Below are 55,213 nucleotides of genomic sequence, written 5' to 3' on the forward strand. Positions count from 1 at the left end.
TGCAGGGGGGACCCTGTGGGAGAGTAGGACGCCGCCGAACAATTTTTATAGGAAACCCCGCATCTTCGGATGCGGGGTTTTCTGCGTTTCAGGGCAGTCACGACGGCTCGACGAGCTTCGTGTCGTACGCCAGGATGACCGCCTGAATGCGGTCTCGGGAGCCCGTTTTCGCGAGGATGCGGCCCACGTGGGTTTTCACCGTGGACTCGGCCAGGTGGAGGCGGGTGGCTATCTCCGTGTTCGTCCAGCCTCTACCGATGACCGTGAGGATTTCCCGTTCCCGGTCGGTGAGGGAGGCGAGGCGTGCGTCCTCTTGGGTCAGTTCCTCAGCCGAGGGGTCGGCCGGCAGGTGGTGGACGTAGGCGTCCAGGAGGCGGCGGGTCAGGCTGGGGGCGACGACCGCGTCGCCGGTGGCCACCGCGCGGATGCCGGAGAGGAGTTCCTCGGGCTGGGCGTCCTTGACCAGGAACCCGGAGGCACCGGCGCGGAGACCGGCGTATGCGTATTCGTCCAGGTCGAAGGTGGTGACGATCAGGATGCGGGTGCGGTCGCCGGCGGCGGCGATGCGGCGGGTCGCCTCGATGCCGTCCAGGCCGGGCATGCGGATGTCCATGAGGACGACGTCGGGGTGGAGCTCCGCCGTCATGCGGACCGCTTCGCTGCCGTTCGCGGCCTCGCCGACGACGGTCATGTCGTCCTGGCTCTCCAGGAGCATGCGGGAGCCGAAGCGCTGGAGGGGCTGGTCGTCGGCGATGAGGACCGTGGTCACTGCGGGGTTTCCTCCGGGAGATGGAGACTGACGCGCCAGCCCTGGTCCGGGTGGGGGCGGGGGCCGGCCTCAAGTGTGCCGTTGTACAAAGCGGTTCGCTCGCGCATTCCGGGTAGTCCGCGACCGGGTCGGGGAGGAACGTCCGTCCTGAGGCCGTTGCCTGTGTCCGTGATCTGCACGGTGACGGCGGCCTTCGCCTCGTAGGACAGTTCTATCTCTGCGGTGGCGCCGGGGCCGGCGTGTTTGAGGGTGTTGGTGAGGGCTTCCTGGATGACGCGGTAGACGGTGAGCTGGCGGCCCGGGGGGAGCGTGGGGGTGCCATGGGTGGTGGTGTGGACGGGCAGGCCCGCGGAGCGCACGCCGTCGAGGAGCTGGTCGAGGTCGGTGAGGCCGGGTTGGGGTGTGAGCTCGGCTTGGTTCTTCTCCTCCTCCCTTAGGACATCGAGGAGGCGGCGGAGTTCTGTCAGGGCTTGGCGGCTGGTGGTGGCGATGGCGTCCAGGGCCTGGCCGGCACGTTCGGGGGACTTGGCGGCGGCGTATCGGCCGCCGTCGGCGAGGCCCGTGATGACGGAGAGGTTGTGGCCGATGATGTCGTGCATCTCGCGGGCGATGCGGGCGCGTTCGGCGGCGGTGGCGAGCTGGGCCTGCTGGTCGCGTTCTGTCTCCAGACGGCGGGCCCGGTCCTCGAGGGCCTCGGTGTAGTTGCGGCGGGTGCGGACCGTGATGCCGATGAGGGCGGCCACGGTGATCGACATCAGCTGTGAGCCGATCTGCTGTTCCCAGCTGCCCTCATCGCCGTAGCGGGCGGTCGTCACGAGGACCGGGGTCAACATCAGGGCCGTGGCCCACCACAGGTCGCGCAGGGCACGACGCAGGGCGATGTGGTAGATCACGGCCAGCTGGAGCAGGGCTGCCTGGAGCGCGGCGCCCGTCCATGCGTTGACGAGGGCGAAGGGCGCCATCGCGGCCAGGACGGTGCCGGGGTGGGTGCGGCGCCGGAGCAGGGGTGCTGAGAGGCCGAGGCTCAGGGTGAAGAGGAGCCAGGCGGGGACGTCCAGGTTTTGTGCGTTGTGGCGCCAGCCACCGCCCGCGTAGTCGATCAGGGCCGCCGTCACCCAGAAGCCGGTGAAGTGCAGGTCCCACAGCAGCGGGTGGCGTCGGTCGAAGGCGCGCACCTTGCGGGTGACGCGGTGGGCGTAGTCGGTGAGGGGCTCCGGCGCCCTGTCTTCCGTCACGGGGTCCATCGTGAAGGTTCCGATGCCGTGTGTCAGACGTCTCGGTGGCGCAGGACCGCCGCCGCGGCCGCGAGGGCCGTCGCCGTCCACAGGAGCATGGACAGCAGGGCCGTGCTCGGGGAGATCGCGCCTGGCATGGGCTGGGCCGTGGTGAGTGCTTCCAGAGCCTTGCCGGGGAAGTGGCGGACGGCGTCGTCGACGAACTCGTACGGGAGCAGGGCCAGGATCTCCGGGACGATCATGACGAGGCCGATGAAGGCGCCGATGGCCATCGGGACCGAGCGGACCAGGGCGCCGATGCCGAGGGCGAGGACGGCGAGCAGGGTGAGGCCGGCCGCGTTGCCGGCGAGGGCGCGCAGGACGCCCGGGTCGCCGAGAGCGGCGGACTGGTCCGTGCCGGAGAGGAAGGACTGGGCGAGGGGGAAGGTGAGGAGGTTCGTCGCCAGGGTGAGGGGGAACGCCACCGCGGCCAGGACGGCGGCCTTGGACCACAGGACGGGCAGGCGGCGGGGGACCGCGGTCATCGTGGCCCGGATCTGGCCCGTGGAGTACTCGCCGGCGGTGGCCAGGATGCCCAGGACGGCGAGGTTGATCTGGGCGAACTGCGTGCCGAGGAGGACGAAGAGGACCGTGTCCATCTCGCCTGCGCCGTCGTCGTAGGCGGCGCCCAGGCCCGCGCCCATGGCGGCGGTCAGCAGGCTCGTGGCGACGAGGGTGACCCAGGTGGAGCGCAGGGTCCAGAGCTTGTGCCACTCGGAGCGCAGGACGTGGGCCGGGGTCACGCGGTAGGGGAGGGCCGTCGTGGTCATGCTGCCGCTCCTTCGAGGGTCGCCGTGTACTCCACCGTGTCTCGGGTGAGGTCCATGAAGGCCTCTTCCAGGGAGGCGGTGCTGGGGGTCAGTTCGTAGAGGGGGATGCCGTGGGCGGCTGCCGTGCGGCCGATGTGTTCGGCGTCCGTGCCGCGGACCTGGAGGGTGCCGGGGGTGTCGGTGGTGATGTCGATGCCGGGGGAGGAGAGGAGGTCTACGAGGGCGGCGGCCTCCGGGGTGACGACCTTGGTGGTGCCCGCGCCGGAGTCGCGTACGAAGTCGGAGACCGTGGTGTCGGCGAGGAGGCGGCCGCGGCCGATGATGACCAGGTGTTCGGCGGTGAGGGCCATCTCGCTCATCAGGTGGGAGGAGACGAAGACCGTGCGGCCCTCGGCGGCGAGGGACTTGAGGAGGGTGCGGATCCACAGGACGCCCTCGGGGTCGAGACCGTTGACCGGTTCGTCGAGGACGACGGTGGCCGGGTCGCCGAGCAGGGCGGCGGCGATGCCGAGGCGCTGGCCCATGCCGAGGGAGAAGCCCTTGACGCGGCGGTGGGCGACGTCCGTGAGGCCGGTGAGGGCGAGGACCCGTTCGACGCGTGCGCGGGGGATGCCGTGGGTGTGGGCGAGGGCGCGCAGGTGGTGGTACGCGGTGCGGCCGGGGTGGACCGAGCGGGCTTCCAGCAGGGTGCCGACCTCGGTGAGGGGCGCGGGGTGGGCGGCGTAGGAGCGTCCGCCCACCGTGGCGTGGCCGCGGGTGGGGGCGTCGAGGCCGAGGATCATGCGCATGGTCGTGGACTTGCCGGCGCCGTTCGGGCCGAGGAAGCCGGTGACGGTGCCGGGGCGGACGGTGAAGGACAGGTCCGTGACGACCGTCCGGTCGCCGTAGCGTTTGGTCAGTTCGTGTGCGGTCAGCATGCCTCGATGCTCGTGCGTGCGGGGGCGGCGGGCGTCGGACCGGCGGCGGTAATCGGGGTGAGGGGTGTCGTACCCGGGTACTACCGTGGGCCGCATGAGCTATGTGATCCGGTCCGTCCGTGCTGATGAGTGGCCCGCGGCGAGGGAGCTGCGGCTCGCGGCGCTGCGGGACCCGGTGGCGCATCTGGCCTTCCTGGAGACGTACGAGGAGGCCGTGGCCAAGCCGGACTCCTTCTGGCAGGAGCGGACGGCGGGGGCCGCCGAGGGGGCGGACAGGGCGCAGCAGATCATCGCCGAGGGGCCGGACGGGCGGTGGGTGGGGACGCTGACCGTGCTCGTGGAGGAGCCCGGGACGACGGACTGGGCCGGGTTCGAGGTGGAGCGGAAGCAGGGGCATGTCGTCGCGGTGTTCGTACGGCCCGAGGAGCGCGGGAGCGGGCTGACCGAGGTGCTGTTCGACGCGGCCCTGGAGTGGTCGTGGGCACAGGGTCTTGAGCGGGTGCGGCTCATCGTGCACGAGGAGAACGGGCGGGCGCAGCGGTTCTATCGCCGGGCGGGGTTCCTGCCGAGTGGGGTGACCGTGCCGCTGGGGGACGCGGGGGAACGGGAGTTGGAGTTCGTGCTCGAGCGGGAGTGAGTGCCTTCGGGCGGGAGTGGGTTCCTTCGGGCGGGAGTGGGTGCCTTCGGGCGGGAGCGGGTGCCTACGGGCGAGGACTCAAGCGGGGGCGTCAGACCGGCAGTTCGTCGTGCGGCCAGCGGGCGCGGCCCTGTTCGCGGGACCGGAGCAGGGCCAGGGTCGGCATGCCCCGGTCCGCTCCGGTGGCCAGGAGCTCCGGCAGTTGGGGAAGCGGAGCAACGGCCGCGACGTCGTCCAGGACGAGCGTCATTGGTGGGTCGAGGCGACCGGAGGATGACCGTTCGGCCATGTGCCGGCCGCGCTCGACCACGCTGGAGACGAGGGCCGTCAGGAGGGGCATCGCGCCCGGATTCGTCCTGGGGTCCTCGATGGATTCCCCCACCACATAAAGCGTGCCCCCTTCGTGGACGAAGGAATCCAAGGCGAGGGCATCACTTCGGTTGGGAGTGCAGGCCTCGCGGATGTTGACCGTGGAGAGGGCCGTGAGGGCGCGGGTGGTCAACTGCTGGGCCATGTCGCGGCGTTCGGGGTGGGCGGTGAGAGCGCCTTCGAGTTCGCCGGCGGCGCCGGGGGCGGCCTTGGGGTTCGTACGGAGGATGCGTACGGCGTCCTGGATCTGGGTGCCCTGGGACCAGCGGTGGACGTGGCGGATGGTGCGGCCGTCGATGGCCGCGGCGTGGAGGTAGCTCCGCAGCAGTATCTCGGCCGTGTCGCTGAGGGCTTGGTCCAGTTTCGCGGTGGGGCGGACGGGGGTGAGGAGGGCAGCGGCTCGCTGGGTCGCCGTCGCCTTGTCCTCGCAGCCGGCTGTGGGGGACCAGTGGAGGCGGGACGGGGTGTCGCAGAGGTGGGTGGGGTCGTAGAGGTGGGTGGGGCCCAGTTTGGCTCGGCCGTCCTTGGTGTCCTGCCAGAGGACCGGGTTTGAGGTGACGACCAGGGTGGGGCCTTCCGCGTCCCGTACCACCTGGGTTGCCGTGGACTGGCGGGTTTCCCTGGGGGCTACGAGGACTTTTTCCCACCCGCTCACCGTCGGAGGTGGAACTGTTGCCGGCTCCGGGGGGTGCGAGCGGGGCGTCGGCACCTCGTGCTGCACCGCTGTTGCTACGTGCTCCGGTGCGGGTTCTTGTGCGGGTGCGGGTGCGGGTGCGGGTGCGGGTGCGGGTGCCTGTGCCGGTGCCGGTACCTCGTGCTGCGTCGGTGCCGGACGTTCCTCCGCTGCCAGGATCCGCTCCTCCCGGCGCCTGGCCCGGACCGCCCTCCATCGGGCCAGCGTGCCCATCACGAAGACCGTCAGGACGACCAGGATCATCAGCTGGCCGATGAACAGGCCCCAGAACAGGCCGTAGCCCGAGAGTTCGCCGGGGGGTGTCTCCGGCCAGGCGCCGGGGATGTCGTGGGGCTGGGCGATGAGGCCGCGCATGGCGAGGGGGGTGCGCGCGAAGGTGACGCCGGACGGCCAGGAGCCGTGGGCGAACAGTGCGGCGAGGCCGGTGGCCGTCCACACCAGCAGGGTCATGCCGAGGAGGAACGCGAGAATGCCGATCAGCAGGCCGTCGGGGATGCCTCCCTGGCTGTCCCGCTGGGTGCGGCGGTCGTCCGGTCTCACGCGTGCTCCCCTGGCTCTACGCCACCGTCGATTCGGAGTCGCCCAGGTGGTGTTCCACGAAGGCCGCGGCCCGTTCCTCCGCTTCCAGTTCGGCGGCGCGCAGGGCGTCGTCGTCCGCGAGGTCGGCGGAGGACTCGGTCATCGCGCGGTCGGTGAAGACCAGCGGGCGTTCGGTCTCCGTGACCAGGTGTTTGACGACCTGGACGTTGCCGTTGACGTCCCAGACCGCGATACCGGGGGTGAGGGTCGGGATGATCTCGACCGCCCAGCGGGGGAGGCCGAGGACGCGGCCGGTCGCTCGTGCCTCGTCTGCCTTCTGGGCGTAGATCGTCCGCGTCGAGGCCATCTTCAGGATGGCCGCAGCTTCTCTGGCCGCCGCGCCGTCGACGACGTCCGACAGGTGGTGGACGACCGCGACGAAGGACAGACCGAGGCGTCGGCCGAACTTCAGCAGGCGCTGGAAGAGCTGCGCCACGAAGGGGCTGTTGATGATGTGCCAGGCCTCCTCGACCAGGAAGATGCGCTTCTTCCGGTCGGGGCGGATCCAGGTGTGCTCCAGCCAGACGCCGACGATCGCCATGAGGATGGGCATGGCGATGGAGTTGCGGTCGATGTGGGACAGGTCGAAGACGATGAGGGGCGCGTCGAGGTCGATGCCGACCGTCGTCGGGCCGTCGAACATGCCTCGGAGGTCACCGTCGACGAGACGGTCCAGGACCAGCGCGACGTCCAGGCCCCAGGCCCGTACGTCGTCTATGGCGACGTTCATCGCCTCCGCGGACTCCGGCTCGGGGTGGCGGAGCTGCTCGACGATGTCGGTGAGGACCGGCTGGCGTTCGACGATGGTCTCGTTGACGTAGGCGTGCGCGACCTTCAGGGCGAAGCCGGAGCGTTCGTCCAGGCCGTGGCCCATCGCGACCTCGATGATCGTGCGGAGCAGCGCGAGCTGGCCGGTCGTCGTGATCGCCGGGTCGAGGGGGTTGAGGCGGATGCCCATGTCCAGGGCGGCCATGGGGTCCAGGCGGATGGGGGTTATGCCCAGCTCCTGGGCGATGAGGTTCCACTCGCCCACCCCGTCCTCGCCCTGGGCGTCCAGGACGACGACCTGGCGGTCGCGGAAGCGCAGCTGGCGCAGGACGTACGTCTTCTCCAGCGCCGACTTGCCGTTGCCGGACTCGCCGAGGACCAGCCAGTGGGGGGCGGGGAGCTGCTGCCCGTAGAGCTGGAAGGGGTCGTAGATGTAGCCCTTTCCGGAGTACACCTCGCGGCCGATGATGACGCCGGAGTCGCCGAGGCCCGGCGCGGCGGTCGGCAGGTAGACCGCCTGGGCCTGGCCCGTGGACGTGCGCACCGGGAGCCTGGTCGTCTCGACTTTCCCGAAGAGGAAGGACGTGAAGGCGTCGGTGAGGACGGACAGCGGGTCCCGCATCAGGTCCTACCTCCGAATGCCGGTGGCGAAGGGAAGGGTGTTCACGAAGGCGCGGTGGTGCTCGCGGTCGCACCATTCCAGCTTCAGGTACGACTTGCCGGCCGAGGCCCGTATCGTCCGCTTGTCGCGGGCGAGGGCGTCGGGGGACCGGGAGGAGACGGTGATGTAACCGACGAGGTTGACGCCCGCCGCGCCGCTGGCGAGGTCCTCTCCGCGCTGGTCGAGCCGGGAGTTCGCGGCGACGTCGCGCGGGTCGACGGTGCGGTTCATCTTGGCGGCGCGGGACGCCTCGGCCTCGTCGTTGGTCTTCTCGGTGAGCATGCGCTCGATGGCGATCTCGGTGGGTTCGAGGTCCATCGTGACGGCGACCGTGCGGATGACGTCCGGGGTGTGGACGAGGAGCGGGGCGAGGAAGTTGACGCCGACGGGGGTCATCGGCCACTCCTTCACCCAGGCGGTGGCGTGGCACCAGGGGGCGCGGGTGCTGGACTCCCGGGTCTTGGCCTGGAGATACGTGGGCTCCATGGCGTCCAGCTCGGCCGGCCAGGCGTTGCGCTTGGACATCGCCTGGATGTGGTCGATCGGGTGGTCCGGGTCGTACATGGAGTGGATCAGCGAGGACAGCCGCCCCTGACCGAGCGGCTGCCGCACGCGGATGTCGGCCTCCTGGAGGCGCGAGCAGATGTCGGTCAGCTCGCGGGCCATGACGACGGCGAGTCCGGCGTCCCGGTCGACCTTGCCGCCGTGGCTGCGGGCCGCGCGGGCCATGGCGTTGGCCTCGGCGGCGAGCTCGCGCGTGTAGTGCATGCAGGCGACGAGGTAGGCGCGGTGCTGCTCACTGCTGGTCGACACCATCGACTGGAGCTGGTCGTACGACTGCTGCAGCCACGGGGGTGCCTTCTCGTCGCCGCGGACGGAGACGTCCTTGTTGTGCGCGTCCGGGTCCGCCGGGAGGGTGCGGGCGAGCATCTGGAGGCGGGTGACGAAGCCGTCGCCGTTGGCCACGTGCTTGAGCAGGGTGCCGAAGCGGTCGACCAGGGCCTCTTGGTCCTCGGAGTCGCGCAGGCCGACGCCGGGGCCCTCGATCTCGATGGCTGCGGTGACGGTCTTGCGGTCGGCGTGCAGCAGTACGGCGATCTCGTCGGGCCCGAAGGGGGCGGCCAGCCAGGTGACGCGGCCGATGCCCGGGGGCGGGCCGACCTCGACCTCACGGCCGTCCAGCCGGGTGCCGGCCTCGACGGCGGTCGAGCGGTAGGTGGTGCCCTGCTTGAGGGTCCGCTTGTAGCTGCGGTTGATCTCGAACCACTTGTAGAACGTGCGGTGCTTGAACGGCACGTACACCGCGGCCAGAGCCAGCATCGGGAACCCGGCCAGCAGCACGATGCGCAGGGACAGCACGGGGACGAGGAGTCCGCACATCATGCCGAGGAACGCGCCCACGACGATCAGGGCGATCTCGCCGGTCTCGCGGTTGCGGCCGATGATCGCGTTCGGCCGGGCGCGGCCGATCAGATATGTACGGCGGGGCGTGACCGGATGGGACACGTGGGACTCGGTCGTCAACGCCCTTCACCTCCCGTGCGGTTGCTGCTGTTGCGGGTGTTGCTGGCGTGGGGAGTGTTGACGGGGCTGCTCGAACGGGGTGCGGGGGCGGCGGAGGGGACGGATCCGCCGCCGCCGTTCGAGGGGCGCGAGCTGTGCGCGGCGACTCCTCCGGAGGCGGGGTTCGAGGGGCGGGGGGCGGCGGACTGGCCGCCTGAGCCGCCCTTGTTGTCCGCGCGGGAGCTGTGGGTCTTGATGCCCTGCGCGACCAGGGTCGCCGGGGAGCTGATGACCGCGGCGGCCTTGCCCTCGGCGCCCTGCATGAGGCGGTTGTTGCGGGAGCCGGCGATCTCGTCGCCGAAGCCGGGGACGAAGCGGTAGATCATCGCGCTGGCGAAGATGGCGAGCAGGATGATGGCGAGGCCGGAGACGACGGCGGAGAAGGCGTCGGGTCCGTCGTCGGCGGAGAGCGCGCCGGCGAGGCCGAGCACGATGACGATGACGGGCTTGATCAGGATCACCGCGATCATGATGCCCGCCCAGCGGCGGACGTGGCCCCACAGGTTCTTGTCGACGAGGCCGGCGTAGACGACGGTGCCGAGGAGGGCGCCGACGTAGAGGAGCGCCGCCCTGATGACGAGCTCCAGCCACAGCACGCCGGCGGCGAGGATGCTGACCAGGGAGACGACGATCAGCATGATCGGGCCGCCGCCGATGTCCTCGCCCTTCTTGAGGGCCTCGGAGAACGTGCCGAAGAAGGCGTCGGTCTGGTCGCCGGTGGCTTTCGCGAGGACCTCGGTGATGCCGTCCGTGGCCGATACGACGGTGTAGAGGATCAGCGGGGTGAAGGCGGAGGCCAGCACGGTCAGCCAGAGGAAGCCGATGGCTTCGGAGAGGGCGGTGCTCAGGGGGACGCCGCGCACCGCGCGCTTGGCCACGGCCATGAGCCAGAGCAGGAGTGTGAGGACCGTCGAGGCGGCGAAGACGACGGCGTACTGCTGGAGGAACTTGGGGTTGGTGAAGTCGACGTTGGCCGTCTCCTTCACGGCGTCGCTGAGCTTGTCGACGGTCCAGGAGGCGGCTTCGGCGCAGCCCTTGGCGAGGGAGGAGAGGGGGTCGAGGGTGGAGGTGGGGTCGAGGCGGGAGGTACCGCCGCCTCCGCCGCTGCCGGTGTCGCCTTCGCAGATCTCTCTGGCCCTGCCGGAGAGCAGGGAGCAGTTGTCGTCGCTGGGCGTGGGCGAAGGCGTGGGCGCGGCGACCGCTCGGCCGGCGAGCAGGACCACGGTGGTCTGTACGGCTGTGAGGGTGGCGGCGAGCTTGACTGCGCGGCGCGGGCTACCGGGCATACGTGAACCCTCCGAACTCCTCGACGGCCTTCGAGATGTCGTCCGACGTCGACACCTTGTTGTCGCCGTTGACCGGCGCGGGGCCTTCCTTCTGGGAGAAGCTGTCGACCTTCCAGTCGCCGTCGGTCCAGCGCAACTGCAGGGTCATGGTGAACCAGTCGTTGGTGACCGGGTTCTGCGAGCTCTCCCCCGTCATCCCGAACACGCCCGTGCACCAGACCTCGACGGTGGCGGCGCTGCCCGAGTATTCGGTGGTTCTGGTGCCGACCGGCATGGTGCGGGAGACATACGTGCTGCCCTGAGGCGCCTCGCCGTTCTCGTCCAGGCCGACCTTGTCGAGGAACGCCTTGTCGTACACCTGGTCGAGATTCTTCTCCAGCTCGGAGACTCGGCCGGCGTCGAACACCTGGCGGACGATCTCGGTGCGCCGCGCGGGCTTGAGGATGTCGGCCGAGACCAGCACCACGGCATAGTTGGCCGCCGCGCTCTCCGCCCCCTCCTGGTTCTGTGCGAAGCCCGACGGGATGCCGCCCGACTTGGACTGGACGGGGCGTTGGCCCGAGGGCGCCGTGGCCGCTGTTTTCGGTTTGTTGCCGGTCGGGTCGGTCTTGTCGGGGGCGTCGCCGCCGCGGTTCGCGAAGGCGATGGCCGCGAGGAGGAGGACCACCACGCCGACCACCGTGACCAGGCTGCGAGGCGAGGAGCGGGGGCCGCGGCGGGGGGTGCCGTAGGCGTCGGGGTCGCTGTCGGGCAGGCGGGTGCGGGTCTGGCCCGTGCCGCCGTAGCCGCCGGAGGCCTCGCGCTCGTCACCGAGACTCATGCCGCGTACGCCCCCTCGACGTCGTGCGGAAACACTTGGTACCGGTCGTACTTCTCATACTCCTCGTACGACGGTAGCCGTGCTGGTTCCCGCGCGGGCGCGGTGTGGTGACTCGACATCAGGGAAACGCAACCTCAGCCGGTGGGCACGACGGGCGGGTGGGATGGAGAGGGAGCCGGGCGTGCCCGGCCGGGCGGACGGTGCCCGGGCTACACGGCCATGCCGTACACAATGGTGAACAGCGTGCCGAGGGAGCCGATGATGAAGACTCCTGTGAGGCCGGCGATGATGAGGCCCTTGCCCTGTTCGGCGCTGAAGGTGTCCCGGAGGGCCGTCGCGCCGATGCGTTGCTTCGCCGCGCCCCAGATGGCGATGCCGAGGCAGAGCAGGATGGCGACCGCCATCACGACCTCGATCATCACCTTGGCCTCGTTGCCCAGGCTGCCGAAGGGGCCCCAGTCCGGAGCGATCCCGCCGATGATCGTGTTGATGTCTCCCTTGTCGGCCGCAAAGAGCATGTAAGTCACCGCCCCTGTTGGGTAGTTCTTCACCCTCTGCGGTCGTGCAGAGGTCAGGCCTCATTGTCGCCGACAATGCCGCTGCCGGATGTCGACTTGGCGTCATTGATTGGCGGGTTTCGTACGAATACCTTGCCACCGTTCCGCGCCGGCCCCTAGAGGAGGCGACGGACGGTGTGCGAAGGATCGTATGGTCACTCTGTGTATCACGGCAGGTCACGACGGGCAATGAGGCCTGAGCGAAACCTGTCGTGAGGTTCCGTCGTTGTGCCTTTTTACGCCCTGTGTCACCTTTACGGACCGTTTTTGACGGTCGGTCGGGTGAAAGGTCGCGCCCGTGTTCTCCGGGTGAAGGCTACCTAACGCGGCGAACGGGCCGCGGCTGGGATGCCGTGGCCCGTTCATCGGTGACGTTCTGTCACGGGAGGGGAGGGGTCAGCCGGTGAAGGCGCCGAGTCCCTCGGGAGTGCCCCAGCCGGTCGGGCCGTCGTAGCCCGTCCGGGCGGTGCAGAAGTAGCTGGTGGTGCAGTTGCCGTTGGAGCCGCTGGTGACGTCGTTCAGGGCCGAGGTGTTCGCGTAGGGGAACTTGGCCGGATAGGAGCCGCTGGACGGAGTGCCGGCCAGGGCGTAGACGCTCGCGATGATCGGGGCGGAGGCGCTGGTGCCGCCGTAGGTGGCCCAGCCCTGGCCGTCGGCGCCGTAGGTGTCGTAGACGGAGACGCCGGTCGCCGGGTCGGCGACGGCCGAGACGTCGGCGATCGTGCGCTTGGCGCAGCCGGTGTCGGTCTGCCAGGCGGGCTTGGCGTCGTACGCGGAGCAGCCGGAGCCGGTGCCTTCGGTGCTGCTGGTCCTCCAGACGCTCTCGGTCCAGCCGCGGGCGGTGGAGGATGCGGAGAGTGCGGTGCCGCCTACGGCCGTCACGTACTTGGACGCCGCCGGGTACTCGGCGCCGTAGCCCGCGTCGCCCGCGCTGACGGTGATGGCGACGCCCGGGTGGTTGAAGTACGAGGAGTCGTATGTCGCGTCGGAGGAGGACTCGCCGCCGCCGTAGCTGTTGGAGACGTACTTGGCGCCGAGACTCACGGCCTCGTTGACGGCGGTGCCCAGGTTGGCCATGGAGGCGGACTTGGCCTCGACGAGGGTGATGTGGCAGTTCGGGCAGATCGCGCTCGCCATGTCGAGGTCGAGGGAGATCTCGCCGGCCCAGCCGCTGTCGGCGGTGGGCAGGGAGGTGGTGGAGCCGGTCTGGCTCACCTTCTTGAAGCAGCCGTTCGCGGTGGTGCAGGCGGGCAGGCCGTAGTGCGAGCGGTAGGCGGCGAGGTCCGACTCGGCGTTGGGGTCGTCGTAGGCGTCGACGACGGCGATGGTGCGGCCGGAGCCGTTGCTCGCGGCGGCGGAGGTCAGGCCGTAGGCGTCCTGGAGGTCGGAGGGGCCGTAGCCGGAGGGGGCGGTGGCGTCGGCGGCCTTGGGGGAGATGCCGTGCTGTTGCTGGAAGGCGGTGCGGCCGCCCGTGACGCGCAGGGCGTCGCAGGCCATCTCGTCCTTGTGCCGGGGGAGGGCGCAGGAGCGGGTCCAGGTGACCTTGGAGGAGTTCTCCTGGGCCTGGGCCTGGGCCGGGGCGATGGTGGCGGTGGCGAGGGCGGTGAGCAGGAGTGCGGCGGTGGCGGTGACGGCGGAGCCGGTGCGGAGCCATCTGCGGCGGGAGGAGGGGGCGTTGGGCGATGTCGTGCGCAAGGTACAGCCTCCTGGCAATGGTGGACAGAGGCCTGCGGGCGGGGGTCCGCCGGTGTGGTTCCCGGCGGGGGCGGCGGCCCGCGACGACGATCGCTTGTTGAGTACGTGACAACAAGACGGCTGTCGGAATTCTGACTTCCGCATTGCTGAAGGGGAGCCCGGGCTTACCGGTCGATGGCCGCTCGATGGCCGGGGGATGGGTGCGGCTTGACCAAGGGGCCCGGGATCAGCGGGGCTTGAGGCCGTGCAGGAGGAGGTGGACGAGCTCCTCGATGCCGTCCAGTGCCGCTTCGGGGGCGAGCATGCCGCCCGCGGCGAAGGAGGCGATGCCCTGGAGGGTGGCGCCGGTCAGCAGGGTGAGGTGCTGTGGGTTGCCCGCGATGATCTCGCCGCGCTCCTGGGCGTCGGCGATGACCCGCTCCAGGGAGCCCACCGTACGGTCGACGGCCGCGGCCATCTGCTCCGAGGCGTCCGGCTCGTGCTTGCGGGCGTACATGAGCTCCAGCAGCTCGGCGTTGTCGATCGCGAAGGCGAGATAGGCCCGGGCGAGGGCGGTGAGCCGCGGCTCCAGCGGCAGGGCGGCGTCGTCGGCGCCGGCCAGGGCCTGGCCCAGCCGGTCGTATCCGGCGAGCGCCAGGGCGTTGAGCAGGGCCTGCTTGTCCTTGAAGTGGCGGCCGGGCGCGGCATGGCTGACACCGGCCTCGCGGGCCAGTTCGCGCAGGGAGAGCGCGCCGGCCCCCTTCTCCCGCAGGGTGCGCTCGGCGCCGGCGAGCAGGGTGGAGCGCAGGTCTCCGTGGTGGTAGGGGCGGCTCTCCGGGGCGTGGCTCTCGGGCATGGGCACCATCGTATCTCGATGTTGATACCGCCATCATTGTTGTCGTTGACAGCATTGTTGTCGGCGTCTACATTCGAGGGTATGGCTGAACAGAAGACGAAGAGCGACGAGACATGGAACGCGCGCCGCCTGCCCGACCTCAAGGGCCGGACCGTCGTCGTCACCGGTGCCAACAGCGGCATCGGCCTCACCGCGACCGACGCGCTGGCCCGGGCGGGGGCGCACGTCGTCCTCGCCGTACGGGACCCGGAGCGGGGGCGCGCCGCGGCGGCGACCGTGCGCGGCAGCACCGAGGTGCGGCGCCTGGACCTGGCGGACCTCTCCTCCGTGCGGGAGTTCGCCGAGGGCTGGCGGGAGCCGCTGCACGCGCTGATCAACAACGCCGGCGTGATGATGCTCCCCAGACAGCACACCAAGGACGGCTTCGAGATGCAGTTCGGCACGAACCATCTCGGTCACTTCGCCCTGACGAACCTGCTGCTCCCGCACATCACCGACCGGGTCGTCACGGTCTCCTCGGGCGCCCACCGCTGGGGCGGCGCGCGGATCGGCTTCGACGACCTGGACCTGACGGCGAACTACACACCGCGGCGCGCCTACGCCCAGTCCAAGCTGGCGAACCTCCTGTTCACCCTGGAGCTCCAGCGCCGGCTGGCGGAGTCGGGCTCCACCGTCCGCGCTCTGGCCGCCCACCCCGGCTACTCGGCCACCAACCTCCAGAGCCACGCGGCCAACCCGGCGGCGCGCGCCCTCATGCGCCTCGGCAACCGGTTCTTCGCGCAGGACGACCGGGTGGGCGCCCTCCCCACCCTCTACGCCGCCACTCAGGACCTGCCGGGCGCGAGCTACGTGGGCCCCGACGGCCTGGGCGAGCTGCGTGGCGCCCCCACCCTGGTGGGCCGCTCCCGTGCGGCGAGCGACCCGCTGACGGCCCGGCGGCTGTGGCGGGTGTCGGAGGAGCGGACGGGCACGGTGTTCCCGCTGACCGTGGGGGAACCGGCGTAAGAGGGGTGAAGCACCCGCTCCCGTGACGTCGTGCGCCGGTTTCCCCGGGCGTGCTTCCGCCGTGCCGCACGTGCCGTGGCCGGTTCCTCCTTCCGCCCCCGACTCTCCTCTTCGTGATCATTCCTGAGCACGGCAGCCCCCTCTACACTGACCAGGCGACGGACTCGCGTGCGGTGAGGGGCGGTTGACGGTGCGTAAGGCATGGATCGTGGCGGGTGTTGCGATCAGCTCCGCCCTGGCCTTCGTGATGCTGCTCGTCGTCGGGGTCTACATCGTCGCCGGGAACCTGGCCAACGGCGTGGGCGGTGGGGCGAAGGCGCTGGCCAAGGGGGCGGTGCCCGCCGCGTACTCGGGCCTCGTGGCGAAGTGGGGCAACCTCTGCCCCGCCATCAGCCCGGCCCTGCTCGCCGCCCAGCTCTACCAGGAGAGCGGGTTCAACCCGAAGGCCCAGAGCCACGCCGCCGCGCAGGGGATAGCGCAGTTCATCCCCGGTACCTGGGCGTCGCACGGCATCGACGGGGACAAGGACGGGGACCGGGACGTATGGGACCCCGCGGACGCGATCCCCTCCGCCGCGTCGTACGACTGCGAACTCGCGTCGTACGTGAAGAAGGTTGGCGGGAATCAGACCGAAAACATGCTGGCCGCGTACAACGCGGGGGCGTATGCGGTGATCAAGTACGGGGGCGTGCCGCCGTACAGCGAGACCCGGAACTACGTGAAGAGGATCACGACGCTCTCGGAGAGCTTCGCGGCGCCCGTCGGGCGGGTCGACCCCTCCGAGCAGGCCGCCGGCGCGATCGAGTACGCGCAGAAGAAGCTCGGCACGCCCTATCTGTGGGGCGGCACCGGTACCGCTGAGCAGGGCGGACGCTTCGACTGCTCGGGGCTGACCCAGGCCGCCTACGAGACGGTGGGCATCAAGCTCCCGCGCGTCGCCAACGACCAGTACAACGCCGGTCCGCATCCCTCGCGGGACGAACTGCTCCCCGGCGACCTCGTGTTCTTCTCGGACGACCCCACCAATTCACGGGCCATCCGGCATGTCGGTATTTATGTCGGAGGCGGGTACATGATCGACGCGCCGCGTACAGGTGCGGTGATCCGGTTCGACCCGATCGACACCCCCGACTACTTCGGAGCCACGCGAGTCACCGAAGATGGCGCGAAAGCACTGCCCACGACGGTGTGAGCCGAGCGTGAACCCACCCCCTGAGCTGCGAAGACGCATCTCTCTTCGATAACGTCTGCGTGATCATTCGGTGGAGTGTGGAACGTATCAACGGGGACCGTGCGTTCCTGATGACGTAGCCGAGCGGACGTGAGTGCGGAAGCGGATCTACAACCACGGGGGTGGCAGGAGCGGCGTACGCACAGGTGCGCCGGGAGAGACGACGAAGGGGCCGCAGCATCATGGCTGGACTCGCCGAATCCGGGTCGAACCCTGACGTCGACCTGCTGTACGACATCAATGGCCTGGCCAAGGACGCGCCAGGGTGGTTCGACCGGGTCATGGAGTTCGTGGGTGAGTACGGGCTGCTGCTCGCCATCGTCCTGCTCGTGGTCTGGTGCTGGTGGACCGTGCGGCGCCGGGGGGACGAGGACGCGGCGTCCTCCGTCGCGGCGCTGATCTGGGCGCCGCTGGCGGCGGGGATCGCCGTGCTGGTGAACGTTCCGATACGGGGGTTCGTGGAGCGGCCGCGGCCGTTCCTCGACCATCAGGGGCTCGAGGTGCTGGTCTCGGGCAAGACCGACTACTCGTTCGTGAGCGACCACGCGACGATCGTGATGGCGATGGCGGTGGGGCTGTTCGTCGCTCACCGGAAGTTCGGGCTGGTCGCGTTGGTGCTGGCGGTGTTCGGCGGGTTCATCCGGGTCTACATGGGTGTGCACTATCCGACGGATGTCGTGGGTGGGTTCGCGCTGGGTACGGCTGTGGCGTTGCTGTTGTCGCCGGTGGCTATGGCGTTGTTGACGCCGGTCGTTCGGGCCGTGGAGCGGTCGCCTCGGGTGGGGTGGCTGGTGCGGGCTCGTGGGCGTGGGGTCGGTGACGGGGAGGGTGCGGTGATTCCCGGGGCTCGGCGGGAGCAGGCGTCTGAGCGGGACCTTGCCGCGTAGTAGTGCTGGGTGTTGGTGCTGGGGGCGGGTGGGTGCGCAGCCCGGCGTAGCGGGGTGCCGCTGCGCCCACCCGTGCCGCCCCTAGCGGCACGCATGCCCGCAGCTAGGGGGTGGGGGGCGGCGCGGATGCCCGCGGTTCAGGCCTACAGTGCCTGGGGATACGTGAAGAAGCGGTTGGGGTCGTACTGGTTCTTGAGTTTTGTCAGGCGGGTCGCCGCGTCTCCGTAGTACGCCTTGCGCCAGTTCGTCAGGGTCGGGTCCGTGTAGTTCTGGTAGGCCGCGCCCGAGGCGTGGGGGCGCATGGACTTGTGGGCCGAGGCCAGCCAGTCGCGGGCCGTGGCGCCCGTCGTGCCCGGGCGCCAGGCGGCGATGTACTGGGCCAGCATGCGCGAGCGGCGGTGGACGAAGGCCGTGGAGGTGGGGGAGACGCGGTTGACCGCTCCGCCCAGCGCGGTGAGCGCGATGCTGCCCGTGCCGCCGCGTACCGAGCCGATCTGCGCCAGCAGCGTGCGGATGCCGGCCGCGGAGAGGGAGCGGTCGAAGAAGTCCGATGCCGCGGCGTACGTCTCGCGGCCCAGCGCGCCCTTCGGGGAGCGGCCCGGGGTCGAGCCGGGCAGATGGCACTGGGCGTCCGTCGGGAACGAGGAGCAGCCGGCGTACACCTCCATCGACTCCTCGTAGGAGCGCCGCTTCAGGGAGACGCTGCTCGCCGGGGCGCCGACGCGGTCGGCGAGACGGTCCACCGCGTTCTTGAGCTCGCCATAGGTGCCGAGGGAGAACGCCGCGACGGAGACGGTCGGCCTGCCGCCGGCGGCGCTCGCCAGATGGAGGGACGACCAGATCTCGTCCGGCTGTGACGGTCCCCACTCCTGCCAGGCCTTCACCACCGCGGCGGCCTTCGACGAGGGCCAGGACAGATACGCCGAGACACCCTGCGGTGCCGGGTGGGTCTTGAAGTGCAGTTCCGTGACGACGCCGAAGTTGCCGTTGCCGGCGCCGCGCAGGGCCCAGAAGAGGTCCTTGTTCTCGCGGGCGTTGGCGGTGAGCTGCTTGCCGTCCGCGGTGATCAGCGTGGCCTGGGTGAGGCTGTCGCAGGTCAGGCCGTACGCGCGGGAGACCACGCCGTGTCCGCCGCCGAGGGTGAGTCCGGAGACGCCGACGGTGGGGCAGGAGCCGGCGGGGATCGTGACGCCCTTCGCGGCCAGGGCGCGGTAGACGTCGATGAGTTTGGCGCCGGCGCCGACCACCGCGGTGCTGCCGGAGGACCGGACGCGGTTGAGCTTCGAGACGTCGATGATCAGGCGGCCGTCGCCCGAGGACCAGCCGGCGTAGGAGTGGCCGCCGTTGCGGATCGCCACGCGCAAGGAGTGGGCGCGGGCGTAGGCCAGGGCCGTGCGGATGTCGTCCGGGTGGTCCACGTACGCGACCGCGGCGGGCTTGAGGGTGTCGAAGCGGGTGTTGTAGAGCTGCCGGGCCGTGGTCCAGGCGGAGTCGCCCGGGCGGACGAGGGGGCCGTCGAGGTCGCGGGCGAGGGCGGACCAGTTGGCGGCGGTGACGTTCGACCTGGTGCTGGTGGCCGCGGTCCTGGCGGTGGCTCTGGCCCCGGCGCCCGCGTCCGACTTCGTGCAGGCGGTGGTGAAGGGTGTCGCGGCTGCGGCGATGCCTGCCGTGCCGGCTGCGAGGAATGTACGCCGTTCCATGGGGCCTCCCGGTGGTTCCGTCGTGGGAGACGGGGCCGTGGGGGGTGAGGGTTCCATGGTGTCCGGGGTGTCCGGCCTTGTCAGCCCGCCGCGTGCTTCTCCGCGTCCGTGCGCGCCTGGCTTCTCGCTCTTCTGGCCGGGCCGCGCCAGCCGCAGGTGCAGTGGGCCATGCAGAAGCGGCCCTTCTCCGTTGTCGTCGTCAGGTGTTCCGGCCCGTCCCGCTGCGCCACGCGGACCACGTTACCCACCGCAGGTAAAGGGTTCGCATGGTCACAGCCGCGTCCTCGCGTGACGGGGGGCACATACCCGTCGTTATCCGGAGCAACGAGGGGGCCCGTGACGGACGTACCGGCTGGGGGTAGGCAGGCGATGACTGGGCGGCAGCGGGAACGGTGGCACAGGCGGACGGGTGCGGCGGTCGTCGCGGCCGGGCTCGTGGCCGGGGCGGGGCTGGGGGCCGGCGGGTGTTCGGGCGGTGACGCGGCCGCCGGTGACTCCCGCGGCGGGGACGCGGTCGTCGTGCTGCACCGGGCCGCCGACCGGCTGGTGGCGGCGGGGAGTTCGAAGGCCCGTACGTCGATGGAGATGGCGTCCGGAGGCACCCGGGTGACCATCCGGGGCGCCGGGGTCTACGACTACCGGAAGCGGATGGGGCGGCTGAAGGTGCTGCTGCCGCAGGATCCCGCGGGGGCCATGGAGCATCGGCCCATCACCGAACTGCTCGCGCCCGGGGCGTTGTTCATGAAGAACCGGGGCGCCGGTGTGCCGCCGGACAAGTGGGTGCGGGTGGACACGCGGACCCTGTCCGACGGGAACCTCGTCACGGGCGGGGCCACCGATCCGTTCGCGGCGGCCGAGGTGCTGCGCGGGACGCGGACGGCGACATATGTGGGCAGGACCGAGGTCGCGGGCACCGGGGTGCGGCACTACCGGGGGACGGCCGATCTGGGTGTTGCCGCGAAGCGGGCCTCCGGCGGCAACGAAGGGGCCCTGGCCGCGGCGGCGAAAGGGTTCGCCACGGCAGAGGTGCCGTTCGACGCCTACCTCGACGACGAGGGCCGTATCCGCAAGGTGCGGCACCGGTTCAGCTTCGTGGGCGGGCAGCAGAAGAGCCCCGTCGCCGTCGCCTCGACCACGCTGCTCTACGCTTTCGGGGCTTCGGTGCGCGTACGGTTGCCGGACGACGACGACATCTACGCGGGCAAGATCGCCGAGAACTGACCGGCGTGAACTAGCCCGTCCGTGCCATGCGCGGTGTGTAGGCCGCTCCCTACTCTAGGAAGTCGGTAACGGCAGAGACGAGGTGATGCACGTGGCTCCGGTCGGCGGTACGGCAGTTAGGGACTACGTGGCCCTCGCCGAGATCGAGCTGTGCGGAGAGCTGATCATCGCGGCCTCGGCCGCGCACGAGGAGCGGCTCAGCCTGCAGAGCATCGACGAGGTGCTGAAAGTGGCCGAGGAGCGGGACGCCTCGGCCGCCCGGAGGTAGCCGGCTCACGTCCGCAGCATGCGGGCGATCGCCTGGGTCGCCTCCTTGACCTTCGCGTCGATCTCGTCGCCGCCCTTGAGGGCCGCGTCCGCGACGCAGTGGCGCAGGTGCTCCTCCAGCAGTTGCAGGGCGAAGGACTGCAGGGCCTTGGTGGAGGCGGAGACCTGCGTGAGTATGTCGATGCAGTAGACGTCCTCGTCGACCATGCGCTGCAGGCCGCGGATCTGGCCCTCGATGCGGCGCAGGCGCTTGAGGTGTTCGTCCTTCTGCTTGTGGTACCCGTGAACGCCGGTGTCGGTGACATTTCCGACATCGGTGGCGTCGGTCACGTCCGTCATCGGGTCCTCCTGGTGGGCAGTGAGCCGACATATACCCCTGGTGGGTATATGGTACCGAACTTTGCTGGGTATACGGCCCCTCGGACCGCCCCCGTGCTCACCACTGTGCCCGATGGGCGACACTGGGGGGCGGCCCGATAGCCGTGGCCGGATGATGCGCCTAGCATCGGCCTGACCGAAACCGAAGCACCCCGAGGACCCCAACGTGCGCTTTCGTCTGACCCCCAGGGAGACGAGCTTCTACGACATGTTCGCCGCTTCCGCGGACAACATCGTCACGGGCTCGAAGCTCCTGATGGAACTGCTCGGGGCGGACGCATCCGCCCGGGCCGAGATCGCAGAGCGTATGCGGGCAGCGGAACACGCAGGTGACGACGCCACGCACGCGATCTTCCACCAGCTGAACTCCTCGTTCATCACGCCGTTCGACCGCGAGGACATCTACTCCCTCGCCTCGTCCCTCGACGACATCATGGACTTCATGGAGGAGGCCGTCGACCTGGTCGTCCTCTACAACGTCGAGGAACTGCCCAAGGGCGTCGACCAGCAGATCGAGGTACTGGCGCGCGCTGCCGAACTGACGGCCGAAGCGATGCCGCATCTGCGCACGATGGAGAACCTCACCGAGTACTGGATCGAGGTCAACCGGCTGGAGAACCAGGCCGACCAGATCCACCGCAAGCTGCTCGCGCACCTCTTCAACGGCAAGTACGACGCCATGGAGGTCCTCAAGCTGAAGCAGATCGTGGACGTACTGGAAGAGGCGGCGGACGCGTTCGAGCACGTGGCGAACACGGTGGAGACCATCGCCGTCAAGGAGTCCTGAGCCCTACATGGACACCTTTGCTCTGGTCGTGACCATCGCGGTCGCGCTCTTCTTCACGTACACCAACGGCTTCCACGACTCGGCGAACGCGATCGCGACGTCCGTGTCGACGCGGGCGCTGACGCCGCGGGCCGCGCTGGCCATGGCCGCGGTGATGAACCTCGCCGGCGCGTTCATGGGCTCCGGGGTCGCCAAGACCGTCAGCGAGGGGCTGATCCAGACGCCCGTCGGGTCGAAGGGGATGGGGATCCTCTTCGCCGCGCTGGTGGGCGCCATCGTCTGGAACCTCATCACCTGGTACTTCGGGCTGCCCTCGTCCTCCTCGCACGCGCTGTTCGGCGGCATGGTGGGCGCGGCGCTGGCCGGTGGGACGACGGTCTACTGGAGCGGGGTGCTGGAGAAGGTCGTCATCCCGATGTTCATCTCCCCCGTGGTCGGTCTGCTGGCCGGCTATCTGGTGATGACCGCGATCATGTGGATCTTCCGCAAGGCCAACCCGCACAAGGCCAAGAGGGGTTTCCGCATAGCCCAGACCGTCTCGGCGGCGGGTATGGCGCTGGGGCACGGTCTGCAGGACGCGCAGAAGACGATGGGCATCGTGGTGATGGCGCTCGTCATCGCGGATGTCGAGGACTACGGCGATCCCATTCCGGTGTGGGTGAAGATCGCCTGTGCGGTGATGCTGTCGCTGGGTACGTACGCCGGTGGCTGGCGGATCATGCGGACGCTGGGGCGGAAGATCATCGAGCTGGATCCGCCGCAGGGGTTCGCGGCGGAGACCACGGGTGCGTCGATCATGTTCACCACGGCGTTCCTGTTCAAGGCGCCGATCTCCACGACGCATGTGATCACTTCCGCGATCATGGGTGTGGGGGCGACGAAGCGGGTGAACGCCGTGCGGTGGGGTGTCGCCAAGAACATCATCCTGGGCTGGTTCATCACTATGCCGGCGGCCGCGCTTGTGGCTGCGGCGTCGTTCGGGATCGTGAATCTGGCGTTTCTGTAGCTCGGTGAGTCTGTGCCGGGGCCGGGTGGGTGCGCAGCCCGGCGGTGCGGGGTGCCGCTGCGCCCACCCGTGCCGCCCCTAGCGGCACGCATGCCCGCAGCGGGGGGGCGTAGCGGGGGCGGCGCGCATGCCCGTAGCTGAGCACTGTGCGAAAAGGCCCGCCCCTGGGAGTAGGGGCGGGCCCTTTTTGGCCTCGCGGTGGCACCGCCATGCAGCACCGCGAGGAGTCTTCGCGGACGGGCCGGATCAGCCGAAGCGGCCGGAGATGTAGTCCTCGGTGGCCTGGACCGACGGGTTGGAGAAGATGCGCTCCGTCTCGTCGATCTCGATGAGCTTGCCGGGCTGGCCGACGGCCGCGAGGTTGAAGAACGCCGTGCGGTCGGAGACGCGCGCCGCCTGCTGCATGTTGTGCGTCACGATGACGATCGTGAAGCGCTCCTTGAGCTCGCCGATCAGGTCCTCGATGGCGAGGGTGGAGATCGGGTCGAGCGCCGAGCAGGGCTCGTCCATGAGGAGCACGTTCGGCTCGACCGCGATCGCCCGCGCGATGCACAGACGCTGCTGCTGACCGCCGGAGAGGCCGGAGCCGGGCTTGTTCAGGCGGTCCTTGACCTCGTTCCAGAGGTTCGCGCCCTTGAGGGAGCGCTCGACGACGTCGGCGAGCTCGCTCTTCTTGTAGCTGCCGTTCAGCCGCAGGCCCGCCGCCACGTTGTCGAAGATCGACATCGTGGGGAACGGGTTCGGCCGCTGGAACACCATGCCGACCTCACGGCGCACGGACACCGGGTCGATGCCCGTGCCGTAGAGGTCCTCGTCGTCCAGGAGGACCTTGCCCTCGACCCGGCCGCCGGACGTCACCTCGTGCATGCGGTTCAGCGTGCGCAGGAACGTCGACTTGCCGCAGCCGGACGGGCCGATGAACGCCGTCACCGAGCGCGGCTCGACGGTCATCGAGATGTCCTCGATCGCCTTGTGGGATCCGTAGTAGGCGGTCAGTCCGCTTACGTCGATTCGCTTGGCCATTACTTCTTCACTTCCAGACTCAGACGGTCGCTGTGGTCGCCACGCGGCGGTAGCCGCACATCGATGCTTTAGCGACCGGTCTTCGGGGCCTTCCAGCGGGCGATACCGCGGGCCACCAGGTTCAGGAGCATCACAAAGGCGATCAGGGTGAGCGACGCCGCCCAGGCGCGGTCGTACGCCGCGCCGGAGCCCGCGCTGTTCGCGTACTGCTGGTAGATGTACAGCGGCAGCGAGGCCTGCGCACCCTCGAACGGGTTCGGGTTGATCAAGGGGTTGCCCCACACCAGCAGCAGGACCGGGGCGGTCTCGCCGGCGATGCGGGCGATCGACAGCATGATGCCCGTGGTGATGCCGCCGATGGAGGTCGGCAGGACCACCTTCAGGATGGTGCGCCACTTCGGTACGCCGAGCGCCAGGGAGGCCTCGCGCAGCTCGTTCGGGACGAGCTTGAGCATCTCCTCCGTGGAGCGGACGACGACCGGCATCATCAGGATGGCCAGGGCCAGCGAGCCGGCGAAGCCGAAGGGCTGCATCTCGAAGATCAGCATGAGGCTGAGGATGAACAGACCCGCGACGATCGACGGGATACCGGTCATGACGTCGACGAAGAACGTGATGGCCTTGGAGAGTGCGCCCTGGCCGTACTCCACGAGGTAGATCGCGGTGAGCACGCCGATCGGCGCGGCGATCAGCGTGGCGAGACCGACCTGCTCCAGGGTGCCGAGGATGGCGTGGTAGATGCCGCCGCCGGGCTCGGTGTCGGCGACGATCCCCATGGAGTGCGTCAGGAAGTAGATGTCGAGGACCTTCACACCGCGCGTGATCGTCGACCACACCAGCGAGGCCAGCGGGATGACGGCGAGGAGGAAGGCGACCCAGACGAGGGAGGTCGCGATGCGGTCCTTGGCCTGTCGCTTGCCCTCGACGGCCGTGGCGATGGCGTACGTGCCGACGACGTAGAGGATCGCGGCGATCAGGCCCCACTGGACCCGGCTGCCCAGGCCGGCGCCGGCGCCGATGCCGATCGCGACGGCGACGGAGCCGGCGGCGATGGCGTAGGGGGACCACTTGGGCAGGCGGGCGCCGCGCAGGGTGCTGGGGCCCTTCGGGGTGATGGATGCGGTGCTCATGCGTTGGCCCCCGAGTACTCCTTGCGGCGGGCGATGATCGCGCGGGCCGCGCCGTTGACCACCAGCGTGATGACGAACAGGACCAGACCGGAGGCGATCAGCGCGTCCTGGCTGAAGACACTGGCCTCACCGAACTTGCTGGCGATGTTCTGCGCGAACGTGCCGCCGCCCGGGTTGAGCAGGCTGGCCTGGATGTCGAAGGTCGGGGAGAGCACGGTGGCGACGGCCATCGTCTCGCCGAGGGCGCGGCCGAGGCCGAGCATCGAGGCGGAGATGACGCCGGAGCGGCCGAAGGGGATGACCGCCATGCGGATCACTTCCCAGCGGGTGGCGCCGAGCGCCAGGGCCGCTTCCTCGTGCATCTGCGGGACCTGGCGGAAGACCTCGCGGCTCACGTTGGTGATGATCGGCAGGATCATGATCGCGAGCAGGATGCCGACGGTCAGCATCGAACGGGCGGGGCCGCCCTCCCAGGAGAACAGGCCGGTCCAGCCGAGGTAGTCGTTCAGCCAGCCGAAGAGGCCGTTCATGTTCGGCACGAGGATCAGGGCGCCCCACAGGCCGTACACGATGGACGGCACGGCGGCGAGCAGGTCGATCACGTAGGCGATCGGGCCGCTCAGCTTGCGCGGGGCGTAGTGCGTGAGGAACAGCGCGATGGAGACGGCGATCGGGACCGCGATGACCATGGCGATGATCGAGGAGACCACCGTGCCGAAGGCCAGGACGGCGATGCCGAAGACCGGCGGGGTGGCGTTGGTGTCCCACTGGAAGGTGGTGAGGAAGTTGCCCTCGTCCTTGCTGATCGCGAGGGAGGCGCGGTAGGTGAGGAAGGCCGCGATCGCGGCCATGATCACCAGCAGCAGGATGCCGGAGCCGCGGGAGAGACCCAGGAAGATCCGGTCTCCGGGCCGGGTGACCCCGCGCGCGGCGCGCTTGTCGACGGTGGGCTGTGGTGCGGGGGGTGGTGCGTCGGTTATCTGTGTTGATGTGTCCATCAGGTTCTCCGGTCTGCGGAGCCGTGTGCGCTGTGCGGTGGCTCTGCGGAGCCGTACGGGACGTACGGCCACTGGCGGCGGTGCACCGGACGGTGCGGCCCGGTCCCCGCGAGGAGACCGGGCCGCACTCGGATCAGCTCAGGCCCTCGATGGTGGTGCGGACCTGGGAGATGATGTCGGCGGGGATCGGCGCGTAGTCGTTCTCGGCGAGGACCTTCTGGCCCTCCTCGGAGGCGACGTAGCGCAGGAACGCCTTGGTGGCGGGCAGCGTGTCGGACTTGTTGCCCTTGTCGCAGACGATCTCGTACGTGACGAGGACCATCGGGTAGGCGCCCTCGGCCTTGGTGCCGTAGTTCAGCTCCAGGGCGAGGTCCTTGCCCGTGCCGACGACCTTGGCCTCGGAGATGGCCTTGGTGGCGTTCTCCACGGTGGCCTTGACCGGCTGGGCGGCACCCGTGTCGAGGTCGACGGTCTTCATGCCGTCCTTGGCGTACGACAGCTCGAAGTAGCTGATGGCGCCGTTGGTCTGCTTCACCTGCTGGGCGAGACCGGAGGAGCCGGAGGCGGACTGGCCGCCCTTGGCCTGCCAGGTCTTGCCGCCGTCGTAGGGCCAGTCCTTCTTGGCGGTGGCCATCAGGTACTTGGTGAAGTTGTCCGTGGTGCCGGAGTCGTCCGAGCGGTGGAACGCCTGGATCTTGAGGTCCGGAAGCTTCGCCTCGGGGTTCAGCTTCTTGATCGCCGGGTCGTTCCAGTTGGTGATCTCGTTGTTGAAGATCTTCGCCAGGGTCGAGGCGTCCAGGACGAGGTTGTCCACGCCGTTGACGTTGTAGCCGACCGCGATCGGGCCGCCGACCATCGGCAGGTCGATGCCCTGGCCGCCGGAGCAGACCTTCTTGGAGGCCGCGACCTCTTCGGGCTTGAGCGCCGAGTCGGAGCCGGCGAAGGCGACGCGGCCCTGGGTGAACGCGGTGACGCCGGCGCCGGAGCCGCCGCCCTTGTAGTTGATCTGCACGCCCTGGCAGGCGACGGCGAACTGCTTGACCCAGGCGTCGATCGCGTTCTTCTGCGCGGAGGAGCCGTCGGCCAGCAGCTGGCCCTTGGCGTCGTCGCACTTGATGCTGCCGGGCTTGGCGGCCGCGGACGAGCCACCGCCGCTGGTGCCCGTGTCGTCGGAGCCGCACGCCGTGAGGGCCAGGGCGCCGGAGACGGCGAGAGCACCGAGAGCGAGGGCCCGCCGGTTCATGCGCTGAAGCTTCACTTGAGTTCCTTCCAGGAGCCGCCGTCCTGATTCGGCGGCGTGCGAAGTCTGGGTGACGCGGGACGCTGACACGCGGCTGGCGCGGTTCGCGTCGGGTAAGGCTGAAATTAGGCAGATCAGGTGAAGGCGCCTATGGCCGTAAATGAACGAGGGGTGAACCCCTGTCGAAGGTGTGGTTAGGTCACGGAACGCTTACGGGGAGAGCACGTGCCGGTTCCGCTTTCCGCACCGGACAAGGAGAGCAGCGCGTCGACGTAGGGACGGTCGTGGGGCTGCGTGAGACGGGCCCGGGCGGCGGCGGGTGTCAGCCACAGGACCCGGTCCACCTCGTCCGTCGGGGAAAACTCGCAGGATATCGCCTCTGCCGCCCAGTAGCGCACCTGCTTGGGGCGGCCGTTCGCGAGGTAGTGCTGGGTGGGCAGCTCGGCGCCCGGCACGGCCCGGCAGCCCGTCTCCTCCGCCACCTCGCGCAGGGCACCGGCGAGTGCCTCCTCGTCGCGCTTGAGCTTGCCCTTCGGCCAGGACCAGTCGTCGTATTTCGGCCGGTGGACGAGGCAGACCTCCAGCTCGGCCGTGACGGGGGAGCGGCGCCACAGAACGCAGCCGGCCGCCTGGACCGTGGTGTCGTCGGGGGAGCTCACGTGACCGCCTCCTCGATGGCGTGGCCGGTCATGACCTGCTGACGGATTCCTTCTGCCAGCACTGCTGGAACGCGAAACGCGCCGCCTCGACCTCGTGGCGCTGGTCGGCGTGGAGCACGCCGAGGGCGTACGCCGTCGCGGGGGCGATGCGGGGAGTACGCGCCGCCTGGGCCGCCGCTGCCGCCGCCTCCGAGGCGTCGCGGTGGCGGTTCAGGGCCTGGCCGGCGGAGAGCAGACGCAGATCGACGACGCCGTTGCCGTTGGGCTCGCCGCGCAGGGCCTCGCGGGCGTAGCGGTGCAGGCGCAGCAGCAGGCGGACCTGGTGCCACGGGGCGTCCTGCGGATGCGGGACCGTGTCCGGGGACAGGCCGTGGATGAGCGCCGCGGCGTTGTACGGGTTTCCCGCGGTGACGAGGGGGAGGGCGGCCACGGCGTCCGTGAGGCGGCCCTCCGCCGCCGTGGCGAGGGGGCGCAGGTCGGTGGTGCCGGCGGTCTTGGTGAGGGGAACCTCGCTGGCCAGGACCGCGACCTTGTCCGCGATGGCGTGGAATCGGCTGCTTCCCAGGGCCTGCAGGGCCGTGGAGTGGGCCCGGGTGCGGGCGAGGTTGAGCTGGCGGTCGAGCAGGGCGCCCGCTTTCGCCGCGCCCACGGTGAGGTTGCCGCGCTCCGGTGCCGAGGCCGGGTGGGCCGCCGCACCGGCCTTGGCGGGTGCGGCGGCGCCCGCCGCCTGGGCCGGGAACGCCGTGGAGCCCGACAGGCGGTGCAGCGCGTTCAGCAGTCGCTCCAGGCGGGCGGTGTACGCGTGTTCCATGGCCAGGGTTCCCGAGACCCAGGCCAGTTCCGGGCGCATGCCCTCGCACCAGTCCGTGTCCAGGAGGGACTGGAACGTGTGCAGGCTGGAGCTGATACGGCGGGCCGAGCGGCGCAGTGCCCGCGCCGCGTCGGCGGACCCCTCCGAGCCGCCCGCGCCCGACCCCGTCTCGCGGTGCAGGCGCAGCGCCCGGAGGAACTCCGTGGCCTGGGCCCGCAGGTAGCCCGCGAGGGCGTCCCCGGTGGGGGCGGGGGCGGCCAGGGGGTTCTTCGGGTCAAGGTGTCGCTGTGCCACGCCGGCGCCTCCGCGCGTCTATGAGCATCTCCTGGACGTTGCGCAGAGGCTGGCCGTCCGCGTCGGTCGCATGCCGGGTCCAGTCGCCGTCCGGGCCGAGGTGCCAGGAGGCGGTGCCGTCGGACATGCCGGTCTCCAGCAGCCGGTTCAGCGCTGCCCGGTGGGCCGGGTCGGTGACCCTGACCAGGGCCTCTATCCGGCGGTCGAGGTTGCGGTGCATCATGTCGGCGCTGCCGATCCACACCTCGGGCTCGCCGCCGTTGCCGAAGCCGAACACCCGGGAGTGCTCCAGGAAGCGGCCGAGGATCGAGCGGACCCGGATGTTCTCCGACAGACCCGCCACGCCCGGGCGCAGCGCGCAGATGCCGCGCACCCACACGTCGACCGGCACGCCCGCCTGGGCCGCGCGGTAGCAGGCGTCGATGACGGCCTCGTCGACCATCGAGTTGACCTTGATACGGACGTGCGCGGGGCGTCCCGCGCGGTGGTGCTGTATCTCCTTGTTGATCCGCGCGACCAGGCCGTCGCGCAGCGACTTGGGGGCGACCAGGAGACGGCGGTAGGTCTCGCGGCGGGAGTAGCCGGAGAGCCGGTTGAAGAGGTCCGAGAGGTCAGCGCCGACCTGCGGGTCGGCCGTGAGCAGACCGAGGTCCTCGTAGAGACGGGCCGTCTTCGGGTGGTAGTTGCCGGTGCCGACGTGGCTGTAGCGGCGGAGCGTGTCGCCCTCCTGGCGGACCACCAGCGACAGCTTGCAGTGGGTCTTCAGGCCGACCAGGCCGTAGACCACGTGGCAGCCGGACTCCTCCAGCTTGCGCGCCCACTTGATGTTGGCGTGCTCGTCGAAGCGGGCCTTGATCTCGACCAGGACCAGGACCTGCTTGCCGGACTCGGCGGCCTCGATGAGGGCGTCGACTATGGGGGAGTCGCCCGAGGTCCGGTACAGGGTCTGCTTGATCGCGAGGACGTCCGGGTCGCCGGCCGCCTGCTCCAGGAAGGCCTGCACGGAGGTGGAGAACGAGTCGTACGGGTGGTGCAGCAGGACGTCCCGCTCCCGGAGCGCGGCGAAGATGTCCGGCGCGGACGCCGACTCGACCTCGGCGAGGTCGCGGTGGGTGCCGGCGACGAACTTGCGGTACTTCAGCTCCGGCCGGTCCAGGGAGGCGATCCGGAACAGGCCCGTGAGGTCCAGCGGACCCGGCAGCGGGTAGACCTCGGCCTCGCTGATCTTCAGCTCGCGCACCAGCAGGTCCAGGACCTCGCGGTCGATGGACTCCTCGACCTCCAGGCGCACCGGCGGCCCGAAGCGGCGCCGCATGAGCTCCTTCTCCAGGGCCTGGAGCAGGTTCTCCGCGTCGTCCTCCTCGACCTCCAGGTCCTCGTTCCTGGTCAGGCGGAAGGCGTGGTGCTCCAGGACCTCCATGCCCGGGAACAGCTCCTCCAGGTGGGCGGCGATGACGTCCTCGATGGGGACGTAGCGGCCCGGGGAGCTCTCCAGGAAGCGGGACAGCAGCGGCGGCACCTTGACGCGGGCGAAGTGCTTGTGGCCCGTTACCGGGTTCCGTACGACGACGGCCAGGTTCAGGGACAGGCCGGAGATGTACGGGAAGGGGTGCGCCGGGTCGACCGCCAGCGGGGTCAGCACGGGGAAGATCTGGTGCCGGAACAGGGTGAACAGGCGGGCCTGCTCCTTCTCCTGCAACTCGTTCCAGCGGACCAGGTGGATGCCCTCCTCCGCGAGGGCGGGGGCGACGTCCTCGTGGTAGCAGGCCGCGTGCCGGGCCATGAGCTCGCGGGAGCGGGCCCAGATCATCTCCAGGACGTCACGGGGCTGGAGGCCGGATGCGGAGCGGGTGGCCACGCCGGTGGCGATACGGCGCTTCAGACCGGCCACCCGGACCATGAAGAACTCGTCCAGGTTGCTGGCGAAGATCGCGAGGAAGTTGGCCCGCTCCAGCAGGGGGGTGTTCGGGTCCTCGGCGAGTTCGAGGACGCGCTCGTTGAACGCGAGCCAGCTGCGTTCCCGGTCGAGGAACCGGCCCTGTGGCAGCTGCTCGCCGTCGACCTGAGACTCCTCGTATGCGTCGAGGTCGGCATCGATGTCGGGTTCGAGGTCGGAGACGGCCGCCGCGATGGTGTGCGGGCGGTGGGCCGCGATGGAGCCCACGGAGGGCTGCGCGTGCTGGACCTGTGCCTGGGTGTTCGGCTGGCTCATGGACCCATTCTTCCGCGCCGCGAGCATCACGGGCGCGTCGGACAGCGCGGGAGGGAGCGGGGGCGTCACATGAGTGTTCCCGTTCCCCGCAGGCCCCTCTCGGGGTGGCGAAGGCTCTGGCACTGCGGGATTCATTGGCCGAGCGTCGCAAGCTCGTCTGAATCGATGGTTACGGAGACATGACGTGCGGGATAGCGGGGGGCGGCTCGCGGGGGTCCATCGGGCCGTGCGGCGGTTGCCCACAGGCTGTGGATGGTCCCTGGTGTCCCGGGGTGCCCCGGCGTGCCCGGAGTGTCTGCGGGTGCGGGAGGGGCCAGAAGGGGGACGGCCGGGCCCGGGGCCGGGGCTGCGGCCCCGCTGGGCTGGCGCCGCGGCTGGGCTGGGGCTCGGCTGGGCTGGCGCCGCGGCTGGGCTGGGGCTCGGCTGGGGTTGGACGGGGACTGGGGCCACCGTAGCCCGGCCGGTGCGCGAGGGCGAGTGCGGCCAGGGGGCCGGAAAAGAGGCGAGTGCGGCTAGGACCTGGCAGAGGCGAGCGCCGCCAGGGGTCGGGAGAGGCGAGCGCCGCCAGGGGCCGGTCGAGGCGAATGCGGCCAGGGGCCGGCAGAGGCGAGTGCGGCCAGGGGCCTGAGGGCGAGTGTGGCCAGGGGCCGGAAGGCGGGTGCGGCCAAGGGGCCGGGAAAGTCGTGCGCGGTTTCGTGAACCGTTCGCGCGGGCCGGTCCGATGAGGGGATGTGAGCGAAACGAGAAGCGACGGGGAGCTGCTGCGGGCCATCGCCGCGGATGCCGACCGGCGTGCCTTCGAGGAGCTGTACCGGCGGTACGCGCCGTGGCTCCGGGCCCGGTTGCGGGGGCGGTGCGCCGATCAAGGGGTCGTCGACGACGTCGTACAGGAGACGTTCCTCGCGGTGTGGCGGGGCAAGGCCCGCTACCGGGAGGAGGGCCACTCCGCGGACGTGGCCGGGTGGCTGTGGCGCATCGGGTCGCGGCGGCTGGTGGACGCGCTGCGCGGTGACGGGGCACGGGGGCGGTTGCGCCAGGCCCTGGCGCGGCTGCGGCACCGGGACGAGGCATCGGCGGAGGAACGCGTGCTCGCGGGGGTGGAGCACGGGGACCTCGCCGGAGCCCTCGTCCGACTGTCGCCGGAGTTGCGGGCGGTGCTGCAGGCGACGGTCATCGACGGGCTCACCACCCGGGAGGCGGCCGTACTGCTCGGCATTCCGCCGGGGACGGTCAAGACGCGGGCGATGCGGGCTCGCAAGCAGTTGCGGGAGGCGTTGGCATGAGTTGGCATGTGCCGGAAGAGGACCTGCGCGCCTATGCGCGGGGGGAGTTGGCGGCGCCGGCTCTGTGGTCCGCCGATGCGCACCTGGAGGCCTGCGCCCGGTGCCGGGAGGCGCTGGGCGAGGTCAGTGACCCGGTCGCCCTCGACGCGGGGTGGGAGCGGCTCGACGCCGAGCTGGACGCGCCCCGCGCGGGGGTGCTGGAGTCGCTGCTCGTGCGGCTCGGGGTGCCCGGGCACACCGCGCGACTGCTGGCGGCGGCGCCCGTGCTGCGGCGGTCCTGGCTGGGAGCCGTCGTCGCCGTGCTGCTGCTGAGCGTGGCGGCGGGGCATCTCGTACGGGGCGGGCAGTCCCCGACGCTGTTCCTGGCGCTCGCGCCGCTGCTGCCGCTGGCCGGGGTGGCGCTGTCGTACGGGCCCGCCCTGGATCCGACGTACGAGATGGCCGTCGTCGCGCCGATGCACGGGTTCCGGCTGCTGATGATCCGGACGGTGGCCGTGCTGGGCGTGGTGCTGGGCCTGAACGGGCTGGCGACCCTCGCCCTGCCCGCGTACGGCCTGCGCGCGCTGGCCTGGCTGCTGCCCGCGCTGGCACTCACCGCGACGGGGCTCGCGCTGACGCCCCGGCTGGGGCCGGTGCTCGCACCGTCGCTGGCCGGCGGGGCCTGGGTCGGGCTGCTGATGCTGGCCGACGCGCTGCGAGCGGGCGCGCAGACACCCCTCGCGCCGTTCACCGTGGCCGGGCAGGGCGTCGCGGCGGTGGTCGCCGCGCTCGCCGCCGGGCTGCTCTTTCTGCTTCGTGACCGATTCGACCTCTTCCAGGGACGTGCCGCATGACCCCGACCGTGTCCGCCTCCGGGCTCAGCCTCCGCTACGGAGGCACCCGCGCCCTCGACGACGTGTCGCTGCGGCTGACCGCCGGCGTCACCGGGCTGCTCGGGCCCAACGGGGCAGGCAAGACCACGCTGCTGCGGGTCCTCGCCACGGCCCTGCCCGCCGACCAGGGCGCCTTCACCGTGCTCGGGCACGACCCGGGCACCGCGCGGGGCCGGCAGGAGGTCCGGCGCCGGCTGGGCTATCTGCCGCAGACGCCTGGGTTCCACCCGGACTTCACGGCCTTCGAGTTCGTCGACTACGTGGCGATCCTGAAGGAGATGACCGACCGGTCCGCCCGGCACCGCGAGGTGCGGCGGGTGCTGGACGAGGTGGGACTCGCCGACGTACGCGGGAAGCGGATCCGGAAGCTGTCCGGCGGGATGCGGCAGCGGGTCGCCCTCGGGGCCGCCCTGGTCGGTGACCCCGGGTTCCTCGTCCTCGACGAGCCCACCGTCGGGCTCGACCCCGAACAGCGCATGCGGTTCCGCGAGTTGATCGCGGGTGCCGGGGAGGGGCGCACGGTGCTGCTGTCCACGCACCAGACGGAGGACGTGGCGATGCTCTGCCACCGAGTGCTGGTCATGGCCGGCGGCCGAGTGCGGTTCGAGGGCACCCCGGCCGAGCTGACCGCGCGGGCCGCGGGGCGGGTGTGGAGCAGCGCGGAGCGGGACCCGGGCGCGAGGGCGGGATGGCGCACGGGCACCGGGACCTTCCGGAACGTGGGGGACCCGCCGGACGGCGCCGAGCTCCTCGAACCCACCCTGGAGGACGGCTATCTGCTCACCCTCGACGGTGACGCCGTGGAGGTGGCGGCATGACCGCGGTGATGGAGAAGCCGGTCGCCTCCGACGAGCGGGCCGAGGGCGGTCGGCCGTGGGCCGCCGTGATCGCCCTGGCCGGGTTCGAGACCCGCCGGCTGCTGACGATGCTGCCGATGCTCATCGCCTTCCTCGTGTACATCGGCTGGACCGTATGGCGCATGGGCAGGGACTGGGGCGGCTATCCCACCCTCCAGGACGCCGACCGCGCCACCCAGAGCGCGCCGATGCTCATCGGGCTCACCGTGCTGCTGTGCGTCAATCGCGCCGCGCTGCGCTCCCGGCGGCACGGCACGGAACCGCACTTCGCGGTGCTGGTCCTGCCGCAGTGGCGGCGCACGGTCGCCCATGCGCTGTCGGCCCTGGCCGTGGCCCTGCTCACCGCCGTGTGCGTGGCCGCGCAGTTCGGCCGGGAGGCGCTCCGGCCCGGCGCGATCGGCCACGGTTCGGTGAGCGAACTGCTCGTGGGCCCGCTGACCGTGCTGCTGGCAGGGCTTCTCGGGCTCCTCATGGCAGGCCTCGTGCGGTCGTCTCTGGCCGCGCCGCTGCTGGTCGTGTTCTCCCTGTTCCTGTTCCTCTTCTTCTGGGGCACGAGCGACGACGGGAGCCGCTGGCTGCTGCCGGTCGTCGTCGAGTCCACCAGCAACACCCTGCCGTCCGACCTGCTGGGCCGGCCCGCAGGCTGGCACGCCCTGTATCTGGCCGGGCTGGCGCTGTGCGCGGGCCTGACGGCGGTGCTGGTCGCCGGTGGCCGCAAGCCGCTTCTCCTGACAGGGATCGCCGGGGCGCTGGCCATGGCGCTGGTGGGCGGGGTGAGCCAGACGAACGGTGAATCCCCCGAGCTGGTCCGGGCCCGCGAACGGGCCTCGGCCACCCCTGAGCAGTTGCAGTCCTGCGTCCGGCGGGACGGATCGACGTACTGTGCGTTCCCCGAGTGGGGGCCGCGGGTCGGGGACTGGGCCGGGGTGGTGGACCGGGTGCGGTCCCTGGCCGGGGGCGGCGCGCAGGACCAGAAGATCGTCGTACGGCAGCGGGTCGAGGCCCGCTACGGCCTCTCCAGCGACAGCGCGCTGACGCCGCTGGAGCGTCCGCACGAGGTGACGGTGGGCACCCGGTGGGGCGGCAACCGCGTCCCCGAGTTCTCGGCAGCCGTCGCCGGAGTGCTGGTCGCGGGCGATGAGAAGGCCTCGACCTCGCTCTGCGACGGCCGCATCGTCACCGTGATGTGGTTGGCCCTGGGCTGGGAGTCCGACCCGATGGCCGCGCTGCGCCGCGTCCGCCTCGACAACAGCGACACCGGCTCGGCCCTCGTGCTCCAGCCGACGGACGGGCTGTACATGACCGACGCCCAGACGGAGGTGGTGCGCGAGCTGCTGGCGCGACCCCGGGGCGAGGTCACCGCGAGGGTGAAGTCCCACTGGGCCGAGCTGACCGCGCCGAAACTGACGGCGGCCCGGGCGGCGGAGCTGCTGGGTGTCAAGGCGCCCGAGGGAGACGACAAGTGCCTCGACTGAGAGGGGAGTTGGTCGTCGCCGTCGGCCGGACCCTGCCCCTGGGCCTGCTGGGGGCGGCCGGTGCGGCAGGGCTGCTGATGGCCGCGCTGACCCGGGCCACCGGCGAGGCGGGGGAATGGCTCGCGCTGCCGCTGCTCCGGGCGGCGATCCTGGCCTTCGCGATCGGCCTGGTGTTCCTCCTGGACGACCCGGCACGGCACACCACATCCACGGTGCCGACCCCGCGCCCCGTCCGTACCGGACTGCGGGTGGCACTCGTCCTCCCGCTCGTGACGGCCTGGTGGACGGTGGCACTGCTGCTCGTGCCGCGGGACCTACGGCCGCCGGTCGCCGACATCACGCTGGAGGCCGGGTCGGCCTTCGCCCTGGCGGTGACCGCCGCGGTGGTCACGGTGGGCTGCACCGACCTCACACGGCCCGGGGCGCGGGTCGCGAGTGGCCTGCTGACCTCGGCGGTGCTGGCTCTGCTGTTCTGGCCAGGGCGGTGGGCGCTGTTCGTGCCGGTGCAGGACGATCGGTGGGCGGCGGCGCATGACCGGTGGGCGGTGGTGCTGACCGGAGCCGTCCTGGTGGGGGTGCTGGGGGTGAGGGAGCCGGTGCGGCGGTGGTCGCGCCGCGGGGGCCGCGGGGGCCCGGGCCGCGGGTCGTACTCCTAGAGTGCCGGCGTGGACCTCAAAGCCGTACGCGCCTTCGTCGCGATCGCCGACTCCGGGCAGTTCCAGAAGGCCGCCGTGGATCTGGCCCTCACCCAGCAGGCCGTCTCCAAGCGGATCGCCGCGCTGGAGAAGGACCTCGGGGTGCGACTGCTGGTGCGTACGGCCAGGGGAGCGGAGCTCACCATCGACGGGCAGGCGCTGCTGCCGCACGCCCGGGCCCTGCTCCGGGCCGAGGAGCGGGCGGTGGCCGCGGTGAGCCCCGGGGACCGTGCGCTACGGGTGGACGTCGTGGGACGCCGGGTCGCCACGGCCGGACTGGTACGGGACTTCCACCGGGCGCATCCGGAGATCGCCCTGGACGTCGTCACGTTGTACGGCGCGGACACGGCGCTGGCCGCCGTGCGGGACGGGGCCGTCGACGCCACGTTCCGTGCTGTCACCATGCCCGGGCACCGGCTTCCCGAGGGCGTCGAAGCCGTCCCGGTCCTCGACGAGCCGCTGCGGCTCTGCGTCGGGCCGGGCCACGAGTTCGCCCGGGCCGCCTCGGTGACACCCGCGCAACTGGCCGGTCACCGGATCTGGATGCCGGGCAACGAGCCCGGCACGGAGTGGGCCGAGTACTACGACGAACTCGCCGCGGCCTTCGGCCCGACCATCGACACCATCGGCCCCAACTTCGGCATCGAGGCCCTCCTCGACACCATCGCGGACTCCCCGACCCTGGCGACGTTCCTCAGCGAACGCACCCCGCTGGTCTGGCCGACCGGCCACGACCTGCGCCTGGTCCCCGTGCGCGACCCGATGCCGGTCTACCCGCACTCCCTGCTCTGGCGCACGGACAACCCGCATCCGGGCCTGGCCGCCCTGCGCGACCATCTGGTGGCCACGCGCCCACGCCCGACCGAGGGGGATACCTGGCGTCCGTCGTGGGCGCAGCGGCCTTGACCCCGGGCCCGGCTCAGGTCTCCGTCCGGTACATCAGATCCACCTCGTGCGTCTCGAACCCCAGCCGCTCGTACACCGTCACCGCCGCCTTGTTGTCGGCGTCGACGTAGAGCATGGCCGTCGGCAGGCCCTGCCGCGCCAGGTGACGCAGGCCGATCGTGGTGAGGGACTTGCCGAGGCCGCCGCCCTGGGCTCCGGGGCAGACGCCGAGGACGTAGACCTCGCCGAGGCCCTCCTGGGCGTGGACCTTGGTCCAGTGGAAGCCGACGAGTTCGTCGCCGCGGAAGGCGAGGAAGAAACCGGCGGGGTCGAACCACGGCTCGGACTTGCGGTCGTCGAGGTCCCGCTGGGTGAGGGAGCCCTGCTCGGGGTGGTGGGCGAAGGCGGCGGCGTTCACGGCGAGCCAGGCCGCGTCGTCCTGGCCGGGGACGAAGGCGCGGACGCTGACGCCGGCGGGGAGCGTCGGGTAGGGGGCGTCGAAGTCCGTCAACGGGCGGCGCATCTGGCGCAGTTCGCGGAACAGGGTCAGGCCCAGGACCTGCGCGAGGTGCCGGGCGGCGGAGTGGCCGCCGTGCGCCCACACGCGCAGCCGCTTGCCGGAGGCGGCCAGCAGGGCGGATCCGAGCGCCCGTCCGTGCCCGTGCCCGCGATACCCGGGGTGGACGACCAGCTCGGCGGCCGGCGGCTCCACCGGGTCGGTGTCCTCCAGCTGGGCATAGCCGACGAGTTCGCCGTCGACGGTGAGCAGCAGATGCGCCACGCCCTCCCGCTCCCCGCCGCGCAACTGCAACCGGCCCTGCTCGGACACCGCCTGCTGCCCGTCGGTACGGGCGGCCTCGGCGAGCAGTCCGAGTACGGCCTCGGTCTGCTCCGGGGAGAGCGCGGCAAGGGTCTCGATCGAGCGGGGGCGTCCGGGCCTTACGGTGTCGTCGCTGGTCATGCGTACGAGGGTACGGCGCCCCACCGGCAAATCGGCGGCAAAAGGCAACCCAGATGTAACCACGAAACACCTGTCGCGCTACGCGCGTTGACTCTAGGCTGCGCCGGACGACATCACCGTCAGAGCAGACACATAAAGCAGACCCAGCAGCAGACACAACTGCAGACCCGACAGGGGGGCGTATGCCAGCCACTTCACCGGCACCGGTGCACCAGGAGCGCCGTAGACGTCGTACGAACCGTTTCGCCGCTCTCGCCGCCGGTGTCGTCACCGTCGGTGCGCTGGCCGCCGCGGGGCTGCCGGGGTCGGCGACCGCCGGCGAGGACCACCGCAAGGGCGGTCACTGGCCCGGCCGCTACCAGGACGTCCAGCTGCTGTCGTTCAACGACCTGCACGGCAACCTGGAGCCGCCGGCCGGTTCGTCGGGCCGCGTCACCGAGCACCAGCACGACGGGACGACGAAGACCATCGACGCGGGTGGCGTCGAGTACCTGGCCACGCATCTGCGGCAGGCCCGCAAGGGCGAGAAGTACTCCGTCACCGCCGCCGGCGGCGACATGGTCGGTGCCTCCCCGCTGATCTCCGGGCTCTTCCACGACGAGCCGACCATCGAGGCGCTGAACAAGCTCGACCTTGACGTGACGTCCGTCGGCAACCACGAGTTCGACGAGGGCGCCAAGGAGCTGGCCCGCCTGCAGAAGGGCGGCTGCCACCCGAAGGACGGCTGCTACACGGACAAGAAGTTCAAGGGCGCCGACTTCCCCTACCTGGCCGCCAACGTCCTCGACGAGAAGACGAAGAAGCCGATCCTCAAGCCCTACTGGGTGTGGAAGAAGAAGGACGTCAAGGTCGGCTTCATCGGCGTGACCCTGGAGGGCACCCCGGACATCGTCTCCGCCGAGGGCGTCAAGGGCCTCTCCTTCAAGGACGAGGTCGAGACGATCAACAAGTACGCCAAGGAGCTGCGGAAGAAGGGCGTGAAGTCCATCGTCGCCCTCATCCACGAGGGCGGCTTCCCGGCGTCGACGTCGTACAACTACGACTGTGACTCCCCGGGCGCCGGTGACGGCGTCTCCGGACCGATCGTCGACATCGCCAAGAACGTCACGCCGCAGGTGGACGCGCTGGTCACCGGCCACACCCACAACGCGTACGTGTGCTCGATCGACGACCCGTCGGGCAAGCCCCGCATGGTCACCTCGGCCGCGTCCTTCGGCCGCCTCTACACCGACACCACGCTGACGTACGACCGCAAGACCGGCGACATCGCCCGTACGGCCGTGAAGTCGGCGAACCGCGTGGTCACCCGGGACGTCCCCAAGGCGCCCGACATGACCGAGCTGATCAGCAAGTGGAACACCCTGGCCGCGCCCATCGGCAACAAGCCGATCGGCTACATCTCCGCTGACATCGGCAACACCGGCACCGAGTCCCCGCTCGGCGACCTGATCGCCGACGCCCAGCTCGCGTACGGCAAGCAGCTCGACCCGGAGACGGATCTGGCGCTGATGAACCCGGGCGGTATCCGGGCACCCCTGACGTTTGCGGCCAAAGCCGGTGAAGGCGACGGTGTCGTGACTTATGCGGAGGGATTCACGGTCCAGCCGTTCGCCAACACCGTGAACCTCCAGGACTTCACGGGCGCCCAGCTGATCCAGGTGCTCAAGGAGCAGGTGACCGGACCGAACGCGGCGGCGCCGAAGGTCCTCCAGGTGTCGTCGGGCCTGACCTACACGCTGGACCTCACCAAGTCCGGTGCCGACCGGGTGGTCACCGACTCGGTCAAGCTGGGCGGCAAGGCCATCGACCCGGCGGCCACCTACCGCGTCGCGACGAACAGCTTCCTCGCGGGCGGCGGCGACGGTTTCCCGACGCTGGGTCAGGGCACGAACGACGTCGTCGGTCTCGACGATCTGGCCGCTCTGGAGCAGTACCTGACGGCCAACTCGTCGGCCGGTAACCCGATCGCGCCGTCCAAAGCGGACCGCATCACGATCGTGAAGTAAATCGCATAGGTGGGGTTCAGGTTGCGAGGTGGGGCGGTGCGCATGGTCGGATGAGACGATGCGCACCCCCCACCGCATAGACACGCACCATCCCGACGACCGCTCCGAACAGCCCCACAACCCTTACGACGAACTCGGCGCACTCGACGACGGGCCTCTGGAGGCGACCCCTCTGCAGGACTTCCTCGGCGAGGACGCCGAGCAGCGGGACGAGCAGGAGCCGGAGTGGTCGCCGCCCGACCACCGCCGTGGCGGCCGACGGCGAAAGAATCGTTTCGCCGGGCTGCCGCTCGCGGTGAAGGCGGTGGTGGGCCTGGTCGTTCTCGCCTCGTTCGCCGCCCTCGGTGACCGCTGGGCGGTGCTGTACGCCGAGCACAAGGCCGCGGACACCCTCAAGGACCGCCTGGACCTGGCCGCCGCGCCCGAGGTGGAGATCGGCGGCTTCCCCTTCCTCACCCAGCTCGCCGACAAGCGGCTGGAGTCGGTGAAGGTGACCGTCCCGGACGTCGCCGCCGACCGGGTCTCGCTGGCCAAGGTGTCGGCCACGGCCCATGACGTACGGCTGAACGCCGACGGCCTGACCTCCGTGCGCGGCGCCGACGTCCCCCGGTTCGACGGGGACGTCATGCTGTCCTTCGAGGATCTCAACCGCGAACTCGGCGCCTCCCAGGTGACGTTCACCGGAGAGGGCCGGGACCGGGTGCGGGCGCGCGGCACCCTGCCGGTCGCCGGGCACAACCTGAAGCTGCGGGCCGAGGCCCGGATCCAGCGGCAGGGGGAGCGGGGCATCGCCACGGAGATCGGCGGCATGCGCCTGGACATCGGCGACCTGGCCACCTACCGCCCCGGCAAGCGGGCCTCGGAGGGGCTGCATCTGACGCCCAAGGCCTCCGCCGACCTGGCGCGGGAGACCCAGAAGGCCAAGGCGCTGCTGTCGGTCCCGGCCATCGTGCAGCGCATGGGCGTGCCCGAGGCGACCGTGAACGAGGCCCTGGCCGACGACGGCAAGCTCGCCGAGCTGACCGGCTCTCCGCGCTTCGCCCGCCAGGCCGAACGCCTCAACCTCATCGACCTGGCCCTGAACAACCCCGAGGTGCTCAAGCGCCTGGGCCTCGACCCCGACCTGCTCGGCGAGCTGTCCGGCCTGACCCGCCCGGTCCTGGCCGACCGCCTCGCCCTGGCGTTCGAACTGCCCAAGCCGGAGCAGGGGGACGTACAGCTGGAGGACGTACGGGTCGAGGAGGACGGCATCAGGGTGCGGCTGTCGGGCTCGGGACTGTCGGTGGGCGGCTGATCCGCACCGACTCCCAGGCTCCGGGCCCATCCCTGGGTGAAACTTTGTGTGCAGAAGTGTTGACCTCTGTTCGAGTCCCCTTCTAGTTTCGTGCTCCACTGAGCGGTCCGGCGGCGGTCCTGCTGCGGGCTGCTCGCCTTCGCACATGCTCAGAAGGGGATGTCGTGTCTCAAAGGAACCATCGCGGGACAGCTTGCGTGGGGGCGCTGCTGGCCTGCGTCACGGCATTCGGCGGAGCGCTCGCCTCCCCCGCTGCCGCCTCACCCGCCCACCGACCTGCCACGCCGCCGCCGGTCAGCGACTTCAAGGGCGTCAACTGGGCCGACCCGCGCGACAACTACGCCGACGACGCGGTCGTGCCCTCGGGCCTGTCCACCACCGACAGCTACGCCACCACCTACGCCAAGTCGAAGGCGATCGTCACCGGCTTCTCCAAGCTCGGCGCCAACACGGTCCGGCTCCCGGTGAACCCGACCTCGGTGAACGGCCCGTTCTGGAAGTCGTACCGGGCCGCGATCGACGCCGCCACCGCCAAGGGTTTCAAGGTCATCCTGGGCTACTGGGAGGCCGACAACGCCAAGGACGGCAAGATCGACGACCAGGCCTCCTGGGACCGCATGTGGGCGCGGATCACCACCTCCTACGCCCACAACTCCAAGGTGCACTTCGAGCCGATGAACGAGCCGTTCGGCTACACCGCCCAGGAGTGGACCGACATCGCCGCGCAGTGGGTGAACACCCACCGCTTCATACCCCGCGACCGGATCCTGATCGGCGGCTACAAGTACAGCGAGGACGTCAAGCCGGTCTGCGCCGACCCGCGCCTCAAGGGCACCCGCCTGGCCCTGCACAACTACGGCTTCTGGCACACCGACTGGACCAGCGTCGACCAGTGGAAGGCGGACTTCAAGTCGCGCATCGGGGACTGCGCCTCGCGCACGATCCTCGACGAGTTCGGCGCCTCCATGACCACCGGCCTGGACTACAACGGCCCGGTCGGCACCTCCAACGAGATCGCCTACATCCAGGCCGCGACCGACACCATCCGGGAGCTGGGCCTCGGCTCGGTCTACTGGCCCGGCCTGCGCAACGGTGACACCTACTCCCTCACCACGCTCCAGGGCACGGGCACGAAGCTCAGCCTGAAGGTGAACAACCAGAGCGGCCTGGACCGGCTGCACTACGCCTGGAAGACGAAGAAGTAGGGCTGGTGCCCCTTCCGGGTTCGGCGCCGCTTGTCAGCCGAACCCGGAAGGGAGTTCTCAGGACGCCGAGGGCGTCCAGCCCGCGAGCCAGTCCGCGACCTCCTGGCCGGCGGCCTGCGCATCGCTCAGGTGCGGCCGGTTGCTGCTCGCACTCCCCGCCCCCGCCCCGCTGTTCTTGTACTCGGCGAACCGGTCGTCCTTCCACGAGAAGCCGCTCATGTCGGTCCACGGCGTGGACTTGATCGCGGAGCTGAGGCTCGTGTTCCGGACGGTGGTCTGCGGATCGAGGGAAGCGTCCCCACCCGCGTGCCAGGGCCGGCCGAGGTAGAAGCTGCCGTTCGACACATCGCCGTTCACCGTGGAGTTGGCGATCAGGATGCCCTTGCGGTTGGCGGCGGTGCTCGGCGCCGTGACGTAACCGGCGGACGTCCCGTCCCACCGCTTCTTCAGCGTGATGACGGACTTGTCGACGACGGCCGTGGCCCGCCCGAAGATGAAGTCGACGTTGCCGACGACGTAGGAGTTGCTGACGTAGACGCGCCCGAGCTTGTCCTTGGCGGCGGTGTCGACGAGCAGCGTGTCCTGGTCGCCGCTGACGATGATCCCGTCCAGGAACACCTTGTCGGCGGCGGTCCGCAGGGCGACGGCCTGATGCCCGCTGAGGCTCTGGTTGGCCTTCTCGTCGAAGTCGTTGGAGATGGTCAGGTTCCGGGCCTGGAAGTCGTCGGCCTCGACGGCGACGGTGGCGCTCCCGCCGGTGCCGTACGTACCGCCGCCGGGCTTGGGCGTACCGGCCGCGTTGTTGTAGACGATCGTCGTGTCCTTGCGGCTGCCGCCGGTCCCCTGGATGGTGACGTGCGGCTTGTTGGACGGCACCTTCACGAGTTCCCGGTACGTCCCCGGCTTCACGGCGATGACCACGCGGGCGGGATTGTTCGCCGGTACGGCGTTCACGGCGGCCTGCACGGTGCGGTACTGCCCGCTGCCGTCCGCCGCGACGGTCAGGGTCGTCGCCGCGGCGGCCTTGGTGGTGGCCGTCGTCCCGATGGAGGCGCGGGGCCCGACCCCGGACCGGAGGATGGCCGGGACGTCGGCGGCCTGGTCGAGCGTGTACCGGTAGTAGGCCTTCGGATCGAAGGCCGTCCCGCCGCTCTCGTTCCTTCCACTGGTCCCGGAGAAGACGCTCCCGCGCTGCACGATCGCGGCGCCGCTGTCCTTGATGACGGGGTTCTTGATGCCCTGGAAGTAGGAGTTCTCCAGGACCATCTTCGTCGCGCCGCGCGAGTAGTTGCCGTACGACGACTTGATGGAGGTGCCCGACGCGTCCTCGAGGAAGTTGTTGTAGAGGTGCGCGTGCGCGGCGTTGTCCGTGGACGGATTGCGCTGCTCGGTCTCGCGGATCCAGTTGTGGTGGATCGTGATGTCGGTCTTGACGTTCTCGGTCCAGCCGATGCCGAAGGTCTTGTTGTTGTCGCTCAGCTTGTTCCAGGAGACGGTGACGTTCGTCGAGTCCTTGCGGACGTCGATGAGCCCGTCGGCCATGTGCCGCAGATCGTTGTGATCGATCCAGATGTGATGGGCGCCGTCCATCTGGATGGCGTCGAAGTCGTGGTCCTTGTCGTTCCAGATGCCCTGGTAGGCATCCCGGATGGTCAGATTCCGGATGATCACGTTGTGCACGCCGGACCCGAGGAAGAACCCACCGCCGACGATGTGCCCGGAAGTCCCCTGGCCCACGATGGTCTTGTCGGACTGCACCTTGATCTCTTTGCCGACCGGGTTCATGTTGATGGTCCCGGCGACGACGATGACGTACGGCTCGGCGGCGGTGGCGTACTTCTCCAGCTCGGCCTGCGTCTTCACCGTGACGGTCTTGCCGTCCCGCCCGCCGTACGTCCCGTTCTGCCCGAGGGAGTTGACGGAGGCGAACCCGTCGGCGGTGTCGGCTGCCCAGGCCGGGGTGGCGGCGGAGGCCTGCCGGCCCGTGCCGCCGAGGACGCCGAGGTCGGAGCCGTAGGCGAGGGTGCCGGCGGCGGTCAGGGCGAGGGGGACCGTGACGGCCAGGGCGGTGCGGCTTCTGCGGTGACGGTGACGGGCCTTGCTGCGCGGCTCACTCATACGGCGATCCGATCCGTGTGGGGGAATGACCGCTGAGCAGTCGCCGCCCCACACGGAAAGGTTGCCGGGCTAGGTGCCCTACTTGGTGCTGGAGTTACTTGGTGCAGGAGTTGGGATCGAGCTTCTCCTCGACCTTGTCCTCACGGCCGTCGGGCTGGCCGCTGGGGAGCAGCTTGTCGGAGATGCCGTCGATGTAGTACCCGTGCGAGTAGATCGTCTGGTAACCCCGGTCCCGCCAGCTGTGCGCGGTCCTCTCCCCGTCGCCCTTGTCCCACTGGTAGTCCTCGACCTGGAAGACGGGGTTCACCCGCACCACGCGCTGGTACGGCGTCCAGGTCACGGCGACCTGCCGGCACGGCGGAACGGTCTTCTCGCTCCGGGTCTCGAACTTGGACTCCTTCTCCCAGCCCCACTCGTACCCGGCGCTGCCGCCCACGGTTCCGGAGAAGATGCTCTTGGCGAGGGAGAGGCTGATGGTGCCGCCGACGCTCTTCTTCGCGAACGTCTTGGTGCTGTAGCTGCTGACGAAGGTCTCCTTGTCGTCGGCGGAGCCCTTGTTGCCGATCCACCGGGACGTCCGGACGGTGTCGCCCTTGATGGACCAGGTCGAGGCCTCGGCGTATCCGCACCAGCCGCGGAACAGCTCCCACGGCCCGGCGGGCTTCCACAGCCCGAAGACGTCCCGCAGGTACTCGTCGCGGGTCTTGAACTCACCGGTGTCGACGTTGAGGGCACCGTAGACACCGGTCAGGCTCGTCTCCTGACCGCACAGCCGCTCGATCATCCGGTCGGTGTCACCGGGGTCGACACCCCGGATGTTGGTCGCCCCGGCGGGCCCGGCGGAGGCGGGACCCGCGCCGGCCAGCAGACCGGTTGCGGCGAGGGCGGTGGAGGCGGCAACAAGGCCGCATTTCTTGAGAGTTGACTTACGAATGAGACGCATGGGGGTCGCTCACTCCTGCTTGTCGTTCTGTGACGGCAGTGAAGATGTCAGAACGGGTGCGGGTGTTTGCGGTACTGGTGGGTACGACAGGACATTGACAGCTGGCTGGTTGTCATGTCCCGCTTTATCGGGCGTCGGCGTCGCCGCCACGGCTGACCGCGACGCGCAGCACGTCTCCCAGGGACTCCACGGCCCTCGTCAGCGCGAAACGCACGGCGCGTTCACCGGCCTTGGCGTCTGCGAGTACGGCCCTGGCGCCCGCGAGCACCTGCTCGGCGGAGGCGAGTTGAGCGGCCTCGACGTCATCGGCGAGCTGTGAGAGGCGGCTGTGGGGGGCGTCGGTGGACAGGTAACAGGCCTTGCCGTCGTCGCCGGTCCAGGGGAGCAGCCTCATGCGTAGATCTCCAGGTCACGGAGGTAGGGCCGCACCAACGGGGTGTCCATGAGGAGGGGCTCTACGTGGAGGGGCTGAGGGATGCGCGGGGGCGGGGACTCCGTGGCGGCTCGATGACGCCCTCGGGCGGGCAGCAGGAGTCGTACGAGGGTGAGGAGCAGGGACTCGCAGAGTTCGGCGGCGCGGAGGCGTAGGCGCACAGGGGTGTCCCTCCGGGGAGGCAGGCAGGGGTTGACGAGCGGTGATTACCGTTCGTGCCCCGATGGTTACGGCTCGCGCGTACGCTCCGGAAGAGGGCTGGCGTTGTCTGGGCGCCAGGCAACGGGGAGGGGTGACATGGGCGAATTCATTGACGAAAAGCGGGAGTCGAGGCGAGCTGAGCTCGGACGGACTCTGCGGTTCCTGCGGGAGAAGGCAGGCAAGACGCTTGCGCAGCTGTCGGCGGAGACGGCGTACGACAAGAGCTATCTCTTCCGCCTGGAGAAGGGGGAGCGGCTTTCCAAGCGGTCGGTCATGGAGGACCTTGACAGCTACTACGAGTCCGGTGACCTGCTTCTTCGCCTGTGGCGGGACGCGCGCAAGGAGGTCATCAAGGACAAGTACAAGGCGTTCATGGAGCTGGAGGCGACGGCTCGGGTCATGTGGATGTTCCAGCTGGCGGTGCCTGGGCTGTTGCAGACCGAAGAGTATGCCCGCACGGTGTTGTCAGGGTTGTCCAGAGCCCAGACAACGGCTGGCAACAGCGAGGAGATCGAGGAACAGGTGGCCTTGCGCATGGGGCGACAGGAGTTGCTCTACCGCGACCCGGCGCCCAGCATCCGCGTGATCCTGGACGAGGGGGCGCTTCGACGTCCCGTGCCCGATGCGAAGGTGTGGGCCGACCAGTTGTCGCGCTTGCTGGATGCGGCCGAGTTGCCATCGGTCGCCCTTCAGGTGCTGCCTCACGCGGCAGGCGTTCACGACCTCATGAACAGCCACCTCACGCTGTTGTGGCAACGAGTCGGAGACCCCGTTGCCTACGTGGAAGGCAACAGCTTCGGCGAGTTGATCGACGACCCGGACAAGGTCTTGTCCTTCCGCTGGTCCTACGATCTCGTCAGGGACGCGGCGCTGACTCCGGAGGAGTCGACAGTGTTCATCAAGCGTCTCTTGGAGGAGTGCAGATCATGAACCGAACCCTCGACCTCAGTACCGCCGTGTGGCGAAAGTCGTCCTACAGCGATGGAGGGCAGACCAACTGCCTGGAGGTCGCCGACGGCCACCCCGGCATACTCCCGGTCCGCGACAGCAAGCTCCCCCACAGCCCGATACTCGTGTTCGGCGCGAGCCCTTGGATGTCGTTCCTGGTCGGCGTCAAGGCCGGGAGGTCTGTCCACACCGACCGGTGAAAACGGGCGGGGACGGTAGGCCCTGGGGTTGTGGTGTCGCCATGGTAGAGCTACGGCAGAGCACACGACTTTGTGGCAGCTCGTCGAGCAATCAGACAGCGGCGGCAACGGTCGGCACCGGACGAGAGGGCGACTGGGTCCATGCGACCGCTGCCACCAGAATTGCGAACCCCATCACACATCCGATGGCCGATGCCCGTTCGGACCTCTGTCGACGCTCTGGGTCTTCAGCCACATCTCCCGCTAGATGGTGTACCAGAAATGCTCTGGGGCACGCTGGTTGACCTGCTTGGTGGCTTACTCGCCGAACCACTCTGATTTTACGGAGGGGACACCAGCAGCATGGCTGTCAAGGAGCATGTAAATCCGCCATCTGCCGACGTCGTAGTCGCTGATCTTGCCGCAGCCGGCGTCTCCACCATCACTGACGGACCGGACCTTCTTGACATTCAGCGTTACGGGGTCCCTCTCGTACACAGAGCCAGTGACACCCGCGCCATCCGCTTTGGTGTCACAGACCTCGAAGACGTCACCATCGTCGTGGAAGGCCATGTCGCCTCGCCCAGCAGAAAGGGATATCACCTTGTTTTCCCACTGAACTCCCACATCCGCAGCCCAGGCCGGCGTAGATCCAGCGTAGACCAAGGCGAGGGAGGCGCCGGCAACTGCAATCCGGGTGAACGGTTTAACCATAGTCGTTCCTTTCTTGTTTCAGTGATGAGTGCGCGCTTTAGCTGGGCGCGTCTGAGTTGACACCCGTGGAGAGGCTTTTGATCACGCCGCGCCGGACTTGGAGGCGCAGGCCCACTTCTTCTTGGATCCCGACTCGTAAAGGCACGCCGTAACCACGTACCCGGCTCCCTCCGGTATCTGCACTATCTTTATGTTCCCGGGCTTGTTGTCGCAGAAATCGGACGATCCATCGGAGTCCACGATTTCCGCACCGTGAGGGCCGTGATTGTTCCACGTCACCGTGGCGATGACGCTGTGGCCATCCGTCTCTGTATCGCAGGCCTGAAGTCTTTCCGGGCTTGAGTTGCCAAACAAGATCGCCTTTCCGCCCATAATGCTGCCCCCATCAGCCGTGTAGACGAGGGTCGTGTTTCCGGCGGCTTGTGCAGTACCGGAGGCGAGTATCATTGCGGCGGGCATGGCGATTGCCGCAGTTGCAAGATGGCGCATGCGCAGCTTGCGAATCATTTTTCTCCCCATTGGGCCATTGAGTCGTTGGGTCTCACCGAACACCAAACCGTTGGATCTCGCTATGCGCCGGAACCCCCTATTCATGGCGCGCGAATCCTGTCCTCGCACAGACATGCAATGCGATGGACAATTACCAGCGGTGATCAGGACTGTATCCCGGGCGTTCATTCTCGACCAGTGTTTACGGCACTTTGCCGGTCAAGCCTCGCTTACTGCTGGCGACCTGATGTATTCGCGGTTATCTAAGAATGGGATTAAGGGGGCAAGATGGGTGACGGAGTAATCTATTCCGCTCACGCTCCGTATGGAATGTGAAGTGCGTCACGATCTTTCCGTCCCGGTATCTTGGTTGCATTAGCCTCATTTTCCAGCGAAGTTGCCCATTTGTAGTGTTTCGGGCATTGGATCAATCCACGCATGCCCGGGAAGAGGAGGGTGAACGACTCTGCTCGCCTTGCGGCAGCTTCTTCCTCGGCTGACCACTCGTGACCTCTGGTGGTTGCCCGGCCACCGCTCCCTGCGAGAGCTCGTAACAGGATCATGATCCGGCCCTTGTGAGGTGGCTCCAGCAGAGACGTAGCGGAGCTTGCGTAGGCGTTGATCCGTACGCGCGTCACCAGGTAACTGTCGGGGCCGCCCGCTTCTTTGGCAGTGTCGTGCCTCCACGGCCTGCATCAAGGGCGCTTCGCGTCGCCTTCGGCGATCGGCCTCCGGCCGACCCTTGACCCAGGCCGTTCCAGCACGGGAGAGAAGCGAGCGAGCGGCCCGGAAAGGCGGTTGGCCAGGCAGATGGACCTCAGGGTCGGCTGCGTGGCCGCTCGGCGAGGAGGTTGCGCGCTCGCGCCTCGCTGACGCCGGGCGGCAAGGCATTGGGCCGTTGGTCGCACACGTGGTGTGGCCACCCGGCTTTCCGGGGCGTCAGGCCGAGGGGGGAGGGTCCTCCGGCGGTGGTACCGACGCCCCCGGCAGCCGTACCGTCGCCACCGTGCCGCCGCCCTCGGCGTGGGACAGGGACACCTCGCCGCCTGCCTGCTGCACCGTGCGGGCCACGATCGACAGGCCCAGGCCCGAGCCCGGCAGGGCGCGTGCGCTGGGGGAGCGCCAGAAGCGGTCGAAGACGTGGGGGAGTTCGTCGGCGGGGATGCCCGGGCCGTGGTCGCGGACGGTGAGGGTGCCTGAGGCGAGACGGACCTCGATCGTGCCGGACTCCGGGCTGAACTTCACCGCGTTGTCGAGGATGTTGACCACCGCCCGTTCCAGCGCTGAGGGTTCCGCCCGGACGAACCAGGGCTGGATGTCCGCCGTGATCGTCAGCTCCGGGCCGCGCAGCCGGGCGCGGCGCAGGGCCGACTCGACGGTGTCCTGCCACGCGACGATCTGGGTCCGTGCCGAGTGCTGGCCGGTGTCGGGGCGGGAGAGTTCCTGGAGGGCGCCGATGAGTGCGGCCAGTTCCGTCATCTGGGCCTTCACCGAGGCGAGCAGGGCCTTGCGGTCGGCCTCGGGGATGGGGCGGCCCGTCTCCTCGCTGCGGGTGAGGAGTTCGATGTTGGTGCGGAGTGAGGTGAGAGGGGTGCGGAGTTCGTGGCCGGCGTCCGCGATGAGCTGTTGCTGGAGTTCTCGCGAGCTGGCCAGGGCCGAGGCCATCGAGTTGAACGAGCGGGAGAGGCGGGCCACCTCGTCGTCGCTGTCGTCGTCCACCGGGATGCGGATGTCCAGGTCCTCCGTGCGGGCCACGTGCTCGACGGCTTCCGTGAGTTTGTCGACCGGGCGGAGACCCGCCCTGGCGACCGTGAGGCCGGCCGCTCCCGCGCCGAACACCCCTACGCCCGACACCAGCAGCAGGATCAGCGCCAGTTCGTTGAGCGTGGACTCCGTTCCCTTGAGCGGAACGGCGATGACCAGCGCGTAGTCGGCGGCCAGGCCCTGCTCGAACGGGCCGTCCTTCACGACCACCGCCGTGGTCAGCACGCGCACCGAATTACCGTCGCTGTCGGTGCCGTTGCGCAGGACGGCCGTCCGGTAGTCGGGGTTCTTGGCCACGTCCTTGTCGCCGCTCGTCACATTCACCTGGGGCATGAGGCTGCTGAAGCGGCAGACCTTGCCGTCGGTCCTGACCACCTGCGCGTAGGTCTGCGGCCGCGGCGCCCCGCCGAGCGTGTTCGACGGGTTCTGCGGGCACGCCTTCGTCAGCGCGTCGAACTCGTCCGCCTGAATCGTGCGGAACGACGACTGCAGGTCATCGTCCACCTGGTCGTACAACTTCCCCTGCACGATGAACCAGCACGTCACCGACACCGCCGCCACCGCGAACGCCACCGCCGCCGCCACCAGCAGCGCCAGTCGGGACCGGATCGGCAGGGAGCGGAACCGGCGTACGACCTTGTTCACTCCGCGCCGCCCGCCCGCAGTGCGTATCCGACACCCCGCACCGTGTGGACGAGGCGCGGTTCGCCGCCCGCCTCGGTCTTGCGGCGCAGGTACATGACGTAGACGTCGAGGGAGTTCGACGACGGCTCGAAGTCGAAGCCCCAGACCGCCTTCAGGATCTGCTCCCGCGTGAGGACCTGGCGCGGGTGTGCCATGAACATCTCCAGGAGCGTGAACTCCGTACGGGTCAGCTCCACCCGGCGGCCGGCCCGGGTGACCTCGCGCGTCGCGAGGTCCATGCGCAGGTCGGCGAAGGTGAGCGCGTCCTCGTCCTCCGGGGTGCCCGCGCCCACGGCCGCCGCGTAGGAGCTGCGGCGCAGCAGGGCACGGATGCGGGCGAAGAGTTCGTCCAGTTCGAAGGGCTTGACCAGGTAGTCGTCGGCGCCCGCGTCGAGGCCCGTGACCCGGTCGCCGACGGTGTCACGGGCCGTGAGCATCAGGATGGGCGTCGTGTCGCCGGTGGAGCGGATGCGGCGCGCGGCGGTCAGGCCGTCCATGCGGGGCATCTGGATGTCGAGCACGACCAGGTCGGGCCGGTACGCCGCGTGCTTCACCAGCGCGTCCGCGCCGTCGACGGCGACCTCGGTCCCGTATCCCTCGAAGGCGAGACTGCGCTGGAGTGCTTCGCGTACCGCCGGCTCGTCGTCGACGATCAGGATGCGCTGGGGGTCACGGTCGCCGTCTGCGGGGCTCATGGGCTCGGGGTCCTCGGGTGTGAAGGGGAGGGCGGGGCGGGGCTGGGCTGTCTGACGTTCTCAGCCTCGCATGACCGCGGGTGACGCCGGGAGGAAGCGTCAGCCCCTTACGGTGCGGCGTCGGGCTGCGGCGGACCGGCTCGCGCGCCGCGCCGTCGCCGCCGCCACCTCGGGTGCCCGTCCCGTCGGCGCGTGCAGTTCGTACGCCACCGCCAGGGCCAGCCCGACCCCGGCCGGATCGCCGCCGGACTCCGTGTGTTCGACCTGCTGGATCATCGCCCTGCTCCTCATTCCGTGAACAAGCTCATTCCGAACAAGCTCATTCCGTGGAACCGGCCCGCAGCTTCGCGAGGTCGGCCTTGACGGTGTTGATCGGGATCGCGAAGCCCAGGCCCACGCTGCCCGCCGCCGCGGACGAGGACGCGCCCGCCGCCGAGTACATCGCGGAGTTGATCCCGATGATGTTGCCGTTCATGTCGATCAGCGCGCCGCCGGAGTTGCCCGGGTTGAGGGACGCGTCGGTCTGGAGCGCCTTGTACGTCGTGGTGTCCGAGCCGGTGTCGCCGTTGAACTCCCGACCGCCGAACTCGAACGGCCACTCGCCGCCCTGCTGGCCCTGCCCCTGCTCCTGGCCCTGGCTCTCGTCCGTGGAGACCGTGACGTCCCGGTCGAGGGCGGAGATGATGCCGCTGGTGACGGTGCCGGTCAGGCCCTCGGGGGAGCCGATCGCCACGACCTGGTCCCCGACCCCGACCCCGGCCGAGTCGCCGAGCGTCGCGGTCTTCAGGCCGGAGGCGTTCTCCAGCTTGATCAGCGCCAGGTCCTTCTTGCTGTCGGTGCCGACGACCTTGGCGGTGTAGGACTTGCCGTCGTTGGTCGTCACCTTGATCTGCGAGGCACCGGCGACGACGTGGTTGTTGGTGACGATCTCGCCGTCGCCCGTGATGATCACGCCGGAGCCGGTGGAGGACCCGGCGTTGGAGTCGGCACTGATCTCGACAATGCTCGGGCTGACTGCCTTGGCGACCCCGGAGACCGTGCCCTTCTGGCTGGACGGCACCACGTTGGTGCTGGTGGAGCTGGAGGTGACGGTGTCGTTGCCGGTCAGCTCCTGGATGCCGTAGGCGGTGCCGCCGCCTATCGCCGCGGCGACGATCGCCACGGCGGCGAGCAGGGCCACCGGCCCCCGGCGCTTCTTGTGCGGGGCCGGCTGCACCGGCGGGTGGGCCGGCGGAGGCGGCCACTCGGGGTTCACAGGAGAGGATCCATGCTGGGAGTACATGCTCTCGGTCATGTCTCAGAGCTTGTCGCCCGACCATGAGAGCTTCCTGAGTGCTCTCTGAGAAGCCCGACAGAACCTCGTATGCCCGATATAAAGGCGCCCTGCCGCTGCTCAGCCGCCGGAGGCTATGCGCAGCCGCAGGACTGCCGCGTCACCAACCTGGACGGGAACACCTTCAGCCGCTCCCGCCGCGCGCCCGCGACCCGCAGACCGTCGTCGAGGACGAGGTCCACCGCGGCCCGGGCCATCGCCGGGCGGTCGGAGGCCACCGTGGTCAGGGGCGGGTCGGCGAGCGCCGCCTCCTTGATGTCGTCGAACCCGGCCACCGCCAGCTCGCCGGGGACGTCGATGCGCAGCTCGCGCGCCGCCCGCAGCAGGCCGATCGCCTGGTCGTCGGTGGAGCAGAAGATCGCGGGCGGCCGCTCGGGGCCGGAGAGGATCTTCAGGGCGGCCTGGTAGGCGTCATAGCGGTTGTAGAGGGCCTCGAAGAGGCGGCCCTCCGTGGAGATCCCGGCCTCGGCCATCGCGCGGCGCCAGCCCTCGACGTGGTCGGAGACCGGGTCGCCGACCACGGGGGTCTCCGCGATGCCGCCCATACAGGCGACGTACTCGTGTCCGTGCTCCAGCAGGTGCCGTACGGCGAGTTCGGCGCCGTCGAGGTCGTCGGTGACGACGGCGACGTCGTCGATGGACTCGGGCCGCTCGTGCAGCAGCACCACCCGGGCGTCCCAGGCCTCGATCTCGGCGGCCGCCAGGTCGTTGAGCGCGTGGCTGACGAGGATGAGCCCCGAGACGCGCATACCGAGGAAGGCCCGCAGATAGTGGACCTCGCGCTCGCCGATGTAGTCGGAGTTGCCGACCAGCACCATCTTTCCGCGCTCGGACGCGGCCTGTTCGACCGCGTGCGCCATCTCCCCGAAGAAGGGCTGGCGCGCGTCCGGCACGATCAGACCTATGAGATCCGTACGCCGGGACGCCATGGCCTGGGCCACTCGGTCGGGCCGGTACCCCAGTTCCTTGATCGCGGCGAGTACACGCTCGCGCGTGGCCGGGGCGACCGGCCGGGGTCCGTTGTTGATGACATAGCTGACCACGGCAGTGGAAGTCCCTGCCAGCCGCGCCACATCATCCCGAGTCACCTTGGCCACGCGCGGAGTCTACGCGGATATACCCGCTCTGGGCAGGGCGTAAAGGAGGTTCTGTGCGATATCCCGACCGCCGTCCGGGGGACCCGTTGCGGAAAGCGATGCCCAGGTGGGCACCGCGATACGCCTCTTACGCCTTGGCGCGTGCCTCGGCGGCCTCCAGGGCGGCCGACTTGTCCGCACTGTCCTGCTTTGCCTTGGCCGCCTTCGCCTTCGCCTCCTCGGCGGCGCGCTCCACCTTCTCCGGCGTAACGAATCGATAACCGACGTTCCGGACGGTGCCGATCAGCGACTCGTGCTCGGGTCCGAGCTTGGCGCGCAGGCGTCGTACGTGCACGTCGACCGTGCGCGTACCGCCGAAGTAGTCGTAGCCCCACACCTCCTGCAGCAGCTGGGCGCGGGTGAAGACCCGGCCGGGGTGCTGGGCGAGGTACTTCAGGAGCTCGAACTCCTTGAAGGTCAGGTCGAGGACGCGGCCCTTGAGCTTGGCCGAGTACGTCGCCTCGTCGACCGACAGGTCGCCGTTGCGGATCTCCATCGGGGAGTCGTCGCTGACGATCTGCTGCCGTCCCATGGACAGCCGCAGCCGGGCCTCGACCTCCGCCGGGCCGGCGGTGTCGAGCAGGACGTCGTCGATGCCCCAGTCCGCGGTGACGGCGGCGAGGCCGCCCTCCGTGACGACGAGGATCAGCGGGCAGCCCGGTCCGGTCGACCGCAGCAGCTGGCACAGGCTGCGGACCTGCGGCAGGTCGCGCCTGCCGTCGACGAGGATGACATCGGCACCCGGGGTGTCGACGAGCGCGGGGCCCTCCGCGGGGGCCACTCGCACGTTGTGCAGGAGCAGGCCGAGGGCGGGGAGCACCTCCGTCGACGGCTGGAGGGCGTTGGTCAGGAGCAGCAGAGAACTCATATGTCTGGTTCCTCCTCGGTCCCTGCGAGGACGTTTGTTGGTACAGCACAGCTCTGCGATCCCGAAGGCCCGTACACCTGCGGTTTCCCGCTTCGTATACAACGCTTCCGAAAGCACAAAAGGACCCGGGGG

54 protein-coding genes are annotated in these 55,213 nt (G+C 69.9%); 19 read left to right on the top strand and 35 right to left on the bottom strand.

The features are described from left to right. Positions 1 to 97: 97 nt before the first annotated feature. Genes ACIBK5_RS40930 through ACIBK5_RS40945 form a run of 4 tightly spaced genes read right to left on the bottom strand, consistent with a single transcriptional unit; the run spans position 98 to position 3,730 of the window. Positions 98 to 769 (bottom strand): response regulator, encoded by a 672-nt coding sequence (locus ACIBK5_RS40930; protein ID WP_399028126.1) that lies wholly within the window; start codon positions 767 to 769, stop codon positions 98 to 100. Further along, the gene (locus ACIBK5_RS40935; RefSeq protein ID WP_399028128.1) at positions 766 to 2,013 is read right to left on the bottom strand and encodes a sensor histidine kinase; all 1,248 of its coding nucleotides are present in this window, start codon (positions 2,011 to 2,013) and stop codon (positions 766 to 768) included. Before ACIBK5_RS40935 ends, ACIBK5_RS40930 begins: the two co-directional genes overlap by 4 nt. A 23-nt stretch (positions 2,014 to 2,036) precedes the next feature. Further along, a complete protein-coding gene (locus tag ACIBK5_RS40940; RefSeq protein ID WP_399028130.1) occupies positions 2,037 to 2,813 on the bottom strand; it encodes an ABC transporter permease in 777 nt (258 codons plus the stop codon). After that, the gene (locus ACIBK5_RS40945) at positions 2,810 to 3,730 is read right to left on the bottom strand and encodes an ATP-binding cassette domain-containing protein (protein WP_399028132.1); all 921 of its coding nucleotides are present in this window, start codon (positions 3,728 to 3,730) and stop codon (positions 2,810 to 2,812) included. The genes ACIBK5_RS40940 and ACIBK5_RS40945 overlap by 4 nt, the downstream gene beginning before the upstream one ends. Before the next feature lie 94 nt (positions 3,731 to 3,824). On the opposite strand from ACIBK5_RS40945, the gene ACIBK5_RS40950 reads away from it, so the two are divergent. Beyond that, entirely contained in the window at positions 3,825 to 4,367 is a 543-nt protein-coding gene (locus ACIBK5_RS40950) for a GNAT family N-acetyltransferase (RefSeq protein WP_399028134.1), read from the top strand. A 91-nt stretch (positions 4,368 to 4,458) separates the two neighbouring features. Here ACIBK5_RS40950 and ACIBK5_RS40955 read toward each other — a convergent pair whose 3' ends face one another. The 8 genes from ACIBK5_RS40955 to ACIBK5_RS40990 all read right to left on the bottom strand — a co-directional run bounded on the left by ACIBK5_RS40955 (position 4,459) and on the right by ACIBK5_RS40990 (position 14,203). Then, positions 4,459 to 5,970, bottom strand: coding sequence for a type IV secretory system conjugative DNA transfer family protein (locus ACIBK5_RS40955; protein WP_399028135.1), 1,512 nt, complete (start codon positions 5,968 to 5,970; stop codon positions 4,459 to 4,461). Positions 5,971 to 5,986: 16 nt separating this feature from the next. Then, positions 5,987 to 7,399 (bottom strand): ATP-binding protein, encoded by a 1,413-nt coding sequence (locus ACIBK5_RS40960; protein ID WP_391114941.1) that lies wholly within the window; start codon positions 7,397 to 7,399, stop codon positions 5,987 to 5,989. A 6-nt stretch (positions 7,400 to 7,405) separates the two neighbouring features. Further along, positions 7,406 to 8,962: an SCO6880 family protein gene (locus ACIBK5_RS40965; RefSeq protein WP_399028137.1), complete on the bottom strand. Its 1,557-nt coding sequence runs from the start codon at positions 8,960 to 8,962 to the stop codon at positions 7,406 to 7,408. Next, complete coding sequence (locus tag ACIBK5_RS40970; RefSeq protein WP_399028139.1) at positions 8,959 to 10,287, bottom strand: hypothetical protein; 1,329 nt, start codon at positions 10,285 to 10,287, stop codon at positions 8,959 to 8,961. Before ACIBK5_RS40970 ends, ACIBK5_RS40965 begins: the two co-directional genes overlap by 4 nt. Further along, positions 10,277 to 11,107: a hypothetical protein gene (locus ACIBK5_RS40975; protein ID WP_399028141.1), complete on the bottom strand. Its 831-nt coding sequence runs from the start codon at positions 11,105 to 11,107 to the stop codon at positions 10,277 to 10,279. The genes ACIBK5_RS40970 and ACIBK5_RS40975 overlap by 11 nt, the downstream gene beginning before the upstream one ends. Positions 11,108 to 11,316: 209 nt before the next feature. Then, positions 11,317 to 11,625, bottom strand: a complete 309-nt coding sequence (locus tag ACIBK5_RS40980) for a hypothetical protein (protein WP_003991275.1) — start codon at positions 11,623 to 11,625, stop codon at positions 11,317 to 11,319. Positions 11,626 to 12,060: 435 nt separating this feature from the next. Beyond that, positions 12,061 to 13,359: a peptidase S8 gene (locus tag ACIBK5_RS40985; RefSeq protein WP_399028144.1), complete on the bottom strand. Its 1,299-nt coding sequence runs from the start codon at positions 13,357 to 13,359 to the stop codon at positions 12,061 to 12,063. 226 nt (positions 13,360 to 13,585) lie between these two features. Beyond that, positions 13,586 to 14,203, bottom strand: coding sequence for a TetR/AcrR family transcriptional regulator (locus tag ACIBK5_RS40990; RefSeq protein WP_399028146.1), 618 nt, complete (start codon positions 14,201 to 14,203; stop codon positions 13,586 to 13,588). A 72-nt stretch (positions 14,204 to 14,275) separates the two neighbouring features. Between ACIBK5_RS40990 and ACIBK5_RS40995 the strand changes: the two genes are divergently transcribed. The 3 genes from ACIBK5_RS40995 (at position 14,276) to ACIBK5_RS41005 (ending at position 17,317) form a co-directional block, all read left to right on the top strand. After that, a complete protein-coding gene (locus ACIBK5_RS40995; RefSeq protein WP_399028148.1) occupies positions 14,276 to 15,199 on the top strand; it encodes an oxidoreductase in 924 nt (307 codons plus the stop codon). 184 nt (positions 15,200 to 15,383) lie between these two features. Continuing rightward, on the top strand, positions 15,384 to 16,391 hold the full coding sequence (locus ACIBK5_RS41000) for an NlpC/P60 family protein (protein WP_399028150.1): 1,008 nt from the start codon (positions 15,384 to 15,386) through the stop codon (positions 16,389 to 16,391). Between the two features lie 221 nt (positions 16,392 to 16,612). Then, positions 16,613 to 17,317 carry a phosphatase PAP2 family protein gene (locus tag ACIBK5_RS41005; protein ID WP_399028152.1) on the top strand — a complete coding sequence of 235 codons (705 nt, stop codon included), beginning with the start codon at positions 16,613 to 16,615 and terminating at the stop codon, positions 17,315 to 17,317. A 143-nt stretch (positions 17,318 to 17,460) separates the two neighbouring features. On the opposite strand, the gene ACIBK5_RS41010 is transcribed toward ACIBK5_RS41005, so the two are convergent. After that, positions 17,461 to 19,017 (bottom strand): FAD-binding oxidoreductase, encoded by a 1,557-nt coding sequence (locus ACIBK5_RS41010; protein ID WP_399028154.1) that lies wholly within the window; start codon positions 19,015 to 19,017, stop codon positions 17,461 to 17,463. Between the two features lie 80 nt (positions 19,018 to 19,097). After that, the gene (locus tag ACIBK5_RS41015; protein WP_382494748.1) at positions 19,098 to 19,247 is read right to left on the bottom strand and encodes a hypothetical protein; all 150 of its coding nucleotides are present in this window, start codon (positions 19,245 to 19,247) and stop codon (positions 19,098 to 19,100) included. A gap of 139 nt (positions 19,248 to 19,386) precedes the next feature. On the opposite strand from ACIBK5_RS41015, the gene ACIBK5_RS41020 reads away from it, so the two are divergent. Next, positions 19,387 to 20,238 carry a hypothetical protein gene (locus ACIBK5_RS41020; protein ID WP_399028157.1) on the top strand — a complete coding sequence of 284 codons (852 nt, stop codon included), beginning with the start codon at positions 19,387 to 19,389 and terminating at the stop codon, positions 20,236 to 20,238. An 85-nt stretch (positions 20,239 to 20,323) separates the two neighbouring features. Then, the gene (locus ACIBK5_RS41025; protein WP_399028159.1) at positions 20,324 to 20,506 is read left to right on the top strand and encodes a hypothetical protein; all 183 of its coding nucleotides are present in this window, start codon (positions 20,324 to 20,326) and stop codon (positions 20,504 to 20,506) included. A gap of 5 nt (positions 20,507 to 20,511) precedes the next feature. Here the strand turns inward: ACIBK5_RS41025 and ACIBK5_RS41030 are convergent, their stop codons facing one another. Then, positions 20,512 to 20,844 carry a metal-sensitive transcriptional regulator gene (locus tag ACIBK5_RS41030; RefSeq protein WP_382494753.1) on the bottom strand — a complete coding sequence of 111 codons (333 nt, stop codon included), beginning with the start codon at positions 20,842 to 20,844 and terminating at the stop codon, positions 20,512 to 20,514. A 205-nt stretch (positions 20,845 to 21,049) separates the two neighbouring features. Here ACIBK5_RS41030 and ACIBK5_RS41035 point away from each other — a divergent pair, with 205 nt between their 5' ends. Both ACIBK5_RS41035 and ACIBK5_RS41040 read left to right on the top strand, forming a co-directional pair. Further along, positions 21,050 to 21,670, top strand: a complete 621-nt coding sequence (locus tag ACIBK5_RS41035) for a DUF47 domain-containing protein (protein ID WP_059418711.1) — start codon at positions 21,050 to 21,052, stop codon at positions 21,668 to 21,670. 7 nt (positions 21,671 to 21,677) lie between these two features. Beyond that, entirely contained in the window at positions 21,678 to 22,676 is a 999-nt protein-coding gene (locus ACIBK5_RS41040) for an anion permease (RefSeq protein ID WP_382494755.1), read from the top strand. A gap of 246 nt (positions 22,677 to 22,922) precedes the next feature. Here the strand turns inward: ACIBK5_RS41040 and pstB are convergent, their stop codons facing one another. The 7 genes from pstB to ACIBK5_RS41075 form a co-directional block, all read right to left on the bottom strand. After that, on the bottom strand, positions 22,923 to 23,699 hold the full coding sequence (gene pstB / locus ACIBK5_RS41045) for a phosphate ABC transporter ATP-binding protein PstB (protein WP_003991265.1): 777 nt from the start codon (positions 23,697 to 23,699) through the stop codon (positions 22,923 to 22,925). Positions 23,700 to 23,767: 68 nt separating this feature from the next. Beyond that, positions 23,768 to 24,829 carry a phosphate ABC transporter permease PstA gene (pstA, locus tag ACIBK5_RS41050; RefSeq protein WP_399028161.1) on the bottom strand — a complete coding sequence of 354 codons (1,062 nt, stop codon included), beginning with the start codon at positions 24,827 to 24,829 and terminating at the stop codon, positions 23,768 to 23,770. Further along, positions 24,826 to 25,827: a phosphate ABC transporter permease subunit PstC gene (gene pstC / locus ACIBK5_RS41055; RefSeq protein WP_399028163.1), complete on the bottom strand. Its 1,002-nt coding sequence runs from the start codon at positions 25,825 to 25,827 to the stop codon at positions 24,826 to 24,828. The genes pstA and pstC overlap by 4 nt, the downstream gene beginning before the upstream one ends. Before the next feature lie 133 nt (positions 25,828 to 25,960). Beyond that, the gene (gene pstS, locus ACIBK5_RS41060) at positions 25,961 to 27,085 is read right to left on the bottom strand and encodes a phosphate ABC transporter substrate-binding protein PstS (RefSeq protein WP_399028165.1); all 1,125 of its coding nucleotides are present in this window, start codon (positions 27,083 to 27,085) and stop codon (positions 25,961 to 25,963) included. Between the two features lie 176 nt (positions 27,086 to 27,261). Then, positions 27,262 to 27,726, bottom strand: coding sequence for an NUDIX hydrolase (locus ACIBK5_RS41065; RefSeq protein ID WP_399028167.1), 465 nt, complete (start codon positions 27,724 to 27,726; stop codon positions 27,262 to 27,264). Positions 27,727 to 27,754: 28 nt separating this feature from the next. Further along, positions 27,755 to 28,831: a CHAD domain-containing protein gene (locus ACIBK5_RS41070; RefSeq protein WP_399028169.1), complete on the bottom strand. Its 1,077-nt coding sequence runs from the start codon at positions 28,829 to 28,831 to the stop codon at positions 27,755 to 27,757. Next, positions 28,812 to 31,178: an RNA degradosome polyphosphate kinase gene (locus ACIBK5_RS41075; protein WP_399028171.1), complete on the bottom strand. Its 2,367-nt coding sequence runs from the start codon at positions 31,176 to 31,178 to the stop codon at positions 28,812 to 28,814. Before ACIBK5_RS41075 ends, ACIBK5_RS41070 begins: the two co-directional genes overlap by 20 nt. Before the next feature lie 596 nt (positions 31,179 to 31,774). Here ACIBK5_RS41075 and ACIBK5_RS41080 point away from each other — a divergent pair. From ACIBK5_RS41080 to ACIBK5_RS41105, 6 genes are read left to right on the top strand one after another with little or no spacing between them, the layout of a single operon-like run. Beyond that, entirely contained in the window at positions 31,775 to 32,326 is a 552-nt protein-coding gene (locus ACIBK5_RS41080; protein WP_399028173.1) for an RNA polymerase sigma factor, read from the top strand. Further along, positions 32,323 to 33,159 carry a zf-HC2 domain-containing protein gene (locus ACIBK5_RS41085; RefSeq protein ID WP_399028175.1) on the top strand — a complete coding sequence of 279 codons (837 nt, stop codon included), beginning with the start codon at positions 32,323 to 32,325 and terminating at the stop codon, positions 33,157 to 33,159. Before ACIBK5_RS41080 ends, ACIBK5_RS41085 begins: the two co-directional genes overlap by 4 nt. Then, a complete protein-coding gene (locus ACIBK5_RS41090) occupies positions 33,156 to 34,016 on the top strand; it encodes an ABC transporter ATP-binding protein (RefSeq protein ID WP_399028177.1) in 861 nt (286 codons plus the stop codon). Before ACIBK5_RS41085 ends, ACIBK5_RS41090 begins: the two co-directional genes overlap by 4 nt. Then, complete coding sequence (locus ACIBK5_RS41095; RefSeq protein WP_399028178.1) at positions 34,013 to 35,530, top strand: ABC transporter permease; 1,518 nt, start codon at positions 34,013 to 34,015, stop codon at positions 35,528 to 35,530. Before ACIBK5_RS41090 ends, ACIBK5_RS41095 begins: the two co-directional genes overlap by 4 nt. Continuing rightward, positions 35,518 to 36,186: an ABC transporter gene (locus ACIBK5_RS41100; protein WP_399028180.1), complete on the top strand. Its 669-nt coding sequence runs from the start codon at positions 35,518 to 35,520 to the stop codon at positions 36,184 to 36,186. Before ACIBK5_RS41095 ends, ACIBK5_RS41100 begins: the two co-directional genes overlap by 13 nt. Positions 36,187 to 36,195: 9 nt before the next feature. Next, positions 36,196 to 37,131 carry a LysR family transcriptional regulator gene (locus tag ACIBK5_RS41105; RefSeq protein WP_399028182.1) on the top strand — a complete coding sequence of 312 codons (936 nt, stop codon included), beginning with the start codon at positions 36,196 to 36,198 and terminating at the stop codon, positions 37,129 to 37,131. Between the two features lie 13 nt (positions 37,132 to 37,144). Here ACIBK5_RS41105 and mshD read toward each other — a convergent pair whose 3' ends face one another. Beyond that, positions 37,145 to 38,071 carry a mycothiol synthase gene (gene mshD / locus ACIBK5_RS41110; protein ID WP_399028184.1) on the bottom strand — a complete coding sequence of 309 codons (927 nt, stop codon included), beginning with the start codon at positions 38,069 to 38,071 and terminating at the stop codon, positions 37,145 to 37,147. Between the two features lie 182 nt (positions 38,072 to 38,253). Between mshD and ACIBK5_RS41115 the strand changes: the two genes are divergently transcribed. From ACIBK5_RS41115 to ACIBK5_RS41125, 3 genes are all read left to right on the top strand, one after another. After that, positions 38,254 to 40,077 (top strand): bifunctional metallophosphatase/5'-nucleotidase, encoded by a 1,824-nt coding sequence (locus tag ACIBK5_RS41115; protein ID WP_399028186.1) that lies wholly within the window; start codon positions 38,254 to 38,256, stop codon positions 40,075 to 40,077. 58 nt (positions 40,078 to 40,135) lie between these two features. Next, positions 40,136 to 41,371 (top strand): DUF2993 domain-containing protein, encoded by a 1,236-nt coding sequence (locus ACIBK5_RS41120; protein ID WP_399028188.1) that lies wholly within the window; start codon positions 40,136 to 40,138, stop codon positions 41,369 to 41,371. A 164-nt stretch (positions 41,372 to 41,535) separates the two neighbouring features. Next, a complete protein-coding gene (locus ACIBK5_RS41125; RefSeq protein ID WP_399028190.1) occupies positions 41,536 to 42,576 on the top strand; it encodes a glycoside hydrolase family 5 protein in 1,041 nt (346 codons plus the stop codon). Positions 42,577 to 42,633: 57 nt separating this feature from the next. Here the strand turns inward: ACIBK5_RS41125 and ACIBK5_RS41130 are convergent, their stop codons facing one another. The 4 genes from ACIBK5_RS41130 to ACIBK5_RS41145 all read right to left on the bottom strand — a co-directional run bounded on the left by ACIBK5_RS41130 (position 42,634) and on the right by ACIBK5_RS41145 (position 46,231). Then, positions 42,634 to 44,694: a pectinesterase family protein gene (locus ACIBK5_RS41130; protein WP_399028192.1), complete on the bottom strand. Its 2,061-nt coding sequence runs from the start codon at positions 44,692 to 44,694 to the stop codon at positions 42,634 to 42,636. Positions 44,695 to 44,788: 94 nt separating this feature from the next. After that, on the bottom strand, positions 44,789 to 45,637 hold the full coding sequence (locus ACIBK5_RS41135; RefSeq protein WP_399028194.1) for a hypothetical protein: 849 nt from the start codon (positions 45,635 to 45,637) through the stop codon (positions 44,789 to 44,791). Positions 45,638 to 45,761: 124 nt separating this feature from the next. Then, entirely contained in the window at positions 45,762 to 46,031 is a 270-nt protein-coding gene (locus tag ACIBK5_RS41140; RefSeq protein ID WP_399028196.1) for a hypothetical protein, read from the bottom strand. Beyond that, positions 46,028 to 46,231, bottom strand: coding sequence for a hypothetical protein (locus ACIBK5_RS41145; protein WP_399028198.1), 204 nt, complete (start codon positions 46,229 to 46,231; stop codon positions 46,028 to 46,030). The genes ACIBK5_RS41140 and ACIBK5_RS41145 overlap by 4 nt, the downstream gene beginning before the upstream one ends. A 136-nt stretch (positions 46,232 to 46,367) precedes the next feature. Here ACIBK5_RS41145 and ACIBK5_RS41150 point away from each other — a divergent pair, with 136 nt between their 5' ends. Continuing rightward, complete coding sequence (locus tag ACIBK5_RS41150; RefSeq protein ID WP_399028200.1) at positions 46,368 to 47,201, top strand: helix-turn-helix domain-containing protein; 834 nt, start codon at positions 46,368 to 46,370, stop codon at positions 47,199 to 47,201. Further along, entirely contained in the window at positions 47,198 to 47,419 is a 222-nt protein-coding gene (locus ACIBK5_RS41155; RefSeq protein ID WP_391111770.1) for a DUF397 domain-containing protein, read from the top strand. Before ACIBK5_RS41150 ends, ACIBK5_RS41155 begins: the two co-directional genes overlap by 4 nt. Positions 47,420 to 47,716: 297 nt before the next feature. On the opposite strand, the gene ACIBK5_RS41160 is transcribed toward ACIBK5_RS41155, so the two are convergent. The 8 genes from ACIBK5_RS41160 to ACIBK5_RS41195 all read right to left on the bottom strand — a co-directional run bounded on the left by ACIBK5_RS41160 (position 47,717) and on the right by ACIBK5_RS41195 (position 55,081). After that, positions 47,717 to 48,112, bottom strand: coding sequence for a hypothetical protein (locus ACIBK5_RS41160; protein ID WP_399028203.1), 396 nt, complete (start codon positions 48,110 to 48,112; stop codon positions 47,717 to 47,719). A gap of 81 nt (positions 48,113 to 48,193) precedes the next feature. Further along, complete coding sequence (locus ACIBK5_RS41165; RefSeq protein ID WP_399028205.1) at positions 48,194 to 48,619, bottom strand: hypothetical protein; 426 nt, start codon at positions 48,617 to 48,619, stop codon at positions 48,194 to 48,196. A gap of 921 nt (positions 48,620 to 49,540) precedes the next feature. Then, positions 49,541 to 51,010 (bottom strand): sensor histidine kinase, encoded by a 1,470-nt coding sequence (locus ACIBK5_RS41170; RefSeq protein WP_399028206.1) that lies wholly within the window; start codon positions 51,008 to 51,010, stop codon positions 49,541 to 49,543. Further along, a complete protein-coding gene (locus ACIBK5_RS41175; RefSeq protein ID WP_399028209.1) occupies positions 51,007 to 51,744 on the bottom strand; it encodes a response regulator transcription factor in 738 nt (245 codons plus the stop codon). Before ACIBK5_RS41175 ends, ACIBK5_RS41170 begins: the two co-directional genes overlap by 4 nt. 99 nt (positions 51,745 to 51,843) lie before the next feature. Further along, on the bottom strand, positions 51,844 to 52,020 hold the full coding sequence (locus tag ACIBK5_RS41180; RefSeq protein WP_399028211.1) for a hypothetical protein: 177 nt from the start codon (positions 52,018 to 52,020) through the stop codon (positions 51,844 to 51,846). 43 nt (positions 52,021 to 52,063) lie between these two features. After that, on the bottom strand, positions 52,064 to 53,038 hold the full coding sequence (locus tag ACIBK5_RS41185) for a S1C family serine protease (protein WP_399028213.1): 975 nt from the start codon (positions 53,036 to 53,038) through the stop codon (positions 52,064 to 52,066). Between the two features lie 113 nt (positions 53,039 to 53,151). After that, positions 53,152 to 54,174 carry a LacI family DNA-binding transcriptional regulator gene (locus ACIBK5_RS41190; RefSeq protein WP_399028215.1) on the bottom strand — a complete coding sequence of 341 codons (1,023 nt, stop codon included), beginning with the start codon at positions 54,172 to 54,174 and terminating at the stop codon, positions 53,152 to 53,154. A 127-nt stretch (positions 54,175 to 54,301) separates the two neighbouring features. Continuing rightward, a complete protein-coding gene (locus ACIBK5_RS41195) occupies positions 54,302 to 55,081 on the bottom strand; it encodes a response regulator transcription factor (RefSeq protein ID WP_215120564.1) in 780 nt (259 codons plus the stop codon). Between the last annotated feature and the right edge of the window lie 132 nt (positions 55,082 to 55,213).

The organism is Streptomyces sp. NPDC050546 (genome assembly GCF_044457425.1).
In the GTDB taxonomy this organism is placed as follows: domain Bacteria; phylum Actinomycetota; class Actinomycetes; order Streptomycetales; family Streptomycetaceae; genus Streptomyces.

Bases quoted from the DNA above. Each gene is read 5' to 3' on its own strand.
- ACIBK5_RS40990 (WP_399028146.1), bottom strand. From the start codon at position 14,203: ATGGTGCCCATGCCCGAGAGCCACGCCCCGGAGAGCCGCCCCTACCAC.
- pstA (WP_399028161.1), bottom strand. From the start codon at position 24,829: ATGAGCACCGCATCCATCACCCCGAAGGGCCCCAGCACCCTGCGCGGC.
- ACIBK5_RS41075 (WP_399028171.1), bottom strand. From the start codon at position 31,178: ATGAATCCCGCAGTGCCAGAGCCTTCGCCACCCCGAGAGGGGCCTGCG.
- ACIBK5_RS41120 (WP_399028188.1), top strand. From the start codon at position 40,136: ATGCGCACCCCCCACCGCATAGACACGCACCATCCCGACGACCGCTCC.
- ACIBK5_RS41180 (WP_399028211.1), bottom strand. From the start codon at position 52,020: ATGATCCAGCAGGTCGAACACACGGAGTCCGGCGGCGATCCGGCCGGG.
- ACIBK5_RS41090 (WP_399028177.1), top strand. From the start codon at position 33,156: ATGACCCCGACCGTGTCCGCCTCCGGGCTCAGCCTCCGCTACGGAGGC.
- ACIBK5_RS41010 (WP_399028154.1), bottom strand. From the start codon at position 19,017: ATGGAACGGCGTACATTCCTCGCAGCCGGCACGGCAGGCATCGCCGCA.
- ACIBK5_RS41030 (WP_382494753.1), bottom strand. From the start codon at position 20,844: ATGACGGACGTGACCGACGCCACCGATGTCGGAAATGTCACCGACACC.
- ACIBK5_RS40940 (WP_399028130.1), bottom strand. From the start codon at position 2,813: ATGACCACGACGGCCCTCCCCTACCGCGTGACCCCGGCCCACGTCCTG.
- pstB (WP_003991265.1), bottom strand. From the start codon at position 23,699: ATGGCCAAGCGAATCGACGTAAGCGGACTGACCGCCTACTACGGATCC.
- ACIBK5_RS41130 (WP_399028192.1), bottom strand. From the start codon at position 44,694: ATGAGTGAGCCGCGCAGCAAGGCCCGTCACCGTCACCGCAGAAGCCGC.
- mshD (WP_399028184.1), bottom strand. From the start codon at position 38,071: ATGACCAGCGACGACACCGTAAGGCCCGGACGCCCCCGCTCGATCGAG.
- ACIBK5_RS41135 (WP_399028194.1), bottom strand. From the start codon at position 45,637: ATGCGTCTCATTCGTAAGTCAACTCTCAAGAAATGCGGCCTTGTTGCC.
- ACIBK5_RS40995 (WP_399028148.1), top strand. From the start codon at position 14,276: ATGGCTGAACAGAAGACGAAGAGCGACGAGACATGGAACGCGCGCCGC.
- ACIBK5_RS41195 (WP_215120564.1), bottom strand. From the start codon at position 55,081: ATGAGTTCTCTGCTGCTCCTGACCAACGCCCTCCAGCCGTCGACGGAG.
- ACIBK5_RS41025 (WP_399028159.1), top strand. From the start codon at position 20,324: ATGCACGTGGCTCCGGTCGGCGGTACGGCAGTTAGGGACTACGTGGCC.
- ACIBK5_RS40950 (WP_399028134.1), top strand. From the start codon at position 3,825: ATGAGCTATGTGATCCGGTCCGTCCGTGCTGATGAGTGGCCCGCGGCG.
- ACIBK5_RS41040 (WP_382494755.1), top strand. From the start codon at position 21,678: ATGGACACCTTTGCTCTGGTCGTGACCATCGCGGTCGCGCTCTTCTTC.
- ACIBK5_RS41140 (WP_399028196.1), bottom strand. From the start codon at position 46,031: ATGAGGCTGCTCCCCTGGACCGGCGACGACGGCAAGGCCTGTTACCTG.
- ACIBK5_RS40960 (WP_391114941.1), bottom strand. From the start codon at position 7,399: ATGCGGGACCCGCTGTCCGTCCTCACCGACGCCTTCACGTCCTTCCTC.
- ACIBK5_RS41150 (WP_399028200.1), top strand. From the start codon at position 46,368: ATGGGCGAATTCATTGACGAAAAGCGGGAGTCGAGGCGAGCTGAGCTC.
- ACIBK5_RS41020 (WP_399028157.1), top strand. From the start codon at position 19,387: ATGACTGGGCGGCAGCGGGAACGGTGGCACAGGCGGACGGGTGCGGCG.
- ACIBK5_RS41115 (WP_399028186.1), top strand. From the start codon at position 38,254: ATGCCAGCCACTTCACCGGCACCGGTGCACCAGGAGCGCCGTAGACGT.
- ACIBK5_RS40975 (WP_399028141.1), bottom strand. From the start codon at position 11,107: ATGAGTCTCGGTGACGAGCGCGAGGCCTCCGGCGGCTACGGCGGCACG.
- ACIBK5_RS41155 (WP_391111770.1), top strand. From the start codon at position 47,198: ATGAACCGAACCCTCGACCTCAGTACCGCCGTGTGGCGAAAGTCGTCC.
- ACIBK5_RS41165 (WP_399028205.1), bottom strand. From the start codon at position 48,619: ATGATTCGCAAGCTGCGCATGCGCCATCTTGCAACTGCGGCAATCGCC.
- ACIBK5_RS40970 (WP_399028139.1), bottom strand. From the start codon at position 10,287: ATGCCCGGTAGCCCGCGCCGCGCAGTCAAGCTCGCCGCCACCCTCACA.
- ACIBK5_RS41095 (WP_399028178.1), top strand. From the start codon at position 34,013: ATGACCGCGGTGATGGAGAAGCCGGTCGCCTCCGACGAGCGGGCCGAG.
- ACIBK5_RS40935 (WP_399028128.1), bottom strand. From the start codon at position 2,013: ATGGACCCCGTGACGGAAGACAGGGCGCCGGAGCCCCTCACCGACTAC.
- ACIBK5_RS41005 (WP_399028152.1), top strand. From the start codon at position 16,613: ATGGCTGGACTCGCCGAATCCGGGTCGAACCCTGACGTCGACCTGCTG.
- ACIBK5_RS41185 (WP_399028213.1), bottom strand. From the start codon at position 53,038: ATGACCGAGAGCATGTACTCCCAGCATGGATCCTCTCCTGTGAACCCC.
- ACIBK5_RS40980 (WP_003991275.1), bottom strand. From the start codon at position 11,625: ATGCTCTTTGCGGCCGACAAGGGAGACATCAACACGATCATCGGCGGG.
- ACIBK5_RS40945 (WP_399028132.1), bottom strand. From the start codon at position 3,730: ATGCTGACCGCACACGAACTGACCAAACGCTACGGCGACCGGACGGTC.
- pstC (WP_399028163.1), bottom strand. From the start codon at position 25,827: ATGGACACATCAACACAGATAACCGACGCACCACCCCCCGCACCACAG.
- ACIBK5_RS41175 (WP_399028209.1), bottom strand. From the start codon at position 51,744: ATGAGCCCCGCAGACGGCGACCGTGACCCCCAGCGCATCCTGATCGTC.
- ACIBK5_RS41160 (WP_399028203.1), bottom strand. From the start codon at position 48,112: ATGGTTAAACCGTTCACCCGGATTGCAGTTGCCGGCGCCTCCCTCGCC.
- ACIBK5_RS41085 (WP_399028175.1), top strand. From the start codon at position 32,323: ATGAGTTGGCATGTGCCGGAAGAGGACCTGCGCGCCTATGCGCGGGGG.